The organism is Serratia sp. YWN4 (assembly GCF_055790845.1).
In genome coordinates this window covers 1,556,519-1,613,031 of sequence record NZ_CM147696.1, presented here as the reverse complement: position 1 = coordinate 1,613,031, position 56,513 = coordinate 1,556,519, and the positions used below count along the sequence as shown (strand labels likewise).

The 56,513-nt window shown below is 53.0% G+C and carries 58 protein-coding genes, 5 tRNA genes and 4 other RNA genes (2 of these 67 running past the window's edge); 14 read left to right on the top strand and 53 right to left on the bottom strand.

Annotation, left to right across the window (positions count from 1 at the left end; genetic code table 11):
• Both bioA and ACX9GT_RS07595 read left to right on the top strand, forming a co-directional pair.
• A protein-coding gene (bioA, locus tag ACX9GT_RS07600) for an adenosylmethionine--8-amino-7-oxononanoate transaminase (protein WP_473190510.1) crosses the window boundary here: on the top strand, positions 1-1,036 show its 3' portion. 239 nt of this gene lie to the left of the window's left edge; the window shows 1,036 of its 1,275 coding nt (coding positions 240-1,275); its start codon lies off the left edge, out of view; it ends in the stop codon at positions 1,034-1,036.
• A 79-nt stretch (positions 1,037-1,115) separates the two neighbouring features.
• Positions 1,116-1,598, top strand: a complete 483-nt coding sequence (locus tag ACX9GT_RS07595) for a kinase inhibitor (protein WP_473190509.1) — start codon at positions 1,116-1,118, stop codon at positions 1,596-1,598.
• 142 nt (positions 1,599-1,740) lie between these two features.
• Here the strand turns inward: ACX9GT_RS07595 and ACX9GT_RS07590 are convergent, their stop codons facing one another.
• Both ACX9GT_RS07590 and ACX9GT_RS07585 read right to left on the bottom strand, forming a co-directional pair.
• On the bottom strand, positions 1,741-2,199 hold the full coding sequence (locus tag ACX9GT_RS07590; RefSeq protein WP_473190508.1) for a hypothetical protein: 459 nt from the start codon (positions 2,197-2,199) through the stop codon (positions 1,741-1,743).
• Between the two features lie 142 nt (positions 2,200-2,341).
• Complete coding sequence (locus ACX9GT_RS07585) at positions 2,342-2,731, bottom strand: lysozyme inhibitor LprI family protein (protein ID WP_473190507.1); 390 nt, start codon at positions 2,729-2,731, stop codon at positions 2,342-2,344.
• 100 nt (positions 2,732-2,831) lie between these two features.
• Here ACX9GT_RS07585 and ACX9GT_RS07580 point away from each other — a divergent pair, with 100 nt between their 5' ends.
• Positions 2,832-2,969: a hypothetical protein gene (locus tag ACX9GT_RS07580; protein ID WP_473190506.1), complete on the top strand. Its 138-nt coding sequence runs from the start codon at positions 2,832-2,834 to the stop codon at positions 2,967-2,969.
• An 88-nt stretch (positions 2,970-3,057) separates the two neighbouring features.
• Here the strand turns inward: ACX9GT_RS07580 and ACX9GT_RS07575 are convergent, their stop codons facing one another.
• The 5 genes from ACX9GT_RS07575 to ACX9GT_RS07555 all read right to left on the bottom strand — a co-directional run bounded on the left by ACX9GT_RS07575 (position 3,058) and on the right by ACX9GT_RS07555 (position 8,073).
• Positions 3,058-3,501 carry a hypothetical protein gene (locus tag ACX9GT_RS07575; RefSeq protein WP_473190505.1) on the bottom strand — a complete coding sequence of 148 codons (444 nt, stop codon included), beginning with the start codon at positions 3,499-3,501 and terminating at the stop codon, positions 3,058-3,060.
• Positions 3,488-5,815: an N-acetylmuramidase family protein gene (locus tag ACX9GT_RS07570; protein WP_473190504.1), complete on the bottom strand. Its 2,328-nt coding sequence runs from the start codon at positions 5,813-5,815 to the stop codon at positions 3,488-3,490. Before ACX9GT_RS07570 ends, ACX9GT_RS07575 begins: the two co-directional genes overlap by 14 nt.
• Positions 5,816-6,160: 345 nt before the next feature.
• Positions 6,161-7,156 (bottom strand): 6-phosphogluconolactonase, encoded by a 996-nt coding sequence (gene pgl, locus ACX9GT_RS07565; RefSeq protein WP_473190503.1) that lies wholly within the window; start codon positions 7,154-7,156, stop codon positions 6,161-6,163.
• Positions 7,157-7,434: 278 nt separating this feature from the next.
• The gene (locus ACX9GT_RS07560; protein WP_473190502.1) at positions 7,435-7,842 is read right to left on the bottom strand and encodes a type II toxin-antitoxin system HicB family antitoxin; all 408 of its coding nucleotides are present in this window, start codon (positions 7,840-7,842) and stop codon (positions 7,435-7,437) included.
• A 54-nt stretch (positions 7,843-7,896) separates the two neighbouring features.
• Positions 7,897-8,073, bottom strand: coding sequence for a type II toxin-antitoxin system HicA family toxin (locus ACX9GT_RS07555; protein WP_473190501.1), 177 nt, complete (start codon positions 8,071-8,073; stop codon positions 7,897-7,899).
• A gap of 306 nt (positions 8,074-8,379) precedes the next feature.
• Here ACX9GT_RS07555 and ACX9GT_RS07550 point away from each other — a divergent pair, with 306 nt between their 5' ends.
• The gene (locus ACX9GT_RS07550) at positions 8,380-9,204 is read left to right on the top strand and encodes a pyridoxal phosphatase (RefSeq protein WP_473190500.1); all 825 of its coding nucleotides are present in this window, start codon (positions 8,380-8,382) and stop codon (positions 9,202-9,204) included.
• Between the two features lie 33 nt (positions 9,205-9,237).
• Here ACX9GT_RS07550 and modC read toward each other — a convergent pair whose 3' ends face one another.
• The 4 genes from modC to ACX9GT_RS07530 form a co-directional block, all read right to left on the bottom strand.
• Positions 9,238-10,305 (bottom strand): molybdenum ABC transporter ATP-binding protein ModC, encoded by a 1,068-nt coding sequence (gene modC / locus ACX9GT_RS07545; protein WP_473190499.1) that lies wholly within the window; start codon positions 10,303-10,305, stop codon positions 9,238-9,240.
• Complete coding sequence (modB, locus tag ACX9GT_RS07540) at positions 10,306-10,995, bottom strand: molybdate ABC transporter permease subunit (protein ID WP_473190498.1); 690 nt, start codon at positions 10,993-10,995, stop codon at positions 10,306-10,308. It lies immediately after the preceding gene.
• Positions 10,992-11,765, bottom strand: coding sequence for a molybdate ABC transporter substrate-binding protein (modA, locus tag ACX9GT_RS07535; protein WP_473190497.1), 774 nt, complete (start codon positions 11,763-11,765; stop codon positions 10,992-10,994). The genes modB and modA overlap by 4 nt, the downstream gene beginning before the upstream one ends.
• A gap of 139 nt (positions 11,766-11,904) precedes the next feature.
• Positions 11,905-12,048 carry an AcrZ family multidrug efflux pump-associated protein gene (locus ACX9GT_RS07530; RefSeq protein WP_473190496.1) on the bottom strand — a complete coding sequence of 48 codons (144 nt, stop codon included), beginning with the start codon at positions 12,046-12,048 and terminating at the stop codon, positions 11,905-11,907.
• 179 nt (positions 12,049-12,227) lie between these two features.
• Here ACX9GT_RS07530 and modE point away from each other — a divergent pair, with 179 nt between their 5' ends.
• From modE to gpmA, 9 genes are all read left to right on the top strand, one after another.
• Positions 12,228-13,019, top strand: coding sequence for a molybdenum-dependent transcriptional regulator (modE, locus tag ACX9GT_RS07525; RefSeq protein WP_473190495.1), 792 nt, complete (start codon positions 12,228-12,230; stop codon positions 13,017-13,019).
• A gap of 90 nt (positions 13,020-13,109) precedes the next feature.
• Entirely contained in the window at positions 13,110-14,582 is a 1,473-nt protein-coding gene (gene modF, locus ACX9GT_RS07520; protein ID WP_473191531.1) for a molybdate ABC transporter ATP-binding protein ModF, read from the top strand.
• A gap of 119 nt (positions 14,583-14,701) precedes the next feature.
• Positions 14,702-15,274: a cysteine hydrolase family protein gene (locus tag ACX9GT_RS07515; RefSeq protein ID WP_473190494.1), complete on the top strand. Its 573-nt coding sequence runs from the start codon at positions 14,702-14,704 to the stop codon at positions 15,272-15,274.
• Between the two features lie 195 nt (positions 15,275-15,469).
• Positions 15,470-16,291 (top strand): lysostaphin resistance A-like protein, encoded by an 822-nt coding sequence (locus tag ACX9GT_RS07510; protein ID WP_473190493.1) that lies wholly within the window; start codon positions 15,470-15,472, stop codon positions 16,289-16,291.
• Positions 16,292-16,564: 273 nt separating this feature from the next.
• Positions 16,565-17,614 (top strand): galactose-1-phosphate uridylyltransferase, encoded by a 1,050-nt coding sequence (gene galT / locus ACX9GT_RS07505; protein ID WP_473190492.1) that lies wholly within the window; start codon positions 16,565-16,567, stop codon positions 17,612-17,614.
• A complete protein-coding gene (gene galK, locus ACX9GT_RS07500; protein WP_473191530.1) occupies positions 17,611-18,765 on the top strand; it encodes a galactokinase in 1,155 nt (384 codons plus the stop codon). The genes galT and galK overlap by 4 nt, the downstream gene beginning before the upstream one ends.
• Positions 18,759-19,802: a galactose-1-epimerase gene (galM, locus tag ACX9GT_RS07495; protein WP_473190491.1), complete on the top strand. Its 1,044-nt coding sequence runs from the start codon at positions 18,759-18,761 to the stop codon at positions 19,800-19,802. Before galK ends, galM begins: the two co-directional genes overlap by 7 nt.
• A gap of 187 nt (positions 19,803-19,989) precedes the next feature.
• Positions 19,990-20,328 (top strand): PsiF family protein, encoded by a 339-nt coding sequence (locus ACX9GT_RS07490; RefSeq protein WP_473190490.1) that lies wholly within the window; start codon positions 19,990-19,992, stop codon positions 20,326-20,328.
• Positions 20,329-20,553: 225 nt separating this feature from the next.
• Positions 20,554-21,306: a 2,3-diphosphoglycerate-dependent phosphoglycerate mutase gene (gene gpmA / locus ACX9GT_RS07485; protein WP_473190489.1), complete on the top strand. Its 753-nt coding sequence runs from the start codon at positions 20,554-20,556 to the stop codon at positions 21,304-21,306.
• Between the two features lie 70 nt (positions 21,307-21,376).
• Here gpmA and aroG read toward each other — a convergent pair whose 3' ends face one another.
• From aroG to sdhC, 32 genes are all read right to left on the bottom strand, one after another.
• On the bottom strand, positions 21,377-22,429 hold the full coding sequence (gene aroG / locus ACX9GT_RS07480; protein ID WP_473190488.1) for a 3-deoxy-7-phosphoheptulonate synthase AroG: 1,053 nt from the start codon (positions 22,427-22,429) through the stop codon (positions 21,377-21,379).
• 87 nt (positions 22,430-22,516) lie between these two features.
• A complete protein-coding gene (locus ACX9GT_RS07475) occupies positions 22,517-22,705 on the bottom strand; it encodes a hypothetical protein (protein WP_473190487.1) in 189 nt (62 codons plus the stop codon).
• Between the two features lie 45 nt (positions 22,706-22,750).
• On the bottom strand, positions 22,751-23,476 hold the full coding sequence (pnuC, locus tag ACX9GT_RS07470; RefSeq protein WP_459399399.1) for a nicotinamide riboside transporter PnuC: 726 nt from the start codon (positions 23,474-23,476) through the stop codon (positions 22,751-22,753).
• A 32-nt stretch (positions 23,477-23,508) separates the two neighbouring features.
• Entirely contained in the window at positions 23,509-24,570 is a 1,062-nt protein-coding gene (gene nadA / locus ACX9GT_RS07465) for a quinolinate synthase NadA (RefSeq protein ID WP_473190486.1), read from the bottom strand.
• 274 nt (positions 24,571-24,844) lie between these two features.
• Positions 24,845-24,966: non-coding RNA, RtT sRNA (locus tag ACX9GT_RS07460), on the bottom strand.
• 16 nt (positions 24,967-24,982) lie between these two features.
• Positions 24,983-25,058 (bottom strand) — tRNA-Lys (locus tag ACX9GT_RS07455).
• Positions 25,059-25,065: 7 nt separating this feature from the next.
• A tRNA-Val gene (locus ACX9GT_RS07450) sits at positions 25,066-25,141 on the bottom strand.
• A gap of 97 nt (positions 25,142-25,238) precedes the next feature.
• Positions 25,239-25,314, bottom strand: a tRNA-Lys gene (locus ACX9GT_RS07445).
• A gap of 66 nt (positions 25,315-25,380) precedes the next feature.
• A non-coding RNA gene (locus ACX9GT_RS07440) (RtT sRNA) lies at positions 25,381-25,502 on the bottom strand.
• Positions 25,503-25,518: 16 nt separating this feature from the next.
• Positions 25,519-25,640, bottom strand: a non-coding RNA gene (locus ACX9GT_RS07435) — RtT sRNA.
• Between the two features lie 16 nt (positions 25,641-25,656).
• Positions 25,657-25,732 (bottom strand) — tRNA-Lys (locus tag ACX9GT_RS07430).
• Positions 25,733-25,791: 59 nt separating this feature from the next.
• Positions 25,792-25,913, bottom strand: a non-coding RNA gene (locus ACX9GT_RS07425) — RtT sRNA.
• Between the two features lie 16 nt (positions 25,914-25,929).
• Positions 25,930-26,005 (bottom strand) — tRNA-Lys (locus ACX9GT_RS07420).
• Between the two features lie 370 nt (positions 26,006-26,375).
• The gene (gene cpoB / locus ACX9GT_RS07415; protein ID WP_473190485.1) at positions 26,376-27,173 is read right to left on the bottom strand and encodes a cell division protein CpoB; all 798 of its coding nucleotides are present in this window, start codon (positions 27,171-27,173) and stop codon (positions 26,376-26,378) included.
• Between the two features lie 9 nt (positions 27,174-27,182).
• A complete protein-coding gene (gene pal, locus ACX9GT_RS07410) occupies positions 27,183-27,695 on the bottom strand; it encodes a peptidoglycan-associated lipoprotein Pal (protein WP_459399402.1) in 513 nt (170 codons plus the stop codon).
• Between the two features lie 45 nt (positions 27,696-27,740).
• Positions 27,741-29,033 (bottom strand): Tol-Pal system beta propeller repeat protein TolB, encoded by a 1,293-nt coding sequence (gene tolB / locus ACX9GT_RS07405; RefSeq protein ID WP_473190484.1) that lies wholly within the window; start codon positions 29,031-29,033, stop codon positions 27,741-27,743.
• Between the two features lie 192 nt (positions 29,034-29,225).
• On the bottom strand, positions 29,226-30,428 hold the full coding sequence (tolA, locus tag ACX9GT_RS07400; RefSeq protein WP_473190483.1) for a cell envelope integrity protein TolA: 1,203 nt from the start codon (positions 30,426-30,428) through the stop codon (positions 29,226-29,228).
• Positions 30,429-30,505: 77 nt separating this feature from the next.
• Positions 30,506-30,934 carry a colicin uptake protein TolR gene (gene tolR, locus ACX9GT_RS07395; protein WP_459399405.1) on the bottom strand — a complete coding sequence of 143 codons (429 nt, stop codon included), beginning with the start codon at positions 30,932-30,934 and terminating at the stop codon, positions 30,506-30,508.
• A gap of 12 nt (positions 30,935-30,946) precedes the next feature.
• Positions 30,947-31,630, bottom strand: a complete 684-nt coding sequence (tolQ, locus tag ACX9GT_RS07390; protein ID WP_459399406.1) for a Tol-Pal system protein TolQ — start codon at positions 31,628-31,630, stop codon at positions 30,947-30,949.
• Positions 31,627-32,031, bottom strand: coding sequence for a tol-pal system-associated acyl-CoA thioesterase (ybgC, locus tag ACX9GT_RS07385; RefSeq protein WP_076940895.1), 405 nt, complete (start codon positions 32,029-32,031; stop codon positions 31,627-31,629). The genes tolQ and ybgC overlap by 4 nt, the downstream gene beginning before the upstream one ends.
• Before the next feature lie 131 nt (positions 32,032-32,162).
• On the bottom strand, positions 32,163-32,459 hold the full coding sequence (gene ybgE, locus ACX9GT_RS07380) for a cyd operon protein YbgE (protein WP_473190482.1): 297 nt from the start codon (positions 32,457-32,459) through the stop codon (positions 32,163-32,165).
• Complete coding sequence (gene cydX, locus ACX9GT_RS07375) at positions 32,459-32,572, bottom strand: cytochrome bd-I oxidase subunit CydX (protein ID WP_459399408.1); 114 nt, start codon at positions 32,570-32,572, stop codon at positions 32,459-32,461. Before cydX ends, ybgE begins: the two co-directional genes overlap by 1 nt.
• A 17-nt stretch (positions 32,573-32,589) precedes the next feature.
• Complete coding sequence (gene cydB / locus ACX9GT_RS07370; RefSeq protein WP_473190481.1) at positions 32,590-33,729, bottom strand: cytochrome d ubiquinol oxidase subunit II; 1,140 nt, start codon at positions 33,727-33,729, stop codon at positions 32,590-32,592.
• A gap of 14 nt (positions 33,730-33,743) precedes the next feature.
• Positions 33,744-35,312 carry a cytochrome ubiquinol oxidase subunit I gene (gene cydA / locus ACX9GT_RS07365; protein ID WP_459399410.1) on the bottom strand — a complete coding sequence of 523 codons (1,569 nt, stop codon included), beginning with the start codon at positions 35,310-35,312 and terminating at the stop codon, positions 33,744-33,746.
• Between the two features lie 778 nt (positions 35,313-36,090).
• Positions 36,091-36,963 (bottom strand): succinate--CoA ligase subunit alpha, encoded by an 873-nt coding sequence (gene sucD / locus ACX9GT_RS07360; protein ID WP_473190480.1) that lies wholly within the window; start codon positions 36,961-36,963, stop codon positions 36,091-36,093.
• Positions 36,963-38,129, bottom strand: coding sequence for an ADP-forming succinate--CoA ligase subunit beta (sucC, locus tag ACX9GT_RS07355; RefSeq protein ID WP_459399412.1), 1,167 nt, complete (start codon positions 38,127-38,129; stop codon positions 36,963-36,965). The genes sucD and sucC overlap by 1 nt, the downstream gene beginning before the upstream one ends.
• A 112-nt stretch (positions 38,130-38,241) precedes the next feature.
• Positions 38,242-39,465: a 2-oxoglutarate dehydrogenase complex dihydrolipoyllysine-residue succinyltransferase gene (odhB, locus tag ACX9GT_RS07350; RefSeq protein ID WP_473190479.1), complete on the bottom strand. Its 1,224-nt coding sequence runs from the start codon at positions 39,463-39,465 to the stop codon at positions 38,242-38,244.
• A gap of 134 nt (positions 39,466-39,599) precedes the next feature.
• Positions 39,600-42,407, bottom strand: coding sequence for a 2-oxoglutarate dehydrogenase E1 component (gene sucA / locus ACX9GT_RS07345; RefSeq protein ID WP_473190478.1), 2,808 nt, complete (start codon positions 42,405-42,407; stop codon positions 39,600-39,602).
• Positions 42,408-42,686: 279 nt separating this feature from the next.
• On the bottom strand, positions 42,687-43,403 hold the full coding sequence (locus tag ACX9GT_RS07340; RefSeq protein WP_473190477.1) for a succinate dehydrogenase iron-sulfur subunit: 717 nt from the start codon (positions 43,401-43,403) through the stop codon (positions 42,687-42,689).
• Between the two features lie 16 nt (positions 43,404-43,419).
• Positions 43,420-45,186, bottom strand: a complete 1,767-nt coding sequence (sdhA, locus tag ACX9GT_RS07335; protein ID WP_473190476.1) for a succinate dehydrogenase flavoprotein subunit — start codon at positions 45,184-45,186, stop codon at positions 43,420-43,422.
• Positions 45,187-45,534, bottom strand: coding sequence for a succinate dehydrogenase membrane anchor subunit (gene sdhD / locus ACX9GT_RS07330; RefSeq protein WP_473190475.1), 348 nt, complete (start codon positions 45,532-45,534; stop codon positions 45,187-45,189).
• Entirely contained in the window at positions 45,528-45,917 is a 390-nt protein-coding gene (sdhC, locus tag ACX9GT_RS07325) for a succinate dehydrogenase cytochrome b556 subunit (RefSeq protein WP_459399418.1), read from the bottom strand. The genes sdhD and sdhC overlap by 7 nt, the downstream gene beginning before the upstream one ends.
• Before the next feature lie 635 nt (positions 45,918-46,552).
• Here sdhC and ACX9GT_RS07320 point away from each other — a divergent pair.
• Positions 46,553-47,842 (top strand): citrate synthase, encoded by a 1,290-nt coding sequence (locus ACX9GT_RS07320; protein WP_473190474.1) that lies wholly within the window; start codon positions 46,553-46,555, stop codon positions 47,840-47,842.
• 58 nt (positions 47,843-47,900) lie between these two features.
• Here ACX9GT_RS07320 and nei read toward each other — a convergent pair whose 3' ends face one another.
• The 10 genes from nei to phrB form a co-directional block, all read right to left on the bottom strand.
• Positions 47,901-48,692 (bottom strand): endonuclease VIII, encoded by a 792-nt coding sequence (nei, locus tag ACX9GT_RS07315; protein WP_473190473.1) that lies wholly within the window; start codon positions 48,690-48,692, stop codon positions 47,901-47,903.
• Between the two features lie 66 nt (positions 48,693-48,758).
• A complete protein-coding gene (pcp, locus tag ACX9GT_RS07310; RefSeq protein WP_473190472.1) occupies positions 48,759-49,403 on the bottom strand; it encodes a pyroglutamyl-peptidase I in 645 nt (214 codons plus the stop codon).
• Between the two features lie 8 nt (positions 49,404-49,411).
• On the bottom strand, positions 49,412-50,419 hold the full coding sequence (locus ACX9GT_RS07305) for a DUF979 domain-containing protein (protein WP_473190471.1): 1,008 nt from the start codon (positions 50,417-50,419) through the stop codon (positions 49,412-49,414).
• On the bottom strand, positions 50,416-51,147 hold the full coding sequence (locus ACX9GT_RS07300) for a DUF969 domain-containing protein (RefSeq protein WP_473190470.1): 732 nt from the start codon (positions 51,145-51,147) through the stop codon (positions 50,416-50,418). The genes ACX9GT_RS07305 and ACX9GT_RS07300 overlap by 4 nt, the downstream gene beginning before the upstream one ends.
• A gap of 53 nt (positions 51,148-51,200) precedes the next feature.
• Complete coding sequence (gene pxpA, locus ACX9GT_RS07295; RefSeq protein WP_473190469.1) at positions 51,201-51,938, bottom strand: 5-oxoprolinase subunit PxpA; 738 nt, start codon at positions 51,936-51,938, stop codon at positions 51,201-51,203.
• A complete protein-coding gene (pxpC, locus tag ACX9GT_RS07290) occupies positions 51,928-52,860 on the bottom strand; it encodes a 5-oxoprolinase subunit PxpC (RefSeq protein WP_473190468.1) in 933 nt (310 codons plus the stop codon). The genes pxpA and pxpC overlap by 11 nt, the downstream gene beginning before the upstream one ends.
• Positions 52,854-53,510 carry a 5-oxoprolinase subunit PxpB gene (gene pxpB, locus ACX9GT_RS07285; RefSeq protein WP_473190467.1) on the bottom strand — a complete coding sequence of 219 codons (657 nt, stop codon included), beginning with the start codon at positions 53,508-53,510 and terminating at the stop codon, positions 52,854-52,856. The genes pxpC and pxpB overlap by 7 nt, the downstream gene beginning before the upstream one ends.
• A 134-nt stretch (positions 53,511-53,644) precedes the next feature.
• Entirely contained in the window at positions 53,645-54,388 is a 744-nt protein-coding gene (locus ACX9GT_RS07280) for a type 2 GTP cyclohydrolase I (protein ID WP_473191529.1), read from the bottom strand.
• A gap of 216 nt (positions 54,389-54,604) precedes the next feature.
• Complete coding sequence (locus tag ACX9GT_RS07275; RefSeq protein ID WP_473190466.1) at positions 54,605-55,585, bottom strand: MBL fold metallo-hydrolase; 981 nt, start codon at positions 55,583-55,585, stop codon at positions 54,605-54,607.
• Between the two features lie 22 nt (positions 55,586-55,607).
• On the bottom strand, positions 55,608-56,513 hold the 3' portion of the coding sequence (phrB, locus tag ACX9GT_RS07270) for a deoxyribodipyrimidine photo-lyase (RefSeq protein WP_473190465.1). Its footprint extends 519 nt past the window's final position; 906 of the gene's 1,425 nt are visible here — the last part of the coding sequence; the start codon falls outside the window, past its right edge — the gene reads right to left on this strand; it ends in the stop codon at positions 55,608-55,610.

Below are 56,513 nucleotides of genomic sequence, written 5' to 3'. Positions count from 1 at the left end.
GATGTTTGGCGGCATTACCCATCCGGCCGCTATTGCGCTGTGCCGCAAGCTGCTCGCGATGACGCCGGAAGCCTTGCAATGCGTCTTCCTGGCAGACTCCGGTTCCGTAGCGGTGGAAGTCGCGTTGAAAATGGCACTGCAATACTGGCAGGCGCGTGGGGAACGGCGGCAGCGGATCCTGACTCTGCGCCACGGTTATCATGGCGATACCTTTGGTGCCATGTCGGTGTGCGATCCCGATAATTCCATGCACAGCCTGTATCAGGGCTATCTCGCACCGCACCTGTTTGCCACCGCGCCCCAACGCCGTTTTGATGAGCCTTGGAATGAGCAGGATATCGCCCCCTTCGCCGCCTTGCTGGAGCAACACAGTGGGGAAATCGCTGCGGTGATCCTGGAGCCCATTGTGCAAGGTGCCGGTGGCATGCGGATTTATCACCCCACCTATCTGCAACGGGTCCGCGAGTTGTGCGATCACCACCAGATCCTGTTGATCGCCGATGAGATCGCCACCGGTTTTGGCCGCACCGGCAAGCTGTTCGCCTGTGAACATGCGGGCATCGTGCCGGATATTCTCTGCCTGGGCAAAGCGCTGACCGGCGGCTATATGACGCTTTCCGCCACCCTGACTACCCGTTCGGTGGCAGAAACTATCAGCAACGGTGCGGCAGGCTGCTTTATGCATGGGCCAACTTTTATGGGCAACCCACTGGCCTGTGCGGTAGCCAGTGCCAGCCTGGCATTGCTGGAGGAAAACCGCTGGCAGCAGCAGGTTGCAGCTATAGAGTCGCAACTCAGGCAACAGTTGTTGCCACTGGCAACCTTGCCAAAAGTGGCAGATGTGCGCGTACTGGGTGCAATTGGCGTGGTGGAGATGCATGAACCGGTGGATGTGGCTGCGCTACAGCGCGGATTTGTTGAGCGCGGCGTGTGGATCCGGCCATTCGGTAAACTGATTTACCTGATGCCGCCTTACATTATTACGCCGGAACAGCTCACGCGCCTGACGGCGGCGATCGCCGCAGCGGCAGAATAACCCGCAATGATAGGGTTGGATTGTTCGGGCAAAACGATCTAGCTTAAACGCTCGGCACCTTCGACAACTGGGAGTCATTATGGCGTTTCGTTTGTACAGTCACGATCTGCAAGACGGCGCAAAAATGCCGGAACGGCAGGTATTTAACGGCATAGGTTACCACGGCGATAATCTTTCGCCACACCTGGCTTGGGATGGCGCACCACAGGGCACCAAAAGCTTTGTTGTGACGGTGTACGATCCTGATGCCCCGACCGGTTCTGGCTGGTGGCACTGGGTAGTGGCGAATATTCCGGCTAGCGTGCATGAACTGCCGCAGGGTGCTGGCTCTGGTCTGGCTGGTTTGCCAGCAGGTGCCGTGCAGACCCGTACCGATTTTGGCAAGGCCGGTTATGGCGGTGCTGCACCACCGCAGGGCGAAAGCCATCGTTACCAGTTCACGGTTCATGCGCTAGACGTAGAGACTATTGAGGTGGATGAAGGCGCGAGCGGTGCCATGGTGGGATTCAATATTCACTTCCACAGCTTGGGCAACGCCAGCTTGACCGTGATATACAACTGACATTCTTACACGGCAAGTTGCAGGTGTGTTAATTACACATTTTCCTGCAACTTTTACATGGCTCTTTTTCGGCGATTTCTCTCGTTTATAGAGCAGGAGATTACGCGCAGAACAAAAGGATCTCAAGAAGCTCCTTTTGATATTACTGTTTTGGCCCTATACCAGTACCCGTTGGTTTTATTGAGTCAGAGTGAATCCAACCACTAACTTGCTCGCCATTTTTTTTAAAGTACATAATAGATGAAAAGCCTTTATAATCTGCATAAGCATTAACTAAATCACCTTTAACAATAAACAGCCCCTTTATTTTACAACCTTCATCAGGAGCACTATAAAAATAAACCTTCTTACTGCCACTGACTACATAGCCTGATTCATTTGATAAAATGATAGATTCATATCTCTCAGCCAGGGAATTAATTTCATCACACCCTGCCCACGATAAAAACGATGTAATGAGAAATAACAATGCAAATGCATACCTCACAATAACCCCCCTTCTCATGATGATGATTAATTTGTTTGCATAGCCCAGATATGTAGCATATCCTGCTCGCTGAAGCCCTTTAGCCCAATCACAAGGGTCGGTGTACTCAAACAAATCCCCCTTAAACGTTAAACACTTCCAACAATATACGCAGAACCAAAGGATATAAAGAGGAGCATCAAAAGATCCTCCCCAGAACGAGATCATTAGCGTATATTTCACCTCAACATAAAAGTGACAGAACAAGGCGAATACTCTAAATACTATTGATTATCTTTGCTAATTCCTCAGTTCTTTTATCTGACATTTCAACTACACACTGATTAATTGTAGTTTCATATGCTTGACTCACTTTATCTATTTGAAAAGCATAAATTTCACAATTACCATCTCTGAATTTTATCCATGCACGTTGAGAAACTTTAATTTTATTCAAGTAAGTATCTCTTAAATCACCATGACCTGAATATACAGATTTAATCTTGGATATTAATAGTTCATATTTCTTATTTAACTTGCTGTCAGCGACATTTTTATTCTCTTTAGAACATAAATATACTTGATTACTATTGTTAACAGCATTACAGAAATCCTCACAAAAAGCGAAAGGCGAAAAAAACAAAATAATTAAAATATACTTTTTCACTCTGCATTCTCCAAATATCTCACTCGATGTCTACCTTCCTCATATTGAGAAATGGCCGGAGTGTTTCTTATATAATTAATCAGCTCTTGCTTATCATTATTTGATCCAGCAAGCCTTGGCCTTGGCCTTGGCCTTGGCCTTGGCCTTGGCCTTGGCCTTGGCCTTGGCCTTGGCCTTGGCCTTGGCCTTGGCCTTGGCCTTGGCCTTGGCCTTGGCCTTGGCCTTGGCACTTGAGTAAAACCCTGATAGACGAAGTCAAGCAATACCTCTCAAGATATTACGCGCAGAACAAAAGGATCTCAAGAGGATCCTTTCCCTCATTCACATTAACACCCTAAAGCAGAATCTTTATCACACCTAACTTTTGACGATAATTCACTTAGACGATCAACACTTGTAACGTTACATTGATACGTGGATTCTTTTTTACTTTTTAAACTTAAAACCATAACTCCTTTATTATACTGACCATCTTCATAATTGCTAAATACAGTATACTTATATCCTTTATTCACAAAAGAAACATAAAAGTAGTCAGTTTGAAATCTAGAATAATGGTTATAATAAAAGCCAGGGTTCATATTTAACTTCGCTTGAAAAGTAAGTTCTGAACGACCGTCCTTCTCCATTTTATATTTAACAACGCCTTCACTCTCTAATAATAACACATTCCCTTTTCCTGTTTCACAGGAGAAATAAACATTTTCAGCAAATGCTGTTCCATACAGAAAAAAACAACACAATAAAAAAACATACTTATAAATTTTCATTATAATGCCTCTCCATTTTCAAATCGTATCCTTCTTGTCTAGGGCCATTGTACCTTCTTGCAAAGGCCAGCCAATCCTTGGACCGGATAGCACTTAGCAACACAGCATCTGCCTCAATAAATTTAACGAAAGCCCGCAACTGATTTTTTTCTGATTTACTCATAGCAAAAACAAAATCCTCAGGACTAGCATACCCGGCAGTTGAGTAATTAGATGCTAGTATTTGAAATTTCCCCCAAGAAGCAGACATTAAAGCAGCCCGTTTATCTAACAAATAAGCTCTAATTAGTTTTGGATATTGCTCAGACTCTCTCCCATAACCACCTGCAACAGAGTTAGATATATCACTATGAGAGTCATACTGACCATCTGTATATTTATGAAAATGATGCCGTTCAAACAAAATAGCGGGAACATAATCATCATCCGACTGAAATTTAAAATAACTTCCTGATGAACCGGTCTCAGTTTTTGCAACAGCTTTAATTGCTGCAACCTCACACATTAAAATTTCAGAAGCTTTAACATAATCAGAATTATCGATTTTATCATTGCTGTAGAATGATAAAAATTCTAGCGGAACCAAACTTCCGTCAATCGGCGTTCTTGGGTATCCATTATCTTGTAATGAGGATAAAAAAGCCACCGGATGCAGATGCCACAACGCCTCTCCACTGCGGAGCTCTGGCATATGCTTCATCCACACCATCGCGTTGATATGCTGCCGGTTGTATTCAGCATCCCCAGGATAACGCTTCGCCATCTCGGCCAGCGTCCCCTGCCACAGCGCCGAACTCGCATCATGAACCCATTCGCTATGATGCTTCACAATAAACCGCTGCAGCTGATCCTGGATATGTTTCTCCCGGCAATGCAGATGCTTCCACAGCTCACTGTTAGAGATCTTCCTGTCTCCGTCCAGGTCCATCTGTCTCAACAGCCGTTGATACCCTTCCGACACCGTGGCCGAGTACATCCCTTTTGTGTTGCTGTCCGCCTGCACCTTCAGCCGTTCAAACACATCCCGGAACCACGGCTCCTGCCTCGCCTTCAACACATCCTGCGGCGGCGCATCCTCCGTCAGCAGTACAAAACCCCGCTTGGCCAGGTCAAACTGATTGATGACCGTCACCTCGTCAGCAGGTAGCCAGGAATTTTCACCCGCGATGTAGTACCAGTCCTTGCCCTCCACCGTCTTTTTATCGGACTTCCCCATCGGGGTAAACCGATCTTCATGGGTCGTTAACGGATCACCCTCCTCGCCACACACCACAAACCGGTTTTCACTCTCACTGTACAGATACCGCGTTTTCCCCGCCAGTGACCGGACAAGCGGCTCTCCCTTCGTCACTCCCGCCTTGTTGGCCACAAAATCCGGCAACCGGCTGTCCTGACTGAACACTTCCAGATGGCAAAAGTGATACGGGGCTTCAAAGGGCGATTCATGCCGCCCCATATGCCCGATAACGTCACCGGCGTTCACCCGGATAGCCTCATCCCCCTTCAGCGTCACCACCTCATTGAGAATCCCTTTCTTTCGCGCAGCCTCCATCCATACCGGCACCAACCGCTGCTCTCGCTTCAGGTATTTGGCCAGCCCGGACACCCACCCCGTCATGCCAGCTTCAACGGTCGACGTTCTCCCCTCCGGCACCGTCTTCACCCGCATGAACACAAACGGGGCCACCTTGCCATTCAGGAAGAAATTCGCTTCCTCCAGGATCTCCACCACACTGCCACGCGCCAGAACAGCCTGGCTCTCGACCGGAACGGCATAAGGGAGCCGCCCCTCCGTCGATGTCGGAATAGCCGCGCCTTGGGGCAATCCACTGCGTACCCACCCAGGAGTTGGGTTGTCCTGCCGTACTTTCAGCGAACTCGCCGCCACCTTGGCGGTCGGGTTAGCCCCCACGCCATACACCGACAACGGAGCCAACTGCACCCACAGCGTGTAAAAATCCAGCGCGTTATCCGGCTTCTCCACATCGGGCGTACAGGTCGATTTGATCAGCACAAACGTTGACGTGAAGCGAAAGGCTTTCGGGAGGGAATTGTGCTTGTACGCCGCTGTCAGATAATCATCATTTAGCCGGTAAGCGACAATGTGGCCATCGGTCATCGCTTTCAGACCGCTATGGCCCTGACCGCTCGGGTTGTACACACCACCGGCATAGAAACGGTCATTCAGGTGGATCCCACCGTGCCAGTGGCCCTGCTGTTTGAACAACCAGAAAGTATCCCCCTGGCTTCCCTGCAACGCCGACATCAACTCACCAGCAGATGAATAGCCCTCAACGGGCAGAACCATTTTCATGCCACCAACTCCTGTAAAAAACGTCCCTAGCTAACATCCGTAACTATGTAGACATGTCCAGACGCACCCACGCTAATACTTTCTAAACTAAGAACATCTGAGTTTCAAGCTACTGACAAAACCTGTTACTAGAGAGAACATCTCAATGGTGTCACAGCGGTATAAACCGTCAACACCGAAAGCTGGCTTGAGCGACTTTAATGTTGGTTTACAGTTAGGCCTAAGAGTATGCTCTATCCTATCCCTAAGAGCACAAAACCCACACATATCAGGTTAAAAGACTTCTTTATCACCAACCTCCAGGGTTCAGCACGCTGAACCCTGGAAATGTCACAACCGGTTTGATTATTTAGCCAGCACGCTCACCCACATCGGGCCTTTACCTACCGGATAGCGCCCCAGCGTAGTCAGCACACCGCTGGCCTGATCGATTTCACACACTTCAATATGACCAGATTTCTGACCGGCAGAAATCACGAAGCGGCCGCTGTGATCGATATTAAACCCGCGCGGCTGCTCTTCCGTTGCATGATGCCCCACCACCGCGATGCGGCTCCCGTCTGCGGCAACGCTAAAGATAGTCAGGATGCTGGCAGTGCGATCGCTCGCGTACAGGAAGCGGCCGTCCGGCGTGATATGGATATCAGCCGCCCAACGGGTGCCGGTAAAATCAGTTGGCATCGCATCCAGCGTTTGCACCAGGGTGTATTTGCCGCCGTTTTCACTGATGGAGAACACGTCTACCGTGCCGTCCAGCTCATTCACGCAGTAGGCAAACTGATGGTTTGGATGGAACGCCATATGACGCGGGCCTGCACCGGCGGCGGTCGCTACCGCCTCCTGAGCGTGTGGCGCTAATTTACCTTGCTGGCTCAGGTTGAACAGGCGGATACGATCTTCTTTCAAGCACGGCACCAGCAGCAACTGGTTGGTGGGATCGATATTCGCCGAATGCGGCGCAGTCAGGCCATCAATCTGCTGGATCGGGGCAGTGACGACGCCGTCACGGCCAATCGGGCTAACGCTGGCGCAGTTGCCGCTGTAAGAGGCGGAGAACAGATAACGGCCCTGCAAATCGGTCGAGATATGGGTCGGGCTGCCCGGCAAAGGGGCCATACCCGCTTCCTGCAACGAACCGTCTGCCTCAATGCGATAGCTGACAATGCCAAATGCCGGACGAACACCGACGTACAGATGAGTTCTGTCCGGGTGGATCGCCATCGGTTGCACCTGCCCCGGTGCATCAACCGTTTGCAACAACGCCAGCGCCCCTTGGTCGTCTAACTGCCAAACGTGGATCTGCTGGCTTTCCGGGCTGGCAACATAAACGATTTGCTTCATTTGCGCTCCTTAAGTGAGAAAGAGTAACCGGTTTCAGTTTTGCGGTTTGCTCTAGCTTACCTGACATCCGTCACATAACAACCCTTCTCAGTAGTACAGCTCAAGATGCCACTATCGCTTATTTTTATGGCTGCTTGCTGCTCTAACTAACCTGCTCTTCGAGCAGCGAATTACGCGATCGCCACTCACCAAACCTATGATGTTGCGCCTTCCTTTCTGATAAAAATGGTAAAGGCTCACCGAAGTGAGCCTGAAAAATCCAGTTCCGGTTAGGATTATTAGATAACGGTTATTTCTAACCGCTTGCCCAGCACTCTGAGCGCTGTCTCTATCGTGTCGATTTTCGTCACATGCCCGAGGTTAACGATCCGCTGCACATCCTGCGGTCGCGTCCCCAAACGGCGGGCCAATTCCGAGTTTGTCGTTCCGGTAGCCAGCATCTCGTTAAGCAACAGCACTTTAGCCGCCACGCTGGCGGGTACTTGGACAAAATCATCACCATCAGTGCTCGGCATTGGAACGGGGCGGCGATCCTCAAAGTAGAAATCAAACGCAGTGACCAGAGCGTCTAACGCCTCAGATAGCGCCTCTTCTCTGGTCGCTCCGCCCGTATGTGCTTCTGGGATATCTGGAAAGCTTACCGCCCAACCTGTTACGTCTTCTTCGAATTTTACGGGATATCGCATATTTTTTCCGGTGAACCTTCGTGAGTAACAACCAGCCCCGAAGGGCCAGTTTAATTATTGGATGCCTAGCTGCTTCAGTATTGCTCTCCGAAGCGGTTCCGATATTTCCTTCCCCGGATGTCTCGGCATCGTCGATTGCTTACCCTTGAAGTAAAGTTTTAGGTGGTTAGTACCGTTCCTGAACTCCACCCCTTGAGCCTCCAGCCACCGCCGAAACTCACTCTGCTTCACCGTCCTCCTCCTGTTTATTTCGCTTGAAACCAGAGTAAGCATTTTTGTTTATACGCACAAGAGAAAGATTAAACATTTTTGTTTATTTATGGCTGATACACAAATCTTCCTTTCAATGCACTATAAAGGCGAAGTAAACAGGCTCAAGATCATTCAGCATGTTGCGAAGCCACGTCTCACGATGCAGGCGACTGCGCGTCTGAGGCATATTCAGGTCTTGGTCTGTCATAAATAATTCTTTGATTTTATTACACTATAAATCATATTATCTCGGTTAGTTTCCTTGCCAACAACCATGAGATCGCTATGAGCTACCGTGTTATTGCCCTTGATTTAGACGGCACCCTGCTGGACAACCAGAAACGCATCTTGCCACAGTCGCTGGCAGCCCTGGCGGAAGCCCGCGCCGCCGGGATCCAGGTGGTGATCGTTACCGGCCGACACCACGTTGCCATCCATCCGTTTTATCAGGCACTGCAAATCGATACCCCTGCCATCTGCTGCAACGGCACCTATCTGTACGATTTTCAGCAGAAAAAGGTGCTGGCCGCCGATCCGCTGGCCAAGGATCAGGCCAAGCTGGTGTTGCAAATGCTGAAACAGAGCAACATCCACGGCCTGATGTATGTGGATGATGCCATGCTGTATCAGGAAACCAGCGGCCATGTGACGCGTTCGCTGGCGTGGGCGGAAACCTTGCCGCAGGATCAGCGCCCAACGCTGTTGCAGGTCAACAGTCTGGTTCAAGCTGCCGACGAGGCGCAGGCGATCTGGAAGTTCGCTACCTCGCACAACGATATCCCGGCATTGCATCGCTTTGCCGACACCGTGGAAAAAGAGCTGGGCTTGGCCTGCGAATGGTCATGGCACGATCAGGTGGATATCGCCAAAGGTGGTAACAGCAAAGGCAATCGCCTAAAACAGTGGGTAGAATCACAGGGTTTAGGTATGGATCAGGTAGTGGCATTTGGCGATAACTACAACGATTTGAGCATGCTGGAAGCCGCTGGGTTGGGCGTCGCGATGGGCAACGCCGCTGATGCGGTTAAAGAACGCGCCGATCTGACGATCGCCGATCACCTGCAACCCGGTATTGCTGAGGTGATCCGCACGCGGGTGCTTGGGCTGTAAGCTGCTTGCCTCTTCTGGCAGAAGAGGCAAGATTCAACGCCCTTCGCGGCTGATCGAAACGCTCTTGATCTGCGCATACAGCCACTGCCCTGGCCCGATCAGCAATTCGTCACGCGCCCAGGGCGTAATTCGTGCCCACAGAACGTTTTCCCCTACCGCTAACTTCACTTCCACCTGCCCATCAACATCCAGACACTCCACCACCCTTGCGGGCAGAATATTACGGATGCTGCTGTTGAGCGGCGGTTGCAGCACCAGCGAAACATCGGCGGCGTTAATGCGGATGCGTAGTTGAGTGCCGACAGGCGCATCAATACCGCTGACCCACAGCCGTTGATCGCCCAGCGCCAGCGCGGTCATGGCGTAATGTTGATGATGTTCAAGCACGCAGACGCGCAATACGCTGCTCTGATCTTCACGCTGTAACCAAGGGCGCAGTGCGCTGCTGGCCCATACCTGTTCCAGCCCGCCAAATGCACGCACCTGGCCATTATCTAGCACCATCACCTGCTCCGCCAGCCGCAGGATCTCATCCATACTGTGGCTGACGTAGAGGATCGGGATATTGACGTCCTGTGCCAACCGCTCCAGATAGGGCAACAGTTCACGCTTGCGCGGCAGATCGAGTGAGGCCAAGGGTTCATCCATCAGCAGCAGCTCCGGCGCGGTGAGCAAAGCCCGGCCGATTGCCACCCGCTGTTTTTCGCCACCAGAAAGGGTTAATGACAGGCGGTTAAGCAATGGCGCAATCCCCAGCAGTTCAACAATGCTGTCGAATTGGCTGCGCATACTGGCCGCCATGCCGTATTGCAGATTACCGCGCACGCGATAGTGCGGGAACAGGCGCGCATCCTGAAAAACGTAGCCAACGCGGCGCTTTTCCGGTGGCAGAAAGATAGCGCTGGCGGTATCCACCAGCGTGCGGCCGTTGAGCACAATGCGCCCCTGTTGCAGACGCGTCAGGCCGCCGATGGCATTGATCAGGGAGGTTTTACCCGCACCGGAAAGGCCGAAGATCGCGGTAATGCCTTGCGCGGGCAGGTTAGCCTGCACATTGAGGTTGAGATCGCCAAGCCGCTGGGAGAAATCCAGTTCTAACATCTATAGCCCCATACGCTTGCGGCCCCAGCGGGCCAGCCATTCGGAAACCATCAGGGCAGCCAAGGCGAGCACGATAGCAATCACGCACAGGCGCGCAGCGGCAGCCTCTGCGCCGGGCGTTTCTATCAGGGTATACATCGCCAATGGGATAGTGCGGGTTTCACCGGGAATATTGGAAACAAAGGTGATGGTTGCGCCAAACTCGCCCAAAGAACGGGCGAACGCCAACACCACGCCAACGATAATACCGGGCAGCGAAAGCGGCAACGTGATGGTGAAAAACACCCGCCACGGATTCGCGCCCAACGTGCGGGCGGCCTGTTCCAGGCGCGTATCCACCGCCTCCAGCGCCAACCGGATAGCACGCACCATCAGCGGGAAAGCCACCACCGCCGAAGCCAGCGCCGCACCGCGCCAGCTAAAACTGAAGCTGAAACCAAACCAGTCATATAGCCGTTCGCCGATAAAACCGCGTCGGCCCATGGCGATCAGTAACAGATAACCCACCACCACCGGCGGCAGGACCAGCGGCAGATGAATGATGCTATCCAGCAAGGATTTACCGGGGAAATGGCAACGCACCAGGATCCAGGCCATCAGAATGCCCAGCGGCAAACTGCAAATCACCGCCAGACTGGAGACTTTCAGGCTCAGCTCAACGGCTTGCCACTCATACTCGCTCAAGATCATTTACGCGGGGTGAATCCATAACGTTGGAAAATAACAGCCGCTTCCGGGCCTTGCAGATAGGTGTAGAAAGCGCTGACGCTTGGGTTTTGGCGATCCTTGACTATCGCCATCGGGTATTCAACCGGCTTATGGCTGCTTGCCGGGAATAGGCCAACCACTTTCACTTTATCACTGGCAACGGCATCGGAACCATAAACAATCCCTAATGGCGCTTCTTCACGTTCCACCAGCGCCATGGCGCTACGCACGTTGTTGGCACGCGCCAGTTTTGGCTCCAGCACGGCCCAAGCCCCCAGGTTCTGCAAGGCTTCCTTGGCGTAAAGCCCGGCCGGGACGTGATCCGGATCGCCCACCGCCAAACGGCCACCGTTGAGTAACTTGGCCCAATCGGTGGTTTTGCTGATAGCGATTTTGCTCTGTTTGGCCGATTTGGCGGCGATCAGCACCAGTTCGTTACCCAACAGGGTATAGCGGGTATCTTTCACCATCTGCTGTTTATCAATCACGTAATCCATCCACTGCTGATCGGCAGAGATAAACAGATCCGCCGGAGCCCCCTGTTCAATTTGGCGTGCCAAGGTGGATGAAGAAGCAAAAGAGGAGACCACCTGTACATCTTTGCCTTGCTGATATTGGGTGGCGATCTCCTGCAACGCGTTCGTCAGCGAAGCAGCAGCAAAAACGGTGATTTTTTCTGCCGCCGTTGCCTGTGCCACCAAACCAGCAGCCAATGCCATACCGCCAATCCACTTGGACCATTGTTGTTTCATTATTTTCTCCAGGAATGACCCTCGTTATATAAAAAATAATATAACGCAATACGGAACCTTGTCATGTGGTTTATCGGCAAAGCGAGAGGTAGCTTGAGAAACACCCGCCGAAAGACCCAGCGGGCGTCAGAGATGGGGATTAGCTGCGTTTTTCTTTTGAATGGCCGATTTTGGAGAAGACGTTAAACACTTCTGCCAGAGCATAGATCAGGCCAAGGATAACGGCCATCACGACGGGCACCATGACCACGGCAAACAACAGACTTTTCAATAATTCCAACATAGTAGCCTCACTGTACTGCTTATTTAAACGGCTGCGCAGGTTTCACTGTAAACCAAAAAGCATGCAAAAACCCCGTTATTTTAAAGACTGAGAGAAATTTAGCACCTGCGAAACGTGCTCATTTGGTGCTTTCGGCCAAATCGGCGACAATAACCTTTTAGCCGCCGATGGAACCTATCATGCAGGCCGAGATCCTCCTCACCTTAAAACTCCAGCAGAAACTGTTCGCCGATCCGCGCCGCATTGCGCTGCTTAAACAGGTTGAGCATACCGGTTCGATCAGCCAAGGGGCCAAGCTGGCGGGCATCAGCTATAAAAGCGCCTGGGATGCCATCAACGAAATGAATCAGTTGGCGGAACAGACGGTGGTAGAACGCGCGACCGGCGGTAAAGGCGGAGGCGGTGCGCAGGTAACGCACTACGGCCAGCGGCTGATCCAGCTTTACGATCTGCTGGGCCAGATCCAGCAAAAAGCCTTTGACGTGCTGCAACAGGACAACCTGCCGCTCGACAGCCTGCTGGCGGCGATCGCCCGTTTCTCATTGCAGACCAGCGCCCGCAATCAGTTCTTCGGCACCGTGATTGAACGCGATCACCAGCAGGTGCAGCAACATATCAGCCTGCTGCTGGCCGATGGCCACACCCGCTTGACCGCCGCCGTCACCCAGCAAAGTGCCGATCGGCTGCTCCTGGCCCCTGGGAAAGAGGTGCTGGCGCTGATTAAAGCCCCTTGGGTCAAACTCAACACCGATCCGGCGCTGAACGGGCTGGCCGACAATGCGCTGGAAGGCACGGTGGCCAGCATTCAGCCAGGCAGCGAACACAGCGAGGTGCTGGTAACGCTGAAAGGAGGCGAAACCCTGTGCGCTACCATCGGCAATCAAGAATTGGCACAGCTAAAGCTGAGCGCTGGCTCGGCGGTACACGCCTTATTCAATGCCGATCGGGTGATTGTTGCCACGTTGTGTTAAGCGCAACATGATGTTGCAGTATTGTCGATTGACATCTTTTCCCTGTGCGCCTATTTCTAAAGCAAATAATTGCAGAACAGGGAATAAATGATGTCGTTGTTGCACATTTCGCAAGGTTCATTTCGTTTAAGCGATACTCGCACGTTGCAGCTCGATCAACTGGAGATTAAATCCGGCGACAGTTGGGCGTTTGTCGGTGCCAATGGCAGCGGTAAATCGGCTCTGGCGCGCGCGTTGGCGGATGAATTGATATTACTGCAAGGCGAACGTCACAGCGATTTTCACCGCGTGATACGGATTTCGTTCGAGCAATTGCAAAAGCTGGTCAGCGATGAGTGGCAACGCAACAATACCGACCTGCTCAGCCCCGACGAAGACGATACCGGCCGTACCACCGCAGAAATCATTCAGGAAGAAGTGCAGGATCCGGCACGTTGCCAGCAATTGGCTGCACAGTTTGGCATTATTCCCCTGCTTTCACGCCGTTTCAAGTATCTGTCCACTGGCGAAACGCGTAAAACGCTGCTGTGCCAAGCCCTGATGCCGCAGCCGGACTTGTTGATCCTCGATGAACCCTTCGATGGCCTGGACGTCAACTCACGGGCTCAACTCGCTACGCTGTTGGGAACACTTGCACAGCAAGGCTATACGCTAGTGCTGGTGCTCAACCGTTTTGATGAGATCCCGGATTTTATTCAGCAGGTCGGCGTTTTGGCAGACTGTACCCTTACCAGCCAGGGGCCGCGTGAGCAAGTGATGGCCGACGCGCTGGTCGCTCAGTTGGCACACAGCGAGAATCTCAGCGGCCTGACGCTGCCAGAAACCGAGGATCCGACGCAGAAAACCACGCTGCCAGCCGAGCAACCGTTGATCGTGCTGCGCGATGGCGTGGTGAGTTATAACGATCGCCCGATCCTCAACCAGCTCAGTTGGCAGGTGAATCCCGGCGAGCACTGGCAGATCGTCGGCCCGAACGGTGCGGGTAAATCCACGCTGCTAAGCCTGATTACCGGCGATCATCCACAGGGCTACAGCAACGATCTGACGCTGTTCGGCCGCCGACGCGGCAGCGGTGAAACCATCTGGGACATCAAGCGCCATATCGGTTACGTCAGCAGCAGCCTGCATCTGGATTACCGCATCAGTTCCAGCGTGCGTAACGTAATCCTGTCAGGCTTTTTCGATTCGATCGGTATCTATCAGGCGGTTTCCGATCGCCAGCAAAAGCTGACCACCCAATGGCTGAGTCTGCTCGGGCTTGGCGGGGTGCAAGGTGATGCGCCATTCCATAGCCTTTCCTGGGGTCAACAGCGGCTGGCGCTGATCGCCCGCGCGCTGGTTAAACACCCGGCGCTGCTGATCCTTGATGAGCCCTTGCAGGGGCTGGATCCGCTGAACCGCCAACTGGTGCGGCGCTTTATCGATGTCCTGATTCAGCAAGGTGCTACCCAACTGCTGTTTGTTTCGCACCACGCCGAAGATGCGCCGCAATGCATCACCCACCGCCTGACGTTTGTTGCTGAAGGTGACGGTTATCGCTATCAGTACGATACGCTGGCATAAACTTCCTACGGATGAGGGCTAGCCCCTCATCCGGTGACATATTCGGCAACACTTCCCCGCAGCACATCACACTTAGCCTTTTATCATAAAGGTATGCAGAGTGATTTTCTGGAGAGGATATGTCCGCCGCACTGATTATTATTGACCTGATTGAAGACTTGGCCGGCCCGAAAGGGCGGGCCAATCACTGCCGTGAACAGTTGGTAACGCAGGATATTATCGCCCACACCAATGCGGCTGCCGCTTACGCGCGGGTGCGCAAAATTCCGGTCATCTGGGTACGGGTCGGTTTTGCCGATGACTATCACGATATTCCGCCCCATTCACCGTTGTTCAACCACCTGAAACACATCGGCGCGCTGCGTTTAAGCAACGGGGGTTGCCACTGGCTGAAAGGGCTGGAGGTAAAACCAGAGGATTTGCAGTTCGAAAAAAAAGCAACTTCGGCCTTTGCCGGTAACAATTTGTTAGCGTGGTTACAGCAACACCGCTGCCATCATTTGTTGCTGGGCGGCATCAGTACGTCACTGGCGATCGAAAGCACCGCGCGGCAAGCACACGATAATGGTTTCCAGGTCACGGTATTACAAGATCTCTGCACGGCACCAACGGAAGATATTCACCAGCAAAGCCTGGAGACGTTGCAAAACCTCGGCAGAGTCATACGTTCGCAAGCCTGGATGCAGGGCTGAATGCCGGTTTGCTCCTGCTACCATTGACGAGCAAGAGGGGGTAACGCCTCGATTTAATAGCAGTTTTCATCGCTGTCCTAGCCATTACATTAATTTCCCTGTGCTACTATCCCGGTTAGCACTCATTTCACAAGTCACTAACACGCCGAACCTTCGGCATTGGGTGTGGTGTTTCTAGATAAAGGGATAGCAACTATGTGGGGCGTACTTTCGGCTTCATTGTTTTTTTTACCGTTTAATCGGCTGCTTGCCTGGGCCGTTTTGGCCGCCGCTGTGGGGATGGGGATCTACCATCACATTCTCACGCCACTCAGCCTGGCTTGTCTGGCACCGATCGCCCTTGCGGTCTGGCTGCATCACCAATACCGCGAGCAGCGCGCTGTCGCACTCATTCTGGAAATCTTTCTGGTTGCCTGTTCTCTGGCGCTGTTTTCTCACCTGATACCGGGCTTCAACAACCCGTTGATGGTCGTACAGGAAAAAGTCGGGCCACTGAGTGCGCCCTATTCCCTGTATTACAACTTCGACAAAGCGTTAGTGCCCTTCCTGCTGTTTGCCTGCCTGCCGACGCTGTTTAATGCTGGCAAGGCCGACAAACAGGTCGGTGTCAGCGCCTGGGTAATTCTGGCGTTGGCGGTTCCAGCACTGTTGCTGCTGGCCGTCGCGCTCGGCGGCCTGAAGATTGAGCTGCATATGCCGCCGTGGATCCTGGCATTCATGATGGCCAATCTGTTTTTTGTTTCTCTGGCCGAAGAAGCGCTATTCCGTGGCTATTTGCAGCAACGCATACGCCAGTGGATCGGCGCTTATCCAGCGCTAATTATCACTGCCCTGCTGTTTGGTGCCGCGCACTTTGCCGGTGGGATGCTAATGGTGGCATTCGCTACGCTGGCCGGGGTGATTTATGGCCTAGCCTGGATGTGGAGCGGCCGCCTGTGGGTGCCGATTACTTTCCACTTTGGCCTCAATCTGACCCATCTGCTGTTCTTCACCTATCCTTTGTATCAGCATCCATAGCCTTGCTGTTCGGCAGGTTTTCCCTGCCGAACAATAGAATGAAAGCGTTACCACACACTCTCTTTTCTTTGGCTTCAATCTGCTGCTAGTCCGTTTGTTATTGAGAAACCCGGCCAATGTAAACGATTCCATTATTGGCGATGGATCACCTTTTTATCTTCGCGGGCATGCTATCTTTTCCCCCATTATTTCCGCAATGCGTTGAGTCACAATCGGCCACGTAAACAGTGAAAGCGATTACATAACACCGCACAGGTAGATGAAGGAAGCGTTATGCCCGATTTTAACCCTATCGATCACCCACATCGCCGTTTCAACCCGCTTACGGGTCAGTGGGTGCTGGTGTCTCCGCACCGGGCCAAGCGCCCATGGCAGGGCCAGCAAGAAGCACCCGCGCAGGAAACCTTACCTGCACACGATCCCGACTGTTTTCTGTGCCCCGGTAATCAGCGCGTTACCGGCGATAAAAACCCTGATTACCCAGGCACCTACGTTTTCACCAATGATTTTGCCGCGCTGATGCCCGATACACCGCTAGCACCAGAGAACCCCGATCCGCTGATGCGCTGCCAAAGCGCACGCGGCATCAGCCGAGTGATCTGTTTCTCGCCCGATCACAGTAAAACGCTGCCGCAGCTCTCATTACCGGCGCTGGAACAGGTGATCGCCACCTGGCAGGCGCAAACCGCCGATCTGGGTCGCATTTATCCCTGGGTACAGGTGTTTGAAAACAAAGGGGCGGCGATGGGGTGTTCGAACCCCCATCCGCACGGCCAGGTATGGGCCAACAGCTTCCTGCCCAACGAGGCCGAACGCGAAGATCGCCTGCAACAGGACTATTTCCAACAGCACCACTCCCCTTTGTTGGTGGACTATGCACGGCGTGAACTGGCCGATGGCAGCCGAACCGTGGTGGAAACTGAGCACTGGCTGGCGGTGGTGCCTTACTGGGCGGCGTGGCCGTTCGAAACCCTGCTGTTGCCGAAAGCGGCGGTGCAACGCCTCACCGATCTCACGCCAGCGCAAAGTGGCGATCTGGCGATCGCCCTGAAGAAACTCACCAGCCGCTACGACAATCTGTTCCAATGCTCCTTCCCGTATTCGATGGGCTGGCACGGTGCACCGTTTAACGCTGCCGATAACCGCCATTGGCAACTGCATGCCCATTTCTACCCGCCGCTGCTGCGCTCCGCTTCGGTACGCAAATTTATGGTGGGCTACGAAATGCTGGCGGAAACCCAGCGCGATCTCACCGCAGAACAGGCCGCAGAACGCCTGCGCGCCGTCAGTGACATTCATTACTGTGAAGCCGGAGTGAAATAATGAGCCTCAAAAATACTACCCAAACCCTCTTTGCCCAACACTTTGGCTATGCACCTACCCTCACCATTCAGGCTCCGGGCCGGGTAAACCTGATTGGCGAGCACACCGATTACAACGACGGTTTTGTGCTGCCCTGTGCCATCGATTACCAAACGGTAATTAGCTGTGCCCCGCGCAGCGATCGCCAGATCCGCGTGCTGGCCGCCGACTACGACAATCAACAGGATCTGTTCTCGCTGGATGCCCCTATCGTCAGCCACCCAGAGCTGCGCTGGGCCGACTACGTGCGTGGGGTGATCAAACATCTGCAACTGCGCAATGCCCGTTTTGGCGGTGCCGATCTGGCGATCAGCGGTAATGTGCCGCAAGGGGCCGGGCTCAGTTCTTCAGCCTCGCTAGAAGTGGCGGTCGGCCAGGCAATACAAGCGCTGTATCAGTTGCCGCTCGACGGTGTGGCTCTGGCGTTGAACGGCCAGGAAGCCGAGAACCAGTTTGTCGGCTGTAACTGCGGCATTATGGATCAGTTGATATCCGCCCTGGGTAAACAGGATCATGCGTTGCTGATCGATTGCCGTTCGCTGGAAACGCGTGCGGTGCCGATGCCGAAAAACGTGGCGGTGGTGATCATCAACTCCAATGTGAAACGGGGATTGGTCGACAGCGAATACAATACCCGTCGCAAGCAGTGTGAAGAAGCGGCGCGCTTCTTTGGCGTTAAAGCGCTGCGTGATGTCAGCCCGGAGCTATTCTTCCCAATCCAGCACGAACTGGATCCTATCGTAGCCAAGCGGGCGCGCCATGTGATCAGCGAGAATGAACGCACACTGGCCGCTGCCGATGCGCTGGCCGCAGGCGATCTCAAACTGATGGGGAAACTGATGGCTGAATCACACGCCTCCATGCGTGATGACTTCGAAATTACCGTTCCGCCAATCGATAAGTTGGTTGAGATCGTTAAAAAAGCCATTGGCGATCGCGGTGGCGTACGAATGACCGGCGGCGGTTTCGGCGGCTGTATCGTGGCGCTGATGCCGCTGGATTTGGTGGAGCCGGTACGCGCAGCGGTAGCTCGGGAATATCCGCTGCAAACCAATGGCCTGCAAGAAACCTTCTACGTTTGTAAAGCATCGCAAGGAGCGGGCCCATGCTGACCGATTCACTCTCAAACGCCCCCGACGGCCAGCCGTTTACTCTCACTACCCTGCGTAATGCCGGGGGTATGACGGTTACGCTGATGGACTGGGGCGCAACCTGGCTTTCCGCCGTGCTGCCGCTCAAATCGGGTGAAAACCGTGAGTTGCTGCTCGGCTGCAAAACACCGGCGGATTATCTGCATCAAAGTGCCTATCTGGGGGCAACCGTTGGCCGCTATGCCAACCGCATCGCTTATGCCAGCTTGCCGATCGACGGCAAACCGCATCCGTTGGTGGCTAATCAGGGAGAACACCAGTTACACAGCGGGCCAGAAGGTTTCCACGCCCGCCGCTGGCAGATCGTGGCGCAAAATGAGCAACAGGTGGTGTATCAGTTGCATTCCGCAGATGGCGATCAGGGCTTCCCTGGCAATCTGGACGTTACGCTGACCTATCGGCTGACCGCCGATAACCGGTTGGAGATTGGCTATCAGGCTCAGGTTGACCGCGCCTGCCCGGTCAACTTGACCAATCATGCCTACTTCAATCTGGATGGCGCGGGCCACGATGCGCGCCAGCAGCGCTTGCAACTGTTCGCTGACCGCTATCTGCCGGTAGACAGCGAAGGCATCCCCAGTGCCGGTTTGACCGAGGTTGCAGGCACCGGAATGGATTTTCGCCAGCCGAAAACGCTATTGCAGGATTTTTTGCGCGATCGCGATCAGCAGCGGGTCAAAGGCTATGACCATGCCTACTTGCTGCACCGCACCTGTAGCGCGCTGGAAAACCCAGCGGCGCATCTGTGGTCGGCCGACGGCAAAGTCGAGTTAACCGTATTTACCAGTGCGCCAGCGCTGCAACTGTACAGCGGCAATTATCTGGCTGGCACGCCAGCGCGTGATGGCGGCACTTACGCCAGCTATGCCGGTGTGGCCTTGGAAAGTGAGTTCTTGCCCGACAGCCCGAATCATCCAGAATGGCCACAGCCGAGCTGTTGGCTGCAACCCGGCCAGCGTTATCAGAGCGCCACGCATTATCAGTTTAATCCTATTTGACCCGCCACGCCCCTCGCCACGCGGCAAGGGGCGGTATCGATATCGAATTCCCCTTCCATCCCGTCGGTAGTGATCTTTCCTTATTCCAAAGCCAGGACTAGAATCAGACAGCGGTGATAAGCACAACCTATTGTGCTTAGTCATAATTTTCGGCCATCCAGGCCGGTTAATAGCTGAAGGAACACCTATGCGTCTGATTACTGCACTTCCATTACTGGCAGGTTTAATGCTGAGCACCAATCTGATGGCTGCCGATACCGCAGCAAAAACGCCTTCACCGGCGCAGGCTGCCCAGCAGAAACGCATGACCGATTGTAATCAACAGGCCTCCAGCCAATCGCTGAAAGGTTCTGACCGTACCACCTTCATGAGCAGTTGCCTGAAGTCCGAAGGACACAAAACGGAAAAAGCCCTCACCCCACAACAGCAGAAAATGAAAAACTGCAACGCTGAAGCCTCGCAAAAGAGCCTGAAAAGCGATGAGCGTAAAGCCTTTATGAGCAACTGCCTGAAAAAATCAGCCTGATCGCATTAACTCTTCGGCGTGTTTGAGTTTCTCTCATTCACGCCGTTGCCTCTTCCCCCCACTTTCCCTGCTTTCCTCCTATGCCTTGTGGCAAGAAATTGACTATGGTTAAACCAGATGCCCAACAGTTCAAGTAGCCGGGTATATCGATTGCCGAGCCACCGGCCGCAGTAATATAATGATTCGCGTTATCATTCAATTATCAGATTATTGAGGAGTTAAGCTATGGCTGTAACCAAGCTGGTTCTGGTGCGTCACGGCGAAAGCCAGTGGAACAATGAAAACCGCTTCACCGGTTGGTATGATGTTGATCTGTCCGACAAAGGCCGCAGCGAAGCGCAGGCAGCAGGTAAACTGCTGAAAGATGAAGGTTTCGCTTTCGACTTCGCTTACACCTCCGTGCTGAAGCGCGCTATCCATACTCTGTGGAACATTCTGGATGAACTCGATCAGGCTTGGCTGCCGACCGAAAAATCCTGGAAATTGAACGAACGCCATTACGGCGCGTTGCAAGGCTTGAACAAATCTGAAACCGCTGAAAAATACGGCGATGAGCAGGTGAAACAATGGCGTCGTGGTTTTGCCGTGACGCCGCCAGAGTTGAGCAAAGATGACGAGCGCTACCCTGGCCACGATCCGCGCTATGCGCAACTGACCGATAAAGAGTTACCAACCACCGAGAGCCTGGCGCTGACTATCGATCGCGTGATCCCTTACTGGAACGCAGAAATCCTGCCGCGCATTAAAAGCGGTGAACGCGTGATCGTAGCAGCACACGGCAACTCGCTGCGTGCCCTGGTGAAATATCTGGATAATCTGAGCGAGGATGAAATCCTTGAGCTGAACATCCCAACCGGCGTGCCGCTGGTGTATGAGTTCGACGAGAATTTTAAACCGATTAAACGTTACTATCTGGGTAATGCCGATGAGATCGCCGCCAAAGCGGCTGCGGTAGCTAACCAGGGCAAAGCGAAATAATGATTCGCTGCTGAAGGCAAAAAGCCCTCGGTTTCTGGCCGAGGGCTTCTTTTTTAGCTGTTGCCGGGAATTAACTGCGGCGCGCCTTCACCGCTGCGGCCAGTTCACGCAAGGCGGTTTCGGTATCTTCCCAACCAATGCAAGCATCGGTAACGCTCTTACCGTAAACCAGCGGTTCGCCGCTTTCCAGGTTCTGATTCCCTTCCACCAGGTGGCTTTCGATCATCACACCGATAATGGCTTTTTCACCGCCGCGGAGCTGTTTGCAGACGTCTGCATTGACCTCCATCTGTTTCTTAAACTGTTTACTGCTGTTGGCATGGCTGAAATCGATCATCACCAGCGCTGGCAAGCCCGCTTTCGCCAGCCCTTCTTTCACTTCTTTGACATGTGCCGCGCTGTAGTTTGGCTCTTTACCACCGCGCAGGATGATATGGCAATCGCCGTTACCACCGGTATTAACAATCGCCGAATGGCCCCATTTGGTGACAGACAGGAAACAGTGTGGCGCGCCAGCGGCGTTGATCGCGTCAATTGCCACTTTGATGGTGCCGTCGGTACCATTCTTGAACCCTACCGGGCAAGACAGGCCGGAAGCCAGCTCGCGGTGCACCTGGGATTCGGTGGTGCGCGCACCGATAGCGCCCCAGCTCATCAGATCCGCCAGATATTGCGGGGTGATCATATCGAGGAATTCACCCGCCGCAGGCAAGCCGCTATCGTTGATGTCCAGCAGCAGTTTACGTGCCAAACGCAGGCCGTCGTTGATCTGGAAGCTGTTGTCCATCTGCGGATCGTTGATCAGCCCTTTCCAGCCAATGGTAGTGCGTGGTTTTTCGAAGTAAACACGCATCACCACTTCCAACTCACCGCTCAGTTCCTGCCGCAGTTTCAGCAGACGGGCCGCGTACTCTTTTGCCGCTTTGGTATCGTGAATCGAGCAGGGGCCGATCACCACCAGCAGGCGATCGTCATTGCCACGAAGGATTTTGTGAATCGAATTGCGCGCCTGCGACACCGTCTCCGCTGCCTGTTCGCTGGCCGGAAACTTCTCCAGCAGGGCCACAGGTGGCAGGAGTTCCTTAATTTCTTTAATGCGTAAATCGTCGTTTTGGTAATTCATAACTTTTCCATTCGGTATCGAGAGGTGTATTTCGCAGCATTCAGCATGAGATCCCAACAATCTAGCCTGTGAAACTGGCGCTGTAAATCACCTTTGGCGTGGCAAATGCGGCAAATGCGGGCGATCGCCGTATTCTTCCTGTGAGAGGCGGTATGGCGTTTCTACCAAATGCAGCCAGTAGTGGATATCTGAATGCCGTTCATCGCCATAGCAAGCTTGCTGCTCAACCTGTTTGGCTTGTGGCGGCTGTATCGCTCCAGCTTGTGTGATTACCAAGTATTTTGAACTCAGAGGGCCAGCCTCTGAGTTCTCATTGCGGCATTATGCTGCGGAAGATAATGGCCGCGAATGATTCCGGGAAGCACTGCGGATCCACAACCAGGAGCCGTTGAGTGCAATCAGCGTCAGAATAACATACTCCAGCGCCATCGCGTAAACCCCCTGGTAGGCAAAGATTGCCACACTGATCACATCAATCACCACCCACAGTAACCAGTTCTCAACGTATTTGCGCGTCATCAGGATCATCGCCGCAATCGACAACACCATCATCGTTGAATCCCAGAATGGGAAGGCATCCGGCTGTAGTTCTGGCATTTGCACGCTAAGGCCAAGTGCCTGCATCACCGTTACCGCGATCTGCGTCAGATAAGCAAATACGCGATCGATATTAAAGGTCATTAAGGCAATACCAACGATGCATAGCGCGCCCCACATCAACGCCTTAGGCAACGATAGCCAGCGGATCTTCAGTTCGGCCTGATTGTCCTGCGTCTGGCGGCTCCAGGCATACCAGCCGTAAATATTGGCCACGAAGAAAAACAGTTGCAACAGCAGGCTGGCATAAAGCTGGATCTGGAAAAAGATGACGGCAAACAGCGTCACGTTAATCAGACCAAACAGGTAGTTGATGATTTTCTCTTTGCTGGCATACCAGATGCACAGCAAGCCAAATAGCGTGCCGATGGCTTCAATCCATGACAAATCGTAACCCCCTGCGCCAAGCGGAATGTGAACCAAAATATTGCTGGTACTAAAAAAACTCATCTCGCTATCCTTATCAAACGGCTAATCGGCAATCAGGCATTCCCTTTCACCAGCATCTTCAACTGTGCGGCAAACGCCAGCATACGGTTGAGCGGGATCAGCGCTTTTTCACGCACTGCGCCATCAACAAAAATTTCATGCTGGGCACCGCCCTGTTCCAACCCTTCGGCAATCGCTTTCAGGCCGTTCATCGCCATCCACGGGCAATGAGCGCAACTGCGGCAGGTTGCCCCTTCGCCAGCCGTCGGAGCCTCAAACAGTTCTTTGCCTGGGCAAGCCTGCTGCATCTTGTAGAAAATACCGCGATCGGTGGCGACAATCAGTTGCTGATTTGGCAACGTTGTTGCCGCCTGAATCAGTTGGCTGGTAGAACCCACGGCATCGGCCAGATCGACAACCGCCTGGGGCGACTCCGGGTGCACCAATATCGCAGCCTCTGGGTATAGCGCCTTCATGCGTATCAGCGCCTGGGTTTTAAACTCGTCATGAACGATACAAGCGCTCTGCCAGCACAGCACATCTGCGCCAGTCTGCTTCTGTACATAGTGGCCAAGATGACGGTCAGGTGCCCAGATGATTTTCTCACCCAAACTGTCGAGATGTTCTATCAGCTCAACCGCGATACTGGAGGTCACCACCCAATCAGCGCGCGCTTTTACGGCTGCCGAGGTGTTGGCATAAACCACAACGGTACGATCCGGATGGCTATCGCAAAACGCGTTGAACTCCGCCTCTGGGCAACCGAGATCGAGCGAACACTCGGCGTTCAGCGTCGGCATCAGTACCTGCTTTTCCGGGCTGAGGATCTTGGCAGTTTCCCCCATAAAACGCACCCCGGCGACTAACAGGGTTGAAGCCGGATGATTGCTGCCAAAACGCGCCATCTCAAGTGAATCCGCCACGCAGCCACCGGTTTCTTCTGCCAGTGCCTGGATCTCGGGATCGGTATAGTAGTGGGCTACCATTACCGCATCACGCTGTTTGAGCAAGGTTTTGATTTTTTGCCGATAGAAAGCCTTCTCGGCTACGTCCAACGGCACCGGTTTCGGCGGGAAAGGATACACCGCCGCGTTGATATCAAACATTTCACTCATCGCTATCATCTCTGTGCTAGGCTGTTCGTCTGCTTATCAGGCGATATCTTGCCCCCTGCAAACACCTTCGTTTTATATACTAAACAAAATACCTAAAATTGAGTGAGAAGTCGCTGATATTTTTAATTTATAGTGGTTATTGTTTAATGGATTAAAATTCTGCAAGAGTAAGACAGGGGGTTGAAAGAGATAAAGCTGTGGATTGTAATGTGGGATACTTAAACTGAATATCAGACCGTTGGGTTTGAAAGAAGATGTGAAGGATCTTTAAGATTGGTGGGTCGTGCAGGATTACTCGGCTTCGCCTCGCCCTTCGGGCCATCGCTGGCGCGATGTTGTCTCGCTTCGCTCGACCCGAACCTTTACGGTTCTCATCCTTTACGATTCTACTCTTTGCCAATTCATCAAGAATTGGTGGGTCGTGCAGGATTCGAACCTGCGACCAATTGATTAAAAGTCAACTGCTCTACCAACTGAGCTAACGACCCGCAGAAGTGGTGGGTGATGACGGGCTCGAACCGCCGACCCCCTCCGTGTAAAGGAGATGCTCTACCAACTGAGCTAATCACCCACTGCTGTGGTTTACTACTGAATTTCTTTTTCGCTCGACTCGAACCTTTACGGTTCTCATCCTTTACGATTCCACTCTTTGCCAATTCATTAAGAATTGGTGGGTCGTGCAGGATTCGAACCTGCGACCAATTGATTAAAAGTCAACTGCTCTACCAACTGAGCTAACGACCCATTGCTGTGGTTTACTACTGAATTTCTCTCTTGCCCTATTCCACTTTTTACCAATTCATCAAGAATTGCTGGGTCGTGCAGGATTACTCGGCTTCGCCTCGCCCTTCGGGCCATCGCTCGCGCGATGTTGTCTCGCTTCGCTCGACTCGAACCTTTACGGTTCTCATCCTTTACGATTCCACTCTCTACCAACTCATTAAGAATTGGTGGGTCGTGCAGGATTACTCGGCTTCGCCTCGCCCTTCGGGCCATCGCTCGCGCGATGTTGTCTCGCTTCGCTCGGCTCGAACCTTTACGATTCTCATCCTTTACGATTCCACTTTTTACCAACTCATTAAGAATTGGTGGGTCGTGCAGGATTCGAACCTGCGACCAATTGATTAAAAGTCAACTGCTCTACCAACTGAGCTAACGACCCACTGTTGTGGTTTACTACTGAACCGCGTGAAGAACTTTCTCTTCCAATCCATTAAGAATTGGTGGGTCGTGCAGGATTACTCGGCTTCGCCTCGCCCTTCGGGCCATCGCTTGCGCGATGTTGTCTCGCTTCGCTCGGCTCGAACCTTTACGGTTCTCATCCTTTACGATTCCACTCTCTACCAACTCATTAAGAATTGGTGGGTCGTGCAGGATTCGAACCTGCGACCAATTGATTAAAAGTCAACTGCTCTACCAACTGAGCTAACGACCCACTGTCGTGGTTTACTGCTGATTAATACAGAATGGAAAATCCGTATCGAAGAAAACTGGAGTGGCAAACAGGATTACTCAGCTTCACATCGCTTTACTTACTATCGCTTACGCGATGCTTTTTCGCTAATGCTTGGCTTGCACCTGCGGCCAATTGATTTGAAGTCAACTGCTCTACTTAACGAAGCTAACGACCCAATTTCCTTGCTGCTTTAACATCTTGCAAGATGTCTTGGCAACGGCGGCATATATTACTAATTTATCTTGGCAGCGCAACCTAAATTTTGGCGCAATAGGTTCAACTGCTTGTTCTTCACGCGAATGAGCCCAGAAATCGGTCAAAACGACTAAGTTCTGGGCTCAGTTTTTATTTACAGGCTGGCTGCGCGTTTCTTTGCCTGCTTGGCCGCATCGCTGGTTGGGTAGGATTTGATCACCTGCTGGTAAACAGCTTTGGCTTTATCAACCTGGCCTTTTTCCTGCATGATCACCCCAACTTTAAACATAGCGTCCGGTGACTTGGGTGACTTGGGAAAACTCTTCACCACCACCGCATAATAGTAAGCCGCATCTTCCTTCTTACCCTTGTTGTAGAACAACTGACCGAGCCAATAGTTAGCATTAGGTTGGTAAGTAGACTTTGGGTATTGCTTTATGAAAGCTTGGAAAGCGGAGATCGCCTGATCGTACTGTTTTTTTTCCAGCGCTAATGAAACAGCAGCATTGTAGTCGCTGTTTTCATCACCGGTACTCGCCGGAGTGGCTGCCGCTGCCACAGGTGCACTACTGGCACTGTCAGCGGGCGCAGCCGTAGCTGCGGCACCACCTGCTGCTGCATCTGTGGAATTCTGTGCGCCACCCTGGCTGAGGCTATCCATCTGCTGATAGATCTGTTTCTGGCGTTCAACCACCTGATTCAACTGATATTGGCTTTCCTGGATCTGCCCACGGAGAGTATCAATATCACGCTGATTATCAGAGAGTTGTTGCTGGAGTTGATTTAAAAGCTGGCCCTGAGCATTACTGATGCGCTCAAGAGAAGTGACACGGTCTTCGACCGAGCCGGAGCCGACATTACTGATTGGCGCTTGGGCAGTAGCGGCCCATGGGACCGCTACGCCAACCAGTAACGACAGACCCAACAGATGACGTCTGAAGTTACTGTTCATGCGATTCTCTTAGTAAACCAGAACGGCACGACGGTTTTTAGCCCAAGCCGCTTCGTCGTGGCCCAGTACTGCTGGTTTTTCTTTACCGTAAGAAACGATAGAGATCTGGTCAGCAGAAACGCCTTTACCTTGCAGGTACATTTTAACTGCGTTAGCACGACGCTCGCCCAGAGCGATGTTGTACTCTGGCGTGCCGCGCTCATCCGCATGGCCTTCAACGGTCACTTTGTAGGATGGATTGCTACGCAGGAATGCAGCGTGCGCATCCAGCATCTGAGAGAACTCAGAGCTGATGTCGTATTTGTCCAGACCGAAGTAAACAATGTTGTTCCTCTGCAGTTCTTGCATCTGCAGACGAGCTTGTTCTTCAGAAGACAGGTTGCTGCTGCCATTTTCTGTACCAGTGCCAGCGCCGAGCATACCAGATTGGTCGTTGTTTGCGCTTTTGTTAGAACTACAGGCCGCCACAGCCAGAACTGGCAGTGCCAGCAGTAAAGCTTTCAGCACTTTGTTCAGTTGCATTTCTTTGATCCTTTTATAGTTTGCTATACATATTTTACACATGCATCACAGATACGGCGACCAGGCAGGTGATTTGACCTGTCCATCGGTTGCCGGAAGACGCGCTTTGAAACGCCCATCAGTCGATACCAACTGCAGGACGGAGCCCATACCTTGCGTGGAGCTATAAATCACCATGGTACCGTTTGGTGCAATACTTGGTGTTTCATCCAGTTGTGTGTTCGTTAATACTTGAACCGCTCCCGAAGTGAGATCTTGTTTGGCGATATGCTGAGCACCACTGTTGGAACTCACCATCACCAGGAACTTGCCATCCGGGCTCACATCAGAGTTCTGATTCTGAGCACCTTCCCAAGTCAGGCGTTGTGGAGCACCGCCGCTTGCGCTGATTTTATAAATCTGAGGACGCCCACCCTGATCGGAGGTATACGCCAGCGATTGGCCATCAGGGAACCAGCTAGGTTCGGTGTTATTGCTGCGGCCATCGGTGATCTGGCTGATCTGGCCAGAACCCAGGTTCATCACGTACAGATGCAGGCTACCGCTCTTGGAGAGAGCAAATGCCAGGCGACTGCCGTCTGGTGAGAATGCAGGGGCACCGTTATGACGTGGGAAAGAAGCTACCTGTTGGATAGCACCGTTAGCCAGAGTCTGAATAACCAGCGCTGAACGGCCACTTTCAAAGGTCACATAAGCCAGTTTGCTACCATCTGGTGACCAGGCTGGCGACATTAATGGTTCTGGTGAGCGGTGCACTACAAACGTATTGAAGCCGTCATAGTCTGATACGCGCACCTCATACGGGAATTGCCCACCGTTGGTCTGCACCACATAGGCGATGCGGGTACGGAACGCACCTTTGATACCGGTCAGCTTTTCAAACACTTCATCACTGGCGGTATGAGCAGAATAACGCAACCATTGCTTGGTCACTTTATACTGGTTCTGTGCCAGAACGGTGCCTGGAGAGCCTGAGGTATCTACCAGTTGGTAGGAGATCAGATAGCTGCCATCAGCGCCAGGTTGCACCTGACCGACAACCACGGCGTCGATGCCCAACGCAGTCCAAGCCGCTGGCGTCACTTCAGACGCAGTGCTCGGTTGCTGCGGCATACGTGCCACATCAATAGGGTTGAATTTGCCGCTGTTGCGTAGATCTGCGCCGACAATCTGACCAATATCTTCTGGAGGCGTGCCTGGACCCGCCCATTTAAATGGCACCACCCCAATCGGGCGAGCAGAGTCGACCCCTTGGGTGATTTCAATGCGAACTTCCGCGTGCAGCACGGATGCCCACAGGACTAACAAACCTAACATTACTCGAAATGCCTGCTTCATCTCATCTCCCTTATCCAGGCGGGATGCCCGCGATAAATTAGCAGAATTTTAACAAACCAACGCAAACAAAACTACGTTTACCCAAAGAATCCAGAGCTTTCAACCAACAACGCTGCAAACAGAGAAACAATGGGTAAAATCCCTGTTGGTTACCTTAGTACATCCTTGCGTTTTACTCAGTTATAACAACCATTACTGTGGCTTAAATGTAAGAGGAGCATTCTTAAACGCTTCATACACGGCCTGAGTAGGTGGTTTAGGAATCCGAGCCTGTTTAGCCGCAGCAATTGCAGCCTGACACAATGCAGGATCTCCACCTTCAGCCTTAACGTCAATCAGCAAACCATCTGGAGCCAATTTAATACGCAAATCACAGGTTCTACCCTTGTATAAATCAGCATCGTAAAACTTGCTCTGTATTGCAGAAGTAATCTGCCCTAGGTAGCCATTAATCTCAGCACCACTTGCCCCCGCAGCTTTGGCATTACCCTGCCCTGCTGGTTTACCGTCGCCTTTTGCTTTAGCACCGCCACCTTTCGGCGCGTTTTTACCATCCGCCAAATCACCAAACAAGTCGTCCACGTCAGCAGACTGTTTAGCCGCCTCTGCCGCTGCCTTCTTCTTGGCATCTGCCGCTTTCTTGGCTTCCGCCGCCTTCTCAGCAGCAGCGGCTTTTTTCGCTTCCTCTGCTGCCGCTTTCTTCTCGGCATCAGCAGCAGCTTTTTTCTCGGCAGCTTCAGCCGCTTTCTGTTCAGCTGCGGCGGCGGCCTCTTTCTTCGCCTCTTCCGCCTGCTTCTTGGCGACCGCGACGGCGGCAGCTTCTTTCTTGGCTTCCGCTTCTGCTTTCTTCTGTGCGTCTGCCTGAGCCTTGGCTATTTTATCCGCCTCGGCTTTGGCTTTTGCCGCAGCTTGTTCAGCCGCTTTCTGTTGTTCTTTAGCCTTAGCCGCGGCAACTTCAGCCGCTTTCTGCTGCTCAGCCGCCTGTTGTTGCTGTTCGGCTGCTTTCTTCTGCTGTTCTGACTGTGCTTTGGCATCCTGCGCCGCTTTTTCCTGCGCGGCCAAGCGTGCCTGTTCAAGCTCTTTCAAACGCTGTTGTTCCGCAGCCTGTTTCTGCTGTAATTCTTCTGCCTGCTGCTCCGCCTTCTTCTGACGTTGCTTTTCGGCACGTTGTGCATCGCTGCTCTGCTGCTGCTGGCGATTGTACTGCTCCACCACCGCCCCAGGATCGACCATCACTGCACCGACGACGGAACCGTCGCCGCCACCGCCAGCACTCATTTCGGCGTTCTCTTGCAGCGATCCCCAAATCAACAGGGCAATCAATATGATGTGCAGAACCACCGAAACAATAACGGCGCGGTTCAGCTTATCGTTTTGCTCAGTTGCCTTTACCAAAATAGAGTCCCAAAAACTGGTGCTTAAACGGGGTTTCTGCCCCATCGGCAGAAACCGGGTTGCCTCTCACCTTACGGTCAGATTGGCTGGGTCATCAGCCCCACGGAAGCTACGCCCGCCTGATGGAGAATATTCAATGCCTTGATAATCTCATCATAGGGTACTTCCTTTGCCCCACCGATCAAGAAGACCGTCTTCGGATTAGCCGCCAAACGCGACCGCGCTTCAGCCGCAACCTGTTCGGGCGGCAACAGCTCCATGCGATTATGATCCACCACCAAGGTGTATTGGCCCACGCCGGAAACTTCTAGAATCACCGGCGGGTTATCGTCGCTGGACACCGTTTTGGAGTCCGTGGCGTCAGGCAAATCAACCTCAACGCTTTGGGTGATAATCGGTGCAGTCGCCATAAAAATCAGTAACAACACCAAAAGCACGTCCAACAGCGGAACAATATTGATTTCCGACTTCAGCTCACGACGGTTACGACCACGAACTTTCGCCATGCTACCTCCTACTTATTTGCTGTCGCTGGAGAAGGCCTGACGATGCAGAATAGCGGTAAACTCTTCCATAAAGTTGTCGTAATTCTGCTCAAGCTTGTTAACACGCTGGTTGAGGCGGTTGTAAGCCATAACGGCAGGGATCGCAGCAAACAGGCCAATCGCGGTGGCGATCAACGCTTCAGCGATACCCGGTGCCACCATCTGCAACGTGGCTTGTTTAACTGCGCCCAAAGCAATAAAGGCATGCATAATCCCCCACACGGTACCAAACAGGCCGATATACGGGCTGATGGAACCGACTGTGCCGAGGAAAGGAATGTGAGTTTCCAGAGTTTCCAGCTCGCGATTCATCGAAATACGCATCGCACGTGACGCTCCTTCGATCACCGACTCCGGTGCGTGACTGTTAGCACGGTGCAAACGGGCAAACTCTTTAAAGCCAGAATGGAAAATTTGTTCCGAGCCCATCAGGCTATCGCGGCGCGCCTGGCTTTCCTGATACAAACGGGAAAGCTCAATACCGGACCAGAACTTGTCTTCAAAGGCTTCGGCATCCCGCGTGGCCGCATTCAAAATGCGGGTGCGCTGGATGATAATCGCCCAGGAGGCAACTGAGAAGCCTATCAGAATCAACATGATAAGCTTAACCAGCAGGCTTGCCTTCAAGAATAAATCTAGGATGTTCATGTCAGTCACTGCTTAAACTCCGCGACAATAGACTTAGGAAGCGCTATCGGCTTCATTTGGTGTGGATCAATGCATGCAATCAACACATCGGCCTGACTCAAAAGAGTACCGTCAGAATTGACAATGCGTTGAGCAAACGTGAGAGAGGCCCCACGCATTGAGGTGATTTCACTCTGTACTTCCAGCAGATCATCGAGACGAGCCGGTAACAGATAATCCACCGTCATGCGCCGGACAGCAAAAGCGACATGTTCACTGAGCAGCTGCTGTTGATGAAAGTTATGCTGACGCAGCATCTCTGTGCGCGCTCTTTCGTAAAAGGCGACGTAGCGGGCATGGTAAACCACACCGCCGGCATCGGTGTCTTCGTAATAGACACGAACCGGCCATCGAAACAACGTATTACTCACGATACTTCCAAGCCAATGCAATTTAACGTTGCTACTATACGCAAGACAGATCGGGTTGGGAATGGGTTACCGGATGGGAATGCAAATAATTATGGGCCTGAATGGCCCATAACACGCGGATATGCTGCAGATTATAAAGAAACGTAAAGTAATCCTGCGGCCAGGATTACAATTGCAGGCAATGGCGCAAAAAATGCGCGCCAGAACATCTTCTGAGGCCGGAAACCAACGCCGTGAACCATGCCCGCACACACCGCCCACATTAGCAGGAGGCCCTGCCAAATCTCCAGCGAACTGGTGCGCGCCGCAAAACGGCTGGGATCCCAGAATATACATCCCGCTAAAAACAACGCCAGCACCAATGAAAGGGCCCGAATCGGGCCCTTGTCAGTGATAGCGTACAGCCTATCAGTAAGCGATGAACTCATTACTTACTGTCTTGCTGTGCTTGCGAATCTTCAATGTGCTCAAGCGCCAGAGCCGTAATGATACCGAAGGCACAGGCAAGAAGCGTTCCGAGGATCCAGGCAAAATACCACATGGTTTAGCTCCTTTTGCTTAGTACAGTGAATGCTTGTTGTTTTCGATGAACTTCTTATCCAAGCGCCCAAACATTTTGTAGTACGACCAGCAGGTGTACGCCAGAACAATTGGCACGAAGATAATCGCCACAACGGTCATCACTTTCAACGTCAGCAGACTGGAAGTCGCATCCCACATGGTCAGACTGACGTTAGGCATGGTGCTCGAAGGCATAACAAACGGGAACATGGTTACCCCGGCCGTCAAGATCACACAAGCAATCGTCAGCGATGAAGTCAGGAACGCCATAGCCCCTTTCTCCAGGCGGGAGAACAGAACGGTGAACAACGGCAAGATCACGCCCAGCGCTGGCAGCGCCCACAGAATCGGATACTTGTTGTAGTTGATCAGCCAGGCACCTGCCTGATGAGCCACTTCTTTACGCAACGGGTTAGATTCCGCCGCAGTATCCAGAACTGAGGTCACCACAAAACCATCAATACCTTTCACCAGCCATACACCGGCCAGCAAGAAGCAGACTGCCATCACCAGAGTTGCAATCTGTGCCGCAGCACGTGAACGCAGGTGGAGTTCACCCGTGGTACGCATCTGCAGATAGGTTGCACCCTGGCTTACCAGCATCGTCAGGCTGACAATCCCAGCCAACAGCGCGAACGGGTTAAGCAGTTGGAAGAAGTTGCCAGTGTAGAACAGGCGCAGATATTCGTTAACGTGGAACGGAACCCCTTGCAGCAGGTTACCGAACGCCACACCGAATACCACAGCAGGCACGAAACTGCCGATAAAGATGCCCCAGTCCCACATGTTACGCCAGCGGCTGTTTTCCAGCTTCGAACGGTAGTCAAAACCGACCGGGCGGAAGAACAACGCGGCCAACACCAGGATCATGGCTATATAAAAGCCCGAGAACGCAGCGGCGTAAACCATTGGCCACGCGGCAAACAGTGCGCCCCCTGCGGTGATCAGCCACACCTGGTTACCATCCCAGTGCGGAGCAATGGAGTTGATCATTATCCGGCGTTCAGTATCGTTTTTGGTGATAACAGGCATCAGGATACCGACACCCATATCGAAACCATCCGTGACTGCGAAACCGATCAGCAATACGCCAACCAGAACCCACCAGATAAATCGTAGTACTTCATAATCAAACATAAGTGGACTCCTGTTTAGCGCGCTTCCTGCACGGTGGCAGTCGGTTGTTCAAAATGATAGCGGCCAGTTTTCAGGCTGCTTGGACCCAGACGCGCAAACTTGAACATCAGGTACATTTCAGCCACCAGGAACAGGGTGTACAAGCCGCAAATCAGCCCCATCGAGAACAGTATATCGCCTACGGTCAACGAAGAAGTGGCAACTGCGGTTGGCAGTACCTCACCTATCGCCCACGGCTGACGACCATACTCTGCCACGAACCAGCCTGCTTCTACTGCAATCCAAGGTAATGGAATGCCGTACAGCGCTGCGCGATGCAGCCATTTCTTCTCACCGATACGGCCACGCAATACGCTCCAGAACGACATGCCGATAATGAACAGCATGATCACGCCACAGGCCACCATGATACGGAAGGCGAAATACAGCGGAGCAACACGTGGAATTGAATCGTTGGTTGCCTGCTGGATCTGCGCTTCTGTCGCGTCGGTAACGTTTTCGGTATAACGCTTCAGCAACAGACCATAGCCCAAATCCTGCTTGATGTTATTGAATTCAGCACGCACTGCCGGATCGGTATTGCCACCACGCAGGCTTTCCAGCAACTGGTATGCCTTCATACCGTTACGGATACGAACCTGGTGCTGAACCATCAAATCCCGCAAACCGATAACCGGGGTATCAATAGAACGGGTAGCAATCAGGCCGAGCGCCCATGGGATCTGAATAGCAAAGGAGTTCTCCATTCGCTCCTGATTCGGAATACCGAACAGAGTAAATGCCGCCGGTGCCGGTTGAGTATCCCATTCGGCTTCAATAGCAGCCAGTTTGGTTCTCTGCACGTCACCCATTTCGTAACCAGATTCATCACCCAGTACGATAACGGAAAGGATCGCAGCCATACCAAAGCTGGCAGCAATGGCAAAGGAGCGTTTAGCAAACGCAATGTCACGACCTTTCAGCAGATAGTAAGAGCTGATCCCCAGAATGAACATGGCACCCGTGGTGTAACCAGAAGCCACGGTGTGAACAAACTTCACCTGTGCAACCGGGTTGAGTACCAGTTGGGAGAAGCTGACCATCTCCATACGCATGGTTTCGAAGTTGAAATCAGAAGCAATCGGGTTCTGCATCCAGCCGTTGGCAACCAGGATCCACAGAGCGGACAGGTTTGAACCAAGAGCCACAAACCAGGTTACCGTCAGATGCTGTACTTTGCTCAGACGATCCCAGCCGAAGAAGAACAGGCCGACCAGCGTTGATTCCAGGAAGAACGCCATCAGACCTTCGATGGCCAGCGGGGCCCCGAAGATATCACCGACGTAGTGAGAGAAATATGACCAGTTAGTCCCGAACTGGAACTCCATGGTCAAACCGGTGGCCACACCCAGAGCAAAGTTAATTGCAAATAACTTGCCCCAGAATTTGGTCATATCTTTATAAATTTGTTTGCCAGACAGCACATATACCGTTTCCATAATTGCTAACAAAAACGCCATACCTAGCGTTAATGGAACAAATAGAAAATGGTACATCGCCGTTAAGGCAAACTGTAAGCGCGACAGTTCGACAATATCAAACATCTTGACTCCTTGCTCCTGGCAGGAAGACTCCGACTTGCGGTTATCGGTACGGCTCCGTAAAGAGTAACCGGTAACGCCCCGCAGTGAATGCCCTTAAAAACAACAAATTTGATCCAGCCTGTTTGCTTTCAATCGCACATTCACAGCCTGACCACGGTGGCCGGGAGCAAAACGCACCTATGAAAACCGACAGCGGGTAACAAATGCAACAAGATCAACCATCCCTAATTACACAATGGCATGATACTCGCCAAATCCCATACAATAAATAGGTTTTTACGTGACGTGGCTTAGACTTTTGGCGACAGGTCAAAAAGAAGCCAAAAGAGGTATTCCAGCTTATTTTGATCTAGAGCAATTTAAGCCTATCTGCCTATTATTTCCAGATTCTATTACATGTTTTCGCGTAATTTTCCTGGTGGCATGTTGCATAATAGTTTAATTGTTTTTTATTGATATTTTTGTGTTAAATAAATGTAATTTAAAATAACCACGATTGTATTAAGTGAAGATTTTCATTCGAAATATATTAACTTTTTATTTCCAATAAATAATTGCAGTGAGTTAACTCACAAATCAGCTTCAGATTAATTAGTCATAGACTATGTTGAGAGGTTGATCGCAAATCCTGCAAATACATGGTATTGGCTACAGAAACTGCCCCGATTAACGTCAGAAACCTCATTCTTGGGTGCGTTGTGAGCGATAATTCAAGGGATAAAAAAGCCACCCCAAAGGGTGGCCAAACATGTCGAGATACTGTTTTTATCGTGAAATATCAGCGATTCAATATGGCTTTCACTGCATCACCGATGTCAGCCAGGCTGCGCACGGTTTTGACCCCTGCTGCTTCCAGCGCCGCGAACTTCTCATCCGCAGTGCCTTTACCGCCAGCAATGATGGCACCCGCATGGCCCATACGCTTGCCTTTAGGCGCAGTAACACCGGCGATGTAACCAACAACCGGCTTGGTCACGTGATCTTTGATGTAAGCTGCCGCTTCTTCTTCAGCGCTACCGCCAATCTCGCCGATCATCACGATCGCTTCAGTCTGCGGATCTTGCTGGAACATCTTCAGAATATCGATAAAGTTGGAACCTGGGATCGGATCACCACCAATACCTACGCAGGTTGACTGGCCCAGACCTGCATCGGTCGTTTGCTTCACCGCTTCATAGGTCAGTGTACCTGAGCGGGAAACGATACCCACTTTGCCTGGCAGATGGATATGGCCTGGCATGATACCGATTTTGCATGCGCCCGGCGTGATCACACCTGGGCAGTTCGGGCCGATCATACGTACACCGGCTTCATCCAGCTTCACTTTCACCGTCAGCATATCCAGCGTTGGGATACCTTCAGTAATGGTGATAATCAGTTTAATGCCTGCATCGATCGCTTCCAGAATGGAATCTTTGCAGAACGGGGCTGGAACATAAATCACCGAGGCCGTTGCACCGGTCGCTTCAACCGCTTCACGCACGGTGTTGAACACCGGCAGGCCCAGATGCACTGTACCGCCTTTGCCCGGCGTCACACCGCCGACCATTTTAGTGCCGTAAGCGATAGCCTGTTCGGAATGGAAGGATCCTTGGCTACCGGTAAAACCCTGGCAAATGACTTTGGTGTTCTTATCAATTAAAATGGACATTATTTACCCTCCACTGCCGCAACAACTTGCTGAGCCGCATCAGTCAGGCTGGTCGCAGCAATGATATTCAGACCGCTGTCCGCCAGTTTCTTGGCGCCCAGCTCGGCGTTGTTCCCTTCCAGACGCACCACCACCGGAACGTTAACCCCGACTTCAGCAACGGCGCCAATGATACCGTCGGCGATCAGATCGCAGCGTACGATACCGCCGAAAATGTTAACCAGAACCGCTTTCACTTTGTCGTCAGACAGAATGATTTTAAACGCTTCGGTTACGCGCTCTTTGGTCGCACCACCGCCCACGTCCAGGAAGTTAGCTGGCTCACCACCGTGCAGTTTTACGATATCCATGGTACCCATGGCCAAACCGGCACCGTTCACCATGCAACCGATGTTACCGTCGAGGGCAACATAGTTAAGCTCCCACTGAGCCGCACGGGATTCACGCTCATCTTCCTGAGAAGGATCGCGCATTTCACGCAGTTCAGGCTGGCGGAACAACGCATTACCATCAGCGCCCAGTTTGCCATCCAGGCAGATCAAATCACCCTGCTTGGTGATCACCAGCGGGTTGATCTCAACCATCGCCAGGTCACGCTCTAGGAACAACGTTGCCAATCCCATAAAAATCTTGGCGAACTGGCTGACTTGCTTACCGGTCAGACCCAGTTTGAACGCCAGTTCACGGCCTTGGTAAGGCTGTGGCCCTGCCAATGGGTCGATGGTCATTTTGTGGATCAGTTCCGGCGTTTCTTCCGCAACTTTCTCAATTTCAACGCCACCCTCTGTCGAAGCCATGAACACTACGCGACGGCTTGCGCGATCAACCACGGCACCCAGATACAATTCTTTGTCGATGTCAGTTGCCGCTTCCACCAGGATCTGGTGAACCGGCTGACCCAGCGCATCCGTCTGATAAGTCACCAGACGCTTGCCCAACCAGGCTTCAGCAAAAGCACGAATGTCTTCTTTGCTGTTAACAACTTTAACGCCGCCAGCTTTACCGCGGCCGCCAGCATGAACCTGACATTTCACCACCCACGGGCCGGAGCCGATTTTAGATGCGGCTTCTTCTGCTTCACGCGGTGTGGTACAGGCATAACCGGTTGGTGCAGGCATGCCATACCGAGCAAACAGTTGTTTTGCCTGATATTCGTGTAAATTCATGATGTTCTATCCATTCAGGTCTGAAAAGTTTTAGCCTGTCATCTTCAAGCGACTGAGTACAGGCCACATAGCACAGAGTGTGGGTGCGGCAATTGCCGCACCCAGGCAGGAATTAAACGTCTAACAGCAGGCGAGCGGGATCTTCCAGCATCTCTTTGACCGTCACCAGATAACCCACGGACTCGCGGCCGTCGATCAGGCGGTGATCGTAAGACAGTGCCAGATACATCATCGGCTGAATCACAACCTGACCATTGACCGCCATCGGGCGATCTTTGATGGCGTGCATGCCCAGAATAGCGCTCTGCGGTGGGTTGATGATCGGGGTAGACATCAGTGAACCGAATACGCCGCCGTTGGTAATAGTGAAGTTACCGCCGGTCAGCTCTTCTACCGTCAATTTACCGTCACGGCCTTTGACCGCCAGTTCTTTGATTCTCTTCTCGATGTCCGCCATGCCCATGGTGTCCACATCACGCAGCACTGGGGTCACCAGCCCACGCGGGGTAGATACCGCAATGCTGATATCGAAGTAGTTGTGGTAAACCACATCGGTACCATCGATAGAGGCATTCACTTCAGGGAAGCGTTTCAGAGCTTCGACTACCGCTTTGATGTAGAAGGACATAAAGCCCAAGCGTACACCATGGCGTTTTTCGAAGGCTTCACCGTATTGCTTGCGCAGATCCATGATCGGCTGCATGTTGATTTCGTTGAAGGTGGTCAGCATTGCGGTGCTGTTCTTCGCTTCCAACAGGCGCTCGGCCACACGCTTACGCAAGCGAGTCATCGGTACGCGTTTTTCACTGCGGCTGCTCAAAGCAGGCTGCGGTGCAGTTTCTGGTGCAGAAACAGCAGCAGGCTTATCTGCTTTCTTGCTGCCAGCCAGATGTGCTTCCACATCTTCACGAGTGATACGACCACCGACACCACTGCCTTTGATCGCCGCAGCATCAAGCTCGTGCTCCGCAATCAGGCGGCGGATCGCCGGGCTGAGTGAGTCGTTGTTTTCTTCTTCCAGGCTAGCAGTGGCGCGCTGTGCCGGGGTAGCTTCTTTGCTCTGCGTTTTCCCTTCGGTCGGTTTGCCAGAGCTGTCGCCCGGGCGGATACGGCCGATGAGCTGGCGCGAGGTTACGGTTGCGCCCTCGTCTTCCAGAATCGCATCGAGGATCCCCGCTTCGCTGGCTGGCACTTCCAGCACCACTTTGTCGGTTTCGATCTCAACCAGAACTTCATCACGCTTTACCGCATCGCCTGGTTTTTTATGCCAAGTGGCTACGGCCGCATCAGCAACCGATTCAGGAAGGTCAGGAACCAGAATATCTACGCTACTCATTAAGCTTTCCCTTAAGTTTTTTACCCTTCATCTTTCAAGTTGTCGCGGGGTTGGCTGTTCTCTCTCCCCAGCCACTTATAGCGCCTGGGGAGTCGTCCAGTTACCGCCTTGCTACACCCTGAAATCTAGGGATACTAATCAATATTCAACGCGTCATTCACCAGAGCCTGCTGCTGCTTCTGGTGTACGGACAAGTAGCCAACCGCCGGAGAGGCGGAGGCCGGGCGTCCGGCGTAACGCAAAGAAGCCCCAAATGGGATCACTTCACGGAAGTTATGCTGGCTGCAATACCAAGCGCCCTGGTTCAGCGGCTCTTCCTGACACCAGACGAAATCATGCACATGGGCATACTGCTCCAGCACCGCCTGAACTGCCTGATGCGGGAATGGATACAGTTGCTCAATACGTACGATCGCAACGTCTTTCTGGTCATTCTTGCGGCGCTGTTCCAGCAGATCGTAATAAACCTTACCAGAACACAGCACTACGCGTTTTACCGCCTGCGGATCCAGTTCGTCGATCTCACCAATAGCCGGTTGGAAAGTGCCGTTCGCCAGTTCTTCCAGAGAAGAAGTCGCCAACGGATGGCGCAACAGAGACTTAGGTGACATCACCACCAACGGACGACGCATACCACGCAACGCCTGACGACGCAGCATATGGTAGACCTGTGCAGGCGTGGACGGGATGCACACTTGCATATTCTGCTCGGCACACAGTTGCAAATAACGCTCCAGGCGCGCAGAGGAGTGCTCTGGCCCTTGGCCTTCGTAACCATGTGGTAGCAGCATCACCAGACCACACATCCGGCCCCATTTCTGCTCACCAGAACTGATGAACTGGTCGATTACCACCTGTGCACCGTTGGCGAAGTCGCCAAACTGTGCTTCCCAGATGGTCAGAGTACGTGGCTCGGCAGTGGCATAACCGTATTCGAATGCCAACACAGCTTCTTCAGACAGTACGGAGTCCCAAACTTTGAACTCACCCTGCCCGCTATGAATATTAGCCAGCGGAACGTAAACCGAACCATTTTTCTGGTTGTGCACCACAGCATGGCGGTGGAAGAAGGTGCCACGACCCGCATCTTCACCAGAAATACGGATTGGGATGCCTTCGTCTGCCATCGTGGCATAAGCCAGCGTTTCAGCCGCACCCCAGTCGAATGCTTTATTACCCGCTGCCATCTCGGCACGATCACCGTAGATTTTCGCTACGCGCGACTGCATTTCGATCGCTTCAGGTACGGTACTGATACGGCGTGCCAATTCCTGTAAGCGCTTCATCTCAACCTTGCTTGGGTACTCTTCGTCCCACTCATGGTTCAGATACGGTGACCAGGTAAAGGAGTGCAGGTTCATCGGACGCCATTCTTCAACCACACAATCACCGCGATCGAGTGCATCGCGATACAGGTTGACCATTTCCGTGGCATCTTCCAGGCTGGCAATCTTCTGCTCGGTCAGGACGTCAGCGTAAATCTTGCGCGGCGTAGGGTGTTTTTTGATCTTCTGATACATCACCGGCTGGGTTGCACTTGGCTCATCGGCCTCGTTATGCCCATGGCGACGGTAACAGACCAGATCGATCATAACGTCACGTTTAAAGGTGTTACGGAAATCCAACGCCAAGCGGGTAACAAAGGCTACCGCTTCTGGATCGTCAGCATTCACATGGAAGATCGGTGCCTGTACCATTTTGGCGATGTCGGTACAGTACTGGGTAGAACGTGCATCCAACGGATTGGAGGTAGTGAAACCAACCTGGTTGTTGATGACGATACGTACCGTACCACCGACTTCATAGCCACGTGCCTGAGACATGTTCAGGGTTTCCTGAACCACCCCCTGGCCGGTAATAGCCGCATCACCGTGGATGGTAATTGGCAGCACCATATTGCTGCGCGCTTCGTCCAGACGATCGCGACGGGCACGCACCGAACCCATAACTACCGGGCTGACGATCTCCAGGTGTGACGGGTTGAACGCCAGCGCCAGGTGAACCATGCCGCCTTCCGTTTCAACATCAGAAGAGAAGCCTTGGTGATATTTCACGTCACCGGTGCCCAGATGTTCTTTATGCTTACCGGCAAACTCGTCGAACAGATCGGCAGGTTTTTTACCCAGCACGTTGATCAGCACGTTCAGACGGCCACGGTGAGCCATGCCCAATACCACTTCACGGGTACCGTTTTTACCTGCATGACGAATCATCTCTTTCAGCATTGGCACCAATGCATCGCCACCTTCCAGCGAGAAGCGTTTCGCCCCTGGGAATTTAGCACCGAGATAACGTTCCAGCCCTTCGGCTGCGGTCAGTTCGTTCAAGAAGCGGCGCTTCTCGTCTACGGTGAAACTGGCCTGCCCCACTACCGATTCAATGCGCTGCTGGATCCAGCGTTTTTCTTCGGTATTGGTAATGTGCATATACTCTGCACCGATAGAACCACAATAAGTCTGCTTCAGCGCGCTATACAGGTCACCTAACTTCATGGTTTCTTTACCAATGGCAAAAGAACCCACGTTGAAGGTTTCCTGGAAGTCGGCTTCACTCAGGTTGTGATAGGCAAGACCAAGATCGGGAACCCGTTCCTGTTTCCACAGGCCGAGTGGATCAAGGTTTGCATGCTGATGCCCGCGGAAACGGAAGGCGTTAATCAGTTGCAATACCTTGACCTGTTTGGCATCGGTTTCAGGATCGTTAATGGTGGTGTTGTAACGCGCAGAATCCTTCGCCAGGCGGCGGAAGTAATCTCGCGTTTGGGAGTGGAGCTGATCGGGTTTAACACCCGCGGTTGGTAGCTGTTGAAAAATGGAACGCCAGCTATCTTCAACGGAACTCGGATCGGTTAAAAAGTCTTCATAGAGCTGCTCTATGTAGGACTGGTTCGCGCCCGCCAGATAGGAGGAATCCAGCCAGGCCTTCATTGCGCCGTTCTGCATTATGATCCCTTAAGCTTTTAAAGCTTCAGTTTTCGCCGTGGTTAACATAATTACCGTGATGGTACGGTTTGCCGTAAAAACGGTTCACTCGACGTGCTTATAACCTGATACAGCTTAAATGCACGTTCTGTTTTGGACCTTGCGGCCCCTTACAAGGAACCTCTAAAAACCGGCGGGACCAGCCTGACTGCCTAAAACGACAATCATGCGTCAGTTTTTAGAGGCTCCCTCTCTTAGAATGTGCGCCGGAAAAGTGCCCGGCGCAGCATCTCATTCCGTTTATGCGCCGCGTTGCAGCAGCATAGACTTGATATGACCGATGGCACGCGTCGGATTCAAGCTCTTAGGACATACACTGACACAATTCATAATGCTATGGCAGCGGAAAACACTGAAAGCGTCGTTCAGATCATCCAAACGTGCTTCAGTTTCCGTATCACGGCTGTCGATCAGGAAGCGGTACGCTGCCAACAGACCTGCTGGGCCAACAAACTTGTCAGGGTTCCACCAGAACGATGGGCAAGAGGTTGAGCAACAGGCACACAGGATGCATTCGTACAAACCATCCAGCTTAGCCCGCTGATCTGGCGATTGCAGGTGCTCGCGCGCCGGAGGATTCTTGCCATCATTCAATAAGAACGGCTTAATCTTTTCATATTGGGCATAAAACTGCCCCATATCCACCACCAGATCGCGCACTACCGGCAACCCTGGCAATGGGCGGATCACAATCTTGTTGTTGCCTTTATGCAGCGACGAGATCGGTGTGATACAGGCCAAGCCATTTTTACCGTTCATGTTGATACCGTCTGAACCGCACACCCCTTCACGACAGGAGCGGCGGAACGACAGGGTCGGATCTTTTTCTTTCAGTTGGATTAACGCATCCAACAACATCATGTCCCGCCCTTCTTCCGCGTCCAGGGTGTAATCCTGCATATGCGGAGCGTCGTCGACATCCGGATTATAGCGATAGATAGAAAATTCAAGTTTCATCAATCAGGCTCCGCAATTAGTAAGAACGCACTTTCGGCGGGAATGCCGCGCGCAGTTTCGGTTGCATATTCACTTCACGACGCGTCATGCTTTCCGATTGCGGCAGATACAGCGAATGGCACAGCCAGTTGGCATCATCACGATCCGGGAAATCGAAGCGGCTATGTGCGCCACGACTCTCGGTACGGAAGTTGGCCGACACGGCGGTGGAATACGCGGTTTCCATCAGGTTATCCAACTCCAGGCATTCGATGCGCTGGGTGTTGAATTCGCTGGAGGTATCATCCAAGCGTGCATTCTTCAGACGTTCACGGATCACCTTCAGCTCTTCCAGCCCTTTTGCCATTGCATCACCTTCACGGAACACCGAGAAGTTGTTCTGCATGCAGGATTGCAGTGCTTTACGGATTTCAACCGGGTCTTCACCTGAACGGGTGTTATTCCAGCGGTTTAGGCGATCCAACGACGCTTCTACATCAGAATCGCTGGCGTCACGGCTTTCACCCTGCTCTGTCAGTGACTCCTGCAAATGCATACCAGCAGCACGGCCAAACACCACCAGATCCAGCAGCGAGTTGCCGCCCAGACGGTTAGCCCCATGTACCGATACGCAGGCAATTTCACCGACGGCAAACAGCCCTGGGATCACCACGTCTTCGCCTTTTTCGTTCACGGTTAATGCCTGGCCGGTCACCTTGGTCGGGATACCGCCCATCATATAGTGACAGGTTGGGATAACCGGGATCGGTTCTTTTACCGGATCGACGTGAGCAAAGGTACGAGACAGTTCCAGAATACCCGGCAGACGAGATTCCAGTACCTCTTTGCCCAAGTGATCCAGCTTCAGTTTGGCATGTGGGCCCCATGGACCATCGCAGCCACGGCCTTCGCGGATCTCAATCATGATCGAACGGGCGACCACATCGCGGCCTGCCAGATCTTTGGCGTTAGGCGCATAGCGCTCCATAAAACGCTCACCATGCTTGTTCAGCAGGTAACCACCTTCACCGCGACAACCTTCAGTCACCAGTACACCCGCACCGGCGATACCGGTCGGGTGGAACTGCCACATTTCCATATCCTGTACAGGTACGCCAGCACGCAATGCCATACCAACGCCGTCACCAGTGTTGATGTGCGCATTGGTGGTCGACTGATAGATACGGCCCGCACCGCCGGTGGCCAATATGGTCGCCTTGGCTTTGAAATACACCACTTCACCGGTTTCGATACAGATAGCAGTCGTGCCAACCACCGTGCCGTCCTGGTTTTTCACCAGATCCAGCGCGTACCACTCCGAAAAGATGGTGGTGTGGTTTTTCAGGTTCTGCTGATACAGGGTATGCAACAAAGCATGGCCGGTACGGTCCGCAGCAGCGGCGGTACGTGCTGCCTGCTCGCCACCAAAATTCAGCGACTGACCGCCGAATGGGCGCTGATAAATACGGCCATCGTCCAGACGGGAAAACGGTAGGCCCATGTGTTCCAGTTCCAGAATCGCTTCCGGGCCGGTTTTACACATATACTCGATGGCATCCTGGTCACCGATGTAGTCGGAACCTTTCACCGTATCGTACATGTGCCATTCCCAGTTATCTTCGTGATTGTTACCCAGGGCTACGGTGATACCACCTTGGGCTGACACGGTATGGGAACGGGTCGGGAAGACTTTAGACAGCAGGGCACAAGTTGAACCCGCCTGGGAAATCTGTAGTGCGGCACGCATACCTGCGCCACCCGCACCGATAACAACTGCATCAAACTCTCTGACTGGCAGTTTCATTTAAGCACCCCACACTACGATTGTTCCGTACAGTAAATAGACCAGCAACGCGACAACGATCGCCAGTTGCAGTACCAGGCGCAACGCCAGTGGCTTGATATAGTCCGTCAGCACCTGCCACATCCCGACCCAGGCGTGAACCAGGATCGACAGCAACGTCAGCAAAGTGAATACTTTCGTAATAGAGGTGGCGAAGAAACCGCGCCATATTTCATAGGTGATATCCGGAGCGGTGACGACAAAGCCCAAGATATACAGAACGTACAGGGTAATGATGATCGCGGAAGCACGCAGCAACAACCAATCGTGCACGCCGTTACGCCCTAATGCAGAAACGTTGCTTACCATACGAGGACTCCAGCCAGAATTGACAGCACAGCGGTCAGACCGAACGCCACTTGGGCGGAACGGGTACCTGCGGCTAAACTCTCTTCGATATAGCCAAAATCCATTAACAAGTGACGAATGCCACCGCAAATGTGATAGGCCAGCGCAGTGAGGATCCCCCAGAAGATAAATTTCACGAAGAAGCTATTCATGATGGAGGCGGCGTGCAGGAAGCCCTCTTGAGAAGAGAGAGACAGGCCCAACAGCCAGAGAAGAATGCCCACGGCAACGAAGGTAATTACGCCAGAGACTCGGTGTAAGATGGACGCTATCGCAGTTACGGGAAACCGGATCGTTTGCAGATCCAGGTTGACAGGTCTTTGTTTTTTCACGGTTTTGCCCACACAGCTCTTATTATTTTCCTTCCTCCGGGCCTGGGTGGGGATCAGACAGCGTTAAGAGCCAAAACCCTTACACGTCACGCGCTCAAACATCGACTTCCACTGTGCTTAAACGGCGCGTAGTGATAACGCTGGGTGCTCCTACTTCAGGGTAATCCGGAGACCTGGCGGCAGTATAGGAGGATCACATTCTTATTACAATTCCCATACAATCCCTTTGGGGACATTTCCCTCGAACAGTGATTCAGATCACGATTTTCACATTTTGCACTAAATTAATTATCTGATTTGACAAGAGATCAACATTTCCATTACAAATAAGGTAGCAATCAGCCCTATGATGCGCTACCGCTCAACAGATACACTTCCCCCTATGCTTAAGTTATGCAACAGTGTGTCTGGCTAGCATTCCCAACATGTCGTAGGTAATGATTAATAGAAAATAACGAATCCCGAAGAATCGTTAACAACTGGTAACCCATCTCGCTCGCCGGGTTAGCACTCTGTACCCAACCCGCGCATTTGCGCAGTCGCTCACAGAGTTAGCGTTCGCACCATTTTATTGCGGGCAACTTGCCGAGATTTAAGGTATTTCAGTGGTTAGAGGTTTTTAAAATATGGCGCTAAGGAGACTGTAAATGACTGATAAGAAAGCGACGCTAAGTATCAATAATGGCGAAGCTACGATCGAACTGGGCGTGCTCACCCCAACACTAGGACCAGATGTCCTTGACGTGCGCACCTTGGGCTCCAAGGGTTATTTCACATTTGATCCCGGCTTTACGTCTACCGCTTCCTGCGAATCCAAGATCACCTTTATCGATGGTGACAAAGGTATTCTGTTGCACCGCGGCTTCCCTATTGAGCAGTTGGCAAAAGAGTCCTCTTATCTGGAAGTGTGCTATATCCTGCTGTACGGCGAAGCCCCGACCAAAGAAGAGTTTGAAACCTTCAAAACTACCGTTACCCGCCACACCATGATCCACGATCAGATTACCCATCTGTTCCGCGGTTTCCGCCGTGATTCACACCCAATGGCAGTATTGTGCGGCGTAACTGGCGCGCTGGCGGCGTTTTATCACGATGCACTCGACGTTAACAACGAGCGTCACCGTGAAATTACCGCCTTCCGCCTGCTGTCCAAAATGCCGACCGTAGCGGCCATGTGTTACAAATACTCTATCGGCCAACCTTTTGTTTATCCGCGTAACGATCTCTCTTACGCCGGTAACTTCCTGCGCATGATGTTTGCCACGCCGTGCGAAGAGTACGTGGTGAACCCGGTGCTGGAACGCGCGATGGATCGTATTCTGATCCTGCATGCTGACCACGAACAGAACGCATCAACCTCGACCGTGCGTACCGCCGGTTCTTCCGGTGCTAACCCATTTGCCTGTATCGCGGCCGGTATCGCTTCCCTGTGGGGGCCAGCGCACGGCGGTGCCAACGAAGCCGCGCTGAAGATGCTGGAAGAGATCAAAACGGTTGAGCACATTCCAGAATTCATCAAGCGTGCCAAAGACAAGAACGATTCGTTCCGCCTGATGGGCTTCGGTCACCGCGTTTACAAAAATTACGATCCGCGCGCTACCGTGATGCGTGAAACCTGTCATGAAGTGCTGAAAGAGCTGAACAAGAAAGACGACAACCTGCTGGAAGTGGCGATGGAACTGGAACACATCGCGCTGAACGACCCGTACTTCATTGAGAAGAAACTGTATCCGAACGTCGACTTCTACTCTGGCATCATCCTGAAAGCCATGGGTATTCCGTCTTCCATGTTCACCGTTATCTTCGCCATTGCCCGTACCATCGGCTGGATCGCACACTGGAACGAAATGCACGACGAAGGCATCAAGATTGCCCGCCCGCGTCAGTTGTATACCGGCTATGCCGAACGTGATTTCAAACCGCAGAACAATAAATAAGCTCTGTTTATCTCTGCTTATACCAGGCCGCCCACTCGTTGGGCGGCTTTTTTATCGGCTATTTCTGGCACTCCGGGCACCAATAAAACGGCCGGGATGACAGGACGGTTTTCTCGATCATCACCCCACATCGTGGGCAAAGCTCACCACTGCGGTGAAACACATTAAAACGGAATAAACTGCCATGATGGCGATTGTCATCCACCTGACCTCGGGTTTGATAAGACAAGCGGGGAATTTCCAGCAACGCCTGTGCCAATCGGTGTAACTCTTCGGTCGCTAAGTCCTGCGGCTTATGCTTGGGTGCCAATTGCGCCTGCCACAAAATTTCAGCTCGCAGATAATTTCCCAGCCCCGCCAAAAAGGTTTGATCGAGCAACATTCCCCCCAATTGCCGCTTGCAGAATTTGGCAGACAACAGCCGCTGTTCAACCTGCCCCACCGTTAACGCCATATCCAGCACGTCAGGGCCGATGCGGTTTAAAAACGGATGCTGCTCAATTTCACCACGCGGGGCAAGAGTAATATCGGAAGCGCTGTACAACAGAATCGCCCAATCAGCGGTTTCCAACCGAACGCGCAGATCGCGCTTGGTTTCCGGTGTCTCTCCGGCTTTCACCACTTTCCACACGCCATAAAGCTGGTTATGGCTGTACATGGTCAAACCGTTGGAAAAGTCGGTTAACAGGGCTTTTCCCCGCGGTTCGATAGCGGTAATGCATTCGCCAAGCAAATCAGCCTGATAGTATTTCAGTTGGGGAAAGGCAAACCAGACCTCGGTCAGCGGTTGCCCAATCATCACCGCCGCCAGTTTATCTGCCGCCCGGCGAATCTCCGGTCCTTCCGGCATACCACACTCCTTGATTGAAAAGGGCCCTGCGTACAGAGCCCTCAGATTTTAGCTCATGGCAGCGCCTTAATGCGTGGCTCCACCCACCACTTTCAAATCATGCTCAACCTGTAGCGCAATCAAAATAGCCAATTCCAGCGCAATCAATACGGTTTGGCCCGCCATACTCGCTGCACCAGGGTGGAACGCGGCCTGTTCTGGCAGATACGGAATATGGATAAAACCGCCCTTCACCGCCTGCTGCCCACGCAAACGGTGCAACAAGCCATACATCACGTGGTTGCACACATAGGTTCCAGCAGTCTGCGAAACCGAAGCTGGGATCCCGGCCTCGCGCAGCGCATTCACCATCGCTTTGATGGGCAAGGTGCTGAAATAAGCCGCTGGCCCTTGCTCAACAATTACCTGGTCGATCGGCTGTTGCCCTTGGTTGTCGGGAATGCGCGCATCATCAACGTTAATGGCCACACGTTCCAAAGTAATATCGACGCGCCCGCCCGCCTGACCGACCGCCAGCACCAACACCGGCTGCAATTCATCAATGGCCGCGTTCAGCACCGTTAACGCTTCACCAAACACGCAAGGCAGTTGGCGCGCAACGATACGCGCACCAGCCACTTCCCGTTGGTTAAGCTGCTTCACCACTTCCCAGGAAGGATTCACCTGCTCGCCGCCAAACGGCTCAAAACCCGTAATTAATACTTTTTGCATAAGCTCTCCTACAGGAACATCAGGAAATACAGCAAGAAGACGTTCACTATCAGCAAGGTTACCCCGGTAGGGATCTGCGCCTTGATCACCGCGTTCTTGTCTGGCAATTCCAGTAATGCTGCTGGCACAATGTTGAAGTTAGCCGCCATTGGCGTCATCAACGTGCCGCAATAGCCGGAGAACATGCCGATGGCAGCCATCACCGCCGGATTACCGCCGTGTTGCAACACCAGAATTGGGATACCGATACCGGCAGTAACAATCGGGAACGCAGCAAACGCGTTGCCCATCACCATGGTCAGCACCGCCATACCAATAGCGTATACCGCCACGGCAATGAAACGATTGTCTACCGCCAGGTATTCCTGCGTTAGATGAGAAATCGCGACACCAACACCGGCAGTGGTGAACAACAAGCCCAAGGTGGCCAGGATCTGCGGCAGAATAAACGCCCAACCGATGGAGTCCAGCAGGCGGCGCGCTTCCTGAACCGGCTGCAAGGCTTTTTCATGGGTCATTTTTACGGCAATGAGCAGGCCCAGCACGCAGCCGACCGCCATCGAGAATAACGTAATCAGCGTGGCATGATTGCCGCTGCCAAACACCGCGTTTTGCAATGCCGGAATGTTGTTAAACAGCAGCACACCGATCACCGTCACCACTGGAATGGCAAGCGCAGGAATAAACAGGCGGTTACCCAGTCTTTGTGCGCTGGCTTCCCGCTCTTGCGGGCTACGCTGATGGTAACTGCCCAGGCGGACACCGCCGAAACCGGCGATCAATGCCATCACCACCACCAGCACACCCACCGTAATGTGCAATTGGCGTTTGGCTTCAGCACCGCTGCCGAACAGCCCGTAGGTCCAGTCCCCCACCAGGAAGATCAAACCGTATAGCATCCAGAACAGGCCGGTAGTCACACGACGTGGGTTAGCGCGATCGCGGAACGACATCACCGCGACGATCAGTAATACCGCACCGGCCAACCAATAGAGATATTGTTGCTGGAAATTCATTTGCCAGCTCCTTTCGCTTGCAGCGCGGCTTGATTGAGCTTGCTCAGCTCTGCGGTCAGTTGCTTGTCCATGCGATACAAACGGAAAGCGTGGATCAGGAAGGCACAGATCGCCGTTGGGATCCCCCACAGCGCAATATGCAGCGGCTCGGTCTGAATACCACCAGATTCCAGCATAAAGTTATGCATGAAGATGATCGCGCCAAAAGCCACGAAAATATCTTCACCAAAGAACAAACCGACGTTATCGGTCGCCGCAGACATCGCCCGCAGCCGATGGCGCACGCGCTCGGGCAACTCACCGTAGCGGTTTTCCGTCGCACCTTCGGCCATTGGTGCCAGCAGCGGGCGCACCATCTGCGGATGCCCGCCCAGGCTGGTCAACCCCATCGCTGCGGTGGCTTCACGCACGAACAGATAGACGATCAGCAAGCGCCCGGCAGTGGCACTTTTGATTTTGGCGATCCACGCCTGCGCACGTTCTTTCAGCCCATGACGTTCCAACAGGCCGATAACCGCCAGCGGTAACAGCAGGATCAATGGCAAGTTACGGGTATTAATAAAGCCCTCACCCAGTTTTTCCAGAATCACGTCTAATGGCATCAATGCCGCCAGCCCGGTGATGATACCGGCGGCGATCACCACCAGCACCGGGTTAAAGCGTAGAACGAATCCAACCACGATGGCGGCAATACCAATCAGTGGCCAGAGGTTTACTGTTTGTTCCATAGTTTTCATCCCTTATAGGTTGTGTTTCTTATTTTTATAACAATACGGCCGGGTTAATCCGCACTGACACGGATCTGCTGTGCGGCAAAGCTCTCACGCAGTTTACGGGCATAGGCCAACGCATGTTCACCATCGCCATGCAGGCAAACCGTTTCGGCCTGAACGGCGACCCAGGCTCCTGTCACAGCACGTACTCGGTGATGGCGTACCATCTCCAGCGTTTGCTCCAGCGCCAACTCATCACTGGCGATCAACGCGCCCTGCTGACCGCGCGGCACCAAAGTGCCATCGGCCTGATAACCGCGATCGGCAAACACTTCCTGCCGTGTTGCCAGCCCCAGCTTCTCTCCGGTACGAATCAACTCACTGCCAGCCAAGCCGACCAAACGTAATGCCGGATCCACCGCCAGCACGGCGCGGGCAATAGCTTCCGCCAACTCGGGCTCCACGGCAGCCTGGTTATATAACATGCCATGGGGTTTCACATGCACCATGACGCCGCCCTCGGCACGGGCGATCGCCGCCAGCGCGCCAAGCTGATAAACCACCTGCGCGTAAACCGTTTCCGCAGGCAACTGCATACGGGTACGGCCAAAGTTTTCCCGATCAGGGAAACTCGGGTGTGCGCCGATGGCTACGCCGTATTGCAGCGCCCAGCGCACCGACTGACGCATGGTTTGCGCATCACCGGCGTGAAAGCCACAGGCGATATTGGCGGAACTGACCAGTTGCAGCAATACCTCATCATTGGCACAGCCTTCGCCGAGATCGGCGTTCAAATCAACGATCATTTAACCCCCAGGCAATCTGTTGAATAAAGTGATCCTGCTCGGCTTTGGCACGCTGCGCGTCGGCCAATGTGCAGGGGATAAAGTGGATCGCCTCACCCAGCCGAATCTGCGCCAAATGGTAGAGATCGGCTTCGATCACGCAGGCAATACGCGGGTAACCCCCGGTGGTCTGTGCATCGGCCATCAGTACGATCGGTTGACCGTTATGTGGCACCTGCACCACGCCCGGCAACAACCCATGGGAGAGCATTTCACGCTCGGTGGTTCTTGCCAGCGCCGTGCTGCCATGCAGACGATATCCCATCCGATTACTCTGCGGGCTAAGCTGCCAGGCCGTGCGCCAAAAGGCATCCTGCGCTTCTTGGCTGAATTCGTGATATTCCGGCCCCGGTAACGCCCGGATCCGGTTATTGAACAGCAACTGCTTCACACCCAGGCTCGTGGCCGGTAATTTGTGGCTGTTCCCCAAGGGTAAAGCATCGCCATCTTTCAGCTGTCGCCCACCAAACCCGCCGAAACCGGCTTTCAGATCGGTACTGCGTGAGCCCAGCATCTCTGGCACCGCAATCCCGCCCGACACGGCCAGATAACTGCGCATTCCGCGTTTAGGCGTTTTCAGCGTCAGCTTTTGGCCTTTTTTGACCGGGTAACGCCACCCGGTCCACAGCGGGTTGCCATCCAGTTGGGCATCGCAACCGGCACCGGTCAGGGCAATCCAACCACTTTGGGTGAATTCAGCACTGAATTGCCCAAGCGTGATCTCCAGACCGGCAGCCTCCACCGGGTTACCCACCAGCTGATTGGCAATTTTCAGCGCGGGCACATCCAGCGCTCCGCCCTGGCTGATACCCAAGCGGCGAAAACCGTTACGGCCCAAATCCTGAACCGTGGTGTAAATACCGGCACGCAGAATTTTCAGCATACTCCCTCCTTCTGCGGCACAAAGCGCACGTTGTCGCCAGGGCGTAACAGCGTCGGCGGCATTTCATTGGGATTAAACAGGGCAAGCGGCGTGCGGCCAATCAGTTGCCAGCCACCGGGCGTGACGAGCGGATAAATCCCCGTCTGGCCGCCGCCGATGCCCACTGAACCAGCGGCAACTGACAAGCGCGGCTCTGCCCGACGTGGCATCGCCAACCGTTCCGGCATCCCCCCCAGATAGGTGAAACCCGGCTGAAAACCGAGGAAGTACACCACATAGGCCACCGAGGAATGGCATTCCACCACCTGCTGCGGCGTCATGCCCGTGTACTGTGCCACTTCGTGCAGATCGGGGCCATCCTCCCCGCCATAGATCACCGGAATATCCACATCGCGGGATTCCGGTACCAGGCTTTCATTATCTTCCCACCCCTGCCGCAGCAGTTCCAACATGGCTTCGGCATCCGCCTGCGGCGTATACAGCAGCAGCGTCAGGTTATTCATGCCCGGAACCACTTCGCGCACGTCAGTATGATGGTTGAGCTTTTCCGCCAATGCCCAAATACGTTGCTGACTCTGCAACGTAACCGGTGGTGCCAATTCAAGCACGACTGCTCTTTCCCCTAACAGGTAATATTGTGCTCGCTGCACCTTGTTCTCCTTAATTTATTGCAAAACGCATCAGTTATGCGTGACAGCAGCCCGGCTGTCAATAGAACAACCTTTGCTAAAGTAAGGGTTTAGAATGGGTTACGGGTTCGGCCAAGCGAACCCGTGAAGGAAAATCAGGCAGGATTCGGGATATCGATAAAGGTCACATCAAAGCCATGCTGCTGCGCCAACCACTCTCCTAGCGCCTTGATCCCACCGCGTTCGGTGGCATGATGGCCAGCAGCAAAGAAGTGCAGGCCCATTTCCCGCGCCGTATGGATGGTTTGTTCAGAAACTTCGCCGCTGATAAAGGCGTCGACACCGAATCGTGCGGCGCTGTCGATAAAGCCTTGGCCACCGCCGGTACACCAGGCCACTTTGCGGATCTGTTCAGGCGCATTATCGCCACAGTGCAACACTGCTCGGCCCAGGCAATTTTCGATACGCTGTTGCAGCTCACTGCCGCTTAGCGGTTGCTCAAGCTCACCGTGCGGTAGCAAAGATTCAACCTCACCCAGCACACGGATCCCGAGCAGCTGGGCCAGTTGGGCGTTATTGCCCAGCAACGGATGCGCGTCCAGCGGCAAGTGATAGCCGTACAGATTGATATCATTGCTCAACAGCGTTTTCAGCCGATTACGCTTCATGCCACGTATCGACGGTGCTTCGTTTTTCCAGAAATAACCGTGATGCACCACAATGGCATCGGCCTGGTGTGCCACAGCAGCATCGAGCAGCGCCTGGCACGCCGTAACGCCGGTGACAATACGCTGCACCTGCGCGCGCCCTTCCACTTGAAGGCCGTTCGGCCCATAGTCCTGAAAAGCGGCGCAGTTCAGTTCGGTGTTGATCAGATTTTCCAGATCGAGGTTATGCATACTCATCTCACTTTTTTTACCCTATGGATTTCAAAATGCAGGTAGGCGGCAACTAAGCGAAGCCCCAGGAGCTTACTCAAGTAAATGACTGGGGTGAGTGACAAATCTGCGAAAGCAGATTTGAACGCTGCTTGCAGCGGTCCCGAAGGGACGAGGCCCAGCATGGGCCGAGTAACGCAGCCAACACCCCTGCAACTTGAAAGACGACGGGTATCTTCAAAATTGTTGCCGGTCGCCCTGCTCCATCAAAATAAACTTCACCCCCAGCTTGTTACCTTGCTCTAGCTGCTGCCTGATGGTAACACGCACATCCTCCCCCTGCTTCAGGCTAGGTTTGATATGGCCGATCACGATTGGCAGATCTTTCAGCGAACCTTCTTCACCAATGTATTGCTGCAGGTTTTTCAGCTCTTTCAGCAACCAGGCGGGTGTCAGATGGCCATAGAGCGATTTATCTTCCACACCGTTAGGGTAAGAGGTTTCAATAATCATGCCTTTCAGCTTTTTCTGCTCAATCAGCGGCCCCAGTACGCGCCAGATGGCGTCCAGATTACGTGATTGTTCCAACGCATCCGGGCCGGTATCGCCAAAATAAGCAAATGAACCTTCGCGATCGCTAATCAGCAGCATTGAAGAAGGGTAGCGATCGTGGCTGAGCGGGTACATTACGCCACTCAAGCCGGTCAGCCCCAAGGTAAAACGCAGTTGCGGACGTACCGTTTGCAAACGGTACGTCCCCAGCCGCGCGCCATTACCCGCATCGGTAAAGTTGGGCCAGGCCTTCCAGTTAAAATAGTGGTTACGCAGCGTCAGAACGGTATCCGCCTGCGCATAAATGGTTTTCTTGCTGTCTTGCGGTGAGCCAATGATCAACCCGGCAACATGATCCAAGTGTGCGTGGCTGATAAAGTAACTGCCGATCAGTTGGCGGAACACGTAACCCTGCGGAGTATAAGGGGCCGCCAGTTCAGGCGTCACCTGCGGGAAACTGCCCTTTTGCAGCCCCTTGGCAATGCCCGGCAGCAGCGAACCGGCATCCAATGCCAGATATTGCGTTTGGTTGTCGCTGCGGATCAGGTAAGAGGTCAGATTGCCATCGCTGACGCCGCCGTCGACGCCCAGCGCCACTAGGTCAAAGCCAGCCATCGCCAGTGCGGAATAACCGCTCAGGCACAAAGCCAGCATTTTTTTCATCATCAGGAAACTCCTTGGTGTTGCCTTAAGATCCCCCTCGCTTGGCCGCTTCGAAGGCCGCCAGCGTATCCAGCCGGGCCTGTTTGTGATCGACAATCGGCAGCGGGTAATCCAGCACGCGTTGCTGTTTTTCTGCCCAGCGATGAGGTTGGTGAATGTCATTGTCCGGTACATCCGCCAGTTCAGGCAACCATTTACGGATAAAAGTGCCTTGCGGATCAAAACGTTCGCCCTGTGTGGTCGGATTGAAAATGCGGAAATAAGGTGCAGCATCGGTACCGGTAGAAGCGGCCCACTGCCAGCCACCGTTATTGGCCGCCAGATCGCCATCCAGCAATTGCGACATGAAATAACGCTCACCGGCACGCCAGTCGATCAACAAATCTTTCACCAGAAAACTGGCGCTGATCATCCGTAAGCGGTTGTGCATCCAACCGGTTTGATTGAGCTGGCGCATAGCGGCATCGACGATCGGGTAACCGGTCTGGCCCTGTTGCCAAGCCAGTAATGCCCGGTCATCAGCCTGCCAGCATACCCTATCGGTCCACTCGATAAAGGGGCGGTGCTTGCATAACGCAGGATGCGCCACCATCAGGTGACGATAAAACTCGCGCCAGATCAGTTCGTTCAGCCAGCAGAAAGCGCCGCTTTCCGGGTTTTCCAATACCTCTGGGCATTCGGCGCGCAGCCGGTTAAAGCACTGGCGGGGCGACAGCACGCCGATGGCCAGATATGGCGATAAACTGCTGGTGCCAGCAATCGCCGGCAGATCGCGCTGCTTTGGATAATCCTGCACCTGTTCGCGGCAGAAAGTGCGCAACCGCTGCAACGCCGCCTCTTCACCTGCCGGGTAAGCCTCCCCTGCATCCGCCAAGGGATAATCAAACGCTTGCGGTGCAACCACGTTCACCGCCTCGCCGCGTGAACGCGG

What these genes read in the sequence shown, in the direction of transcription:
- ACX9GT_RS07595 (WP_473190509.1), top strand. Translation starts at nt 1,116, where the DNA reads ATGGCGTTTCGTTTGTACAGTCACGATCTGCAAGACGGCGCAAAAATG.
- ACX9GT_RS07575 (WP_473190505.1), bottom strand. Translation starts at nt 3,501, where the DNA reads ATGAAAATTTATAAGTATGTTTTTTTATTGTGTTGTTTTTTTCTGTAT.
- ACX9GT_RS07570 (WP_473190504.1), bottom strand. Translation starts at nt 5,815, where the DNA reads ATGAAAATGGTTCTGCCCGTTGAGGGCTATTCATCTGCTGGTGAGTTG.
- pgl (WP_473190503.1), bottom strand. Translation starts at nt 7,156, where the DNA reads ATGAAGCAAATCGTTTATGTTGCCAGCCCGGAAAGCCAGCAGATCCAC.
- ACX9GT_RS07560 (WP_473190502.1), bottom strand. Translation starts at nt 7,842, where the DNA reads ATGCGATATCCCGTAAAATTCGAAGAAGACGTAACAGGTTGGGCGGTA.
- ACX9GT_RS07550 (WP_473190500.1), top strand. Translation starts at nt 8,380, where the DNA reads ATGAGCTACCGTGTTATTGCCCTTGATTTAGACGGCACCCTGCTGGAC.
- modC (WP_473190499.1), bottom strand. Translation starts at nt 10,305, where the DNA reads ATGTTAGAACTGGATTTCTCCCAGCGGCTTGGCGATCTCAACCTCAAT.
- modB (WP_473190498.1), bottom strand. Translation starts at nt 10,995, where the DNA reads ATGATCTTGAGCGAGTATGAGTGGCAAGCCGTTGAGCTGAGCCTGAAA.
- modA (WP_473190497.1), bottom strand. Translation starts at nt 11,765, where the DNA reads ATGAAACAACAATGGTCCAAGTGGATTGGCGGTATGGCATTGGCTGCT.
- ACX9GT_RS07530 (WP_473190496.1), bottom strand. Translation starts at nt 12,048, where the DNA reads ATGTTGGAATTATTGAAAAGTCTGTTGTTTGCCGTGGTCATGGTGCCC.
- modE (WP_473190495.1), top strand. Translation starts at nt 12,228, where the DNA reads ATGCAGGCCGAGATCCTCCTCACCTTAAAACTCCAGCAGAAACTGTTC.
- modF (WP_473191531.1), top strand. Translation starts at nt 13,110, where the DNA reads ATGTCGTTGTTGCACATTTCGCAAGGTTCATTTCGTTTAAGCGATACT.
- ACX9GT_RS07515 (WP_473190494.1), top strand. Translation starts at nt 14,702, where the DNA reads ATGTCCGCCGCACTGATTATTATTGACCTGATTGAAGACTTGGCCGGC.
- ACX9GT_RS07510 (WP_473190493.1), top strand. Translation starts at nt 15,470, where the DNA reads ATGTGGGGCGTACTTTCGGCTTCATTGTTTTTTTTACCGTTTAATCGG.
- galT (WP_473190492.1), top strand. Translation starts at nt 16,565, where the DNA reads ATGCCCGATTTTAACCCTATCGATCACCCACATCGCCGTTTCAACCCG.
- galM (WP_473190491.1), top strand. Translation starts at nt 18,759, where the DNA reads ATGCTGACCGATTCACTCTCAAACGCCCCCGACGGCCAGCCGTTTACT.
- ACX9GT_RS07490 (WP_473190490.1), top strand. Translation starts at nt 19,990, where the DNA reads ATGCGTCTGATTACTGCACTTCCATTACTGGCAGGTTTAATGCTGAGC.
- gpmA (WP_473190489.1), top strand. Translation starts at nt 20,554, where the DNA reads ATGGCTGTAACCAAGCTGGTTCTGGTGCGTCACGGCGAAAGCCAGTGG.
- aroG (WP_473190488.1), bottom strand. Translation starts at nt 22,429, where the DNA reads ATGAATTACCAAAACGACGATTTACGCATTAAAGAAATTAAGGAACTC.
- pnuC (WP_459399399.1), bottom strand. Translation starts at nt 23,476, where the DNA reads ATGAGTTTTTTTAGTACCAGCAATATTTTGGTTCACATTCCGCTTGGC.
- nadA (WP_473190486.1), bottom strand. Translation starts at nt 24,570, where the DNA reads ATGAGTGAAATGTTTGATATCAACGCGGCGGTGTATCCTTTCCCGCCG.
- cpoB (WP_473190485.1), bottom strand. Translation starts at nt 27,173, where the DNA reads ATGAACAGTAACTTCAGACGTCATCTGTTGGGTCTGTCGTTACTGGTT.
- pal (WP_459399402.1), bottom strand. Translation starts at nt 27,695, where the DNA reads ATGCAACTGAACAAAGTGCTGAAAGCTTTACTGCTGGCACTGCCAGTT.
- tolB (WP_473190484.1), bottom strand. Translation starts at nt 29,033, where the DNA reads ATGAAGCAGGCATTTCGAGTAATGTTAGGTTTGTTAGTCCTGTGGGCA.
- tolR (WP_459399405.1), bottom strand. Translation starts at nt 30,934, where the DNA reads ATGGCGAAAGTTCGTGGTCGTAACCGTCGTGAGCTGAAGTCGGAAATC.
- ybgE (WP_473190482.1), bottom strand. Translation starts at nt 32,459, where the DNA reads ATGAGTTCATCGCTTACTGATAGGCTGTACGCTATCACTGACAAGGGC.
- cydX (WP_459399408.1), bottom strand. Translation starts at nt 32,572, where the DNA reads ATGTGGTATTTTGCCTGGATCCTCGGAACGCTTCTTGCCTGTGCCTTC.
- cydB (WP_473190481.1), bottom strand. Translation starts at nt 33,729, where the DNA reads ATGTTTGATTATGAAGTACTACGATTTATCTGGTGGGTTCTGGTTGGC.
- cydA (WP_459399410.1), bottom strand. Translation starts at nt 35,312, where the DNA reads ATGTTTGATATTGTCGAACTGTCGCGCTTACAGTTTGCCTTAACGGCG.
- sucD (WP_473190480.1), bottom strand. Translation starts at nt 36,963, where the DNA reads ATGTCCATTTTAATTGATAAGAACACCAAAGTCATTTGCCAGGGTTTT.
- sucC (WP_459399412.1), bottom strand. Translation starts at nt 38,129, where the DNA reads ATGAATTTACACGAATATCAGGCAAAACAACTGTTTGCTCGGTATGGC.
- odhB (WP_473190479.1), bottom strand. Translation starts at nt 39,465, where the DNA reads ATGAGTAGCGTAGATATTCTGGTTCCTGACCTTCCTGAATCGGTTGCT.
- sucA (WP_473190478.1), bottom strand. Translation starts at nt 42,407, where the DNA reads ATGCAGAACGGCGCAATGAAGGCCTGGCTGGATTCCTCCTATCTGGCG.
- ACX9GT_RS07340 (WP_473190477.1), bottom strand. Translation starts at nt 43,403, where the DNA reads ATGAAACTTGAATTTTCTATCTATCGCTATAATCCGGATGTCGACGAC.
- sdhA (WP_473190476.1), bottom strand. Translation starts at nt 45,186, where the DNA reads ATGAAACTGCCAGTCAGAGAGTTTGATGCAGTTGTTATCGGTGCGGGT.
- sdhD (WP_473190475.1), bottom strand. Translation starts at nt 45,534, where the DNA reads ATGGTAAGCAACGTTTCTGCATTAGGGCGTAACGGCGTGCACGATTGG.
- ACX9GT_RS07320 (WP_473190474.1), top strand. Translation starts at nt 46,553, where the DNA reads ATGACTGATAAGAAAGCGACGCTAAGTATCAATAATGGCGAAGCTACG.
- nei (WP_473190473.1), bottom strand. Translation starts at nt 48,692, where the DNA reads ATGCCGGAAGGACCGGAGATTCGCCGGGCGGCAGATAAACTGGCGGCG.
- pcp (WP_473190472.1), bottom strand. Translation starts at nt 49,403, where the DNA reads ATGCAAAAAGTATTAATTACGGGTTTTGAGCCGTTTGGCGGCGAGCAG.
- ACX9GT_RS07305 (WP_473190471.1), bottom strand. Translation starts at nt 50,419, where the DNA reads ATGAATTTCCAGCAACAATATCTCTATTGGTTGGCCGGTGCGGTATTA.
- ACX9GT_RS07300 (WP_473190470.1), bottom strand. Translation starts at nt 51,147, where the DNA reads ATGGAACAAACAGTAAACCTCTGGCCACTGATTGGTATTGCCGCCATC.
- pxpA (WP_473190469.1), bottom strand. Translation starts at nt 51,938, where the DNA reads ATGATCGTTGATTTGAACGCCGATCTCGGCGAAGGCTGTGCCAATGAT.
- pxpC (WP_473190468.1), bottom strand. Translation starts at nt 52,860, where the DNA reads ATGCTGAAAATTCTGCGTGCCGGTATTTACACCACGGTTCAGGATTTG.
- ACX9GT_RS07280 (WP_473191529.1), bottom strand. Translation starts at nt 54,388, where the DNA reads ATGCATAACCTCGATCTGGAAAATCTGATCAACACCGAACTGAACTGC.
- ACX9GT_RS07275 (WP_473190466.1), bottom strand. Translation starts at nt 55,585, where the DNA reads ATGATGAAAAAAATGCTGGCTTTGTGCCTGAGCGGTTATTCCGCACTG.